Origin of the sequence: Erwinia sp. SLM-02, assembly GCF_037450285.1 — a bacterium.
Classification (GTDB): Bacteria; Pseudomonadota; Gammaproteobacteria; order Enterobacterales; family Enterobacteriaceae; genus Erwinia.
Genome location: NZ_JAQISN010000002.1, coordinates 748,469 through 806,139 on the forward strand (window position 1 = coordinate 748,469; position 57,671 = coordinate 806,139).

General features: G+C 57.7%; 48 protein-coding genes and 1 riboswitch (2 of these 49 running past the window's edge). Of the genes, 11 read left to right on the forward strand and 37 right to left on the reverse strand.

Annotation, left to right across the window (positions count from 1 at the left end; genetic code table 11):
• The 5 genes from PGH32_RS16590 to PGH32_RS16610 all read right to left on the reverse strand — a co-directional run.
• Nucleotides 1–468, reverse strand: the 5' portion of a protein-coding gene (locus PGH32_RS16590) for an SDR family oxidoreductase (protein WP_314417294.1). The gene continues 309 nt to the left of window position 1, outside the view; 468 of the gene's 777 nt are visible here — the first part of the coding sequence; it begins with the start codon at nt 466–468; its stop codon lies off the left edge, out of view.
• A gap of 768 nt (nt 469–1,236) precedes the next feature.
• Entirely contained in the window at nt 1,237–1,446 is a 210-nt protein-coding gene (locus PGH32_RS16595; protein WP_314417291.1) for a CsbD family protein, read from the reverse strand.
• A 245-nt stretch (nt 1,447–1,691) separates the two neighbouring features.
• On the reverse strand, nt 1,692–3,020 hold the full coding sequence (gene dinF / locus PGH32_RS16600) for an MATE family efflux transporter DinF (protein WP_314417289.1): 1,329 nt from the start codon (nt 3,018–3,020) through the stop codon (nt 1,692–1,694).
• Nucleotides 3,021–3,101: 81 nt separating this feature from the next.
• Complete coding sequence (gene lexA / locus PGH32_RS16605; protein WP_264545175.1) at nt 3,102–3,710, reverse strand: transcriptional repressor LexA; 609 nt, start codon at nt 3,708–3,710, stop codon at nt 3,102–3,104.
• Between the two features lie 107 nt (nt 3,711–3,817).
• A complete protein-coding gene (locus PGH32_RS16610) occupies nt 3,818–4,186 on the reverse strand; it encodes a diacylglycerol kinase (protein ID WP_314417285.1) in 369 nt (122 codons plus the stop codon).
• Nucleotides 4,187–4,314: 128 nt separating this feature from the next.
• On the opposite strand from PGH32_RS16610, the gene plsB reads away from it, so the two are divergent.
• On the forward strand, nt 4,315–6,738 hold the full coding sequence (gene plsB / locus PGH32_RS16615) for a glycerol-3-phosphate 1-O-acyltransferase PlsB (RefSeq protein WP_337894644.1): 2,424 nt from the start codon (nt 4,315–4,317) through the stop codon (nt 6,736–6,738).
• Nucleotides 6,739–6,881: 143 nt separating this feature from the next.
• On the opposite strand, the gene ubiA is transcribed toward plsB, so the two are convergent.
• From ubiA to malK, 5 genes are all read right to left on the reverse strand, one after another.
• Entirely contained in the window at nt 6,882–7,730 is an 849-nt protein-coding gene (gene ubiA / locus PGH32_RS16620; RefSeq protein WP_443112795.1) for a 4-hydroxybenzoate octaprenyltransferase, read from the reverse strand.
• A gap of 19 nt (nt 7,731–7,749) precedes the next feature.
• Nucleotides 7,750–8,277, reverse strand: coding sequence for a chorismate lyase (gene ubiC, locus PGH32_RS16625; RefSeq protein ID WP_337894604.1), 528 nt, complete (start codon nt 8,275–8,277; stop codon nt 7,750–7,752).
• Between the two features lie 167 nt (nt 8,278–8,444).
• Complete coding sequence (gene malM / locus PGH32_RS16630; RefSeq protein ID WP_314417276.1) at nt 8,445–9,368, reverse strand: maltose operon protein MalM; 924 nt, start codon at nt 9,366–9,368, stop codon at nt 8,445–8,447.
• Between the two features lie 101 nt (nt 9,369–9,469).
• Nucleotides 9,470–10,753 carry a maltoporin gene (locus PGH32_RS16635; protein ID WP_123332022.1) on the reverse strand — a complete coding sequence of 428 codons (1,284 nt, stop codon included), beginning with the start codon at nt 10,751–10,753 and terminating at the stop codon, nt 9,470–9,472.
• 16 nt (nt 10,754–10,769) lie between these two features.
• Nucleotides 10,770–11,900: a maltose/maltodextrin ABC transporter ATP-binding protein MalK gene (gene malK, locus PGH32_RS16640; RefSeq protein WP_205065665.1), complete on the reverse strand. Its 1,131-nt coding sequence runs from the start codon at nt 11,898–11,900 to the stop codon at nt 10,770–10,772.
• 331 nt (nt 11,901–12,231) lie between these two features.
• On the opposite strand from malK, the gene malE reads away from it, so the two are divergent.
• From malE to malG, 3 genes are read left to right on the forward strand one after another with little or no spacing between them, the layout of a single operon-like run.
• Nucleotides 12,232–13,428 (forward strand): maltose/maltodextrin ABC transporter substrate-binding protein MalE, encoded by a 1,197-nt coding sequence (gene malE / locus PGH32_RS16645; RefSeq protein WP_337894605.1) that lies wholly within the window; start codon nt 12,232–12,234, stop codon nt 13,426–13,428.
• Between the two features lie 55 nt (nt 13,429–13,483).
• Nucleotides 13,484–15,016, forward strand: a complete 1,533-nt coding sequence (gene malF / locus PGH32_RS16650) for a maltose ABC transporter permease MalF (protein ID WP_337894606.1) — start codon at nt 13,484–13,486, stop codon at nt 15,014–15,016.
• Nucleotides 15,017–15,023: 7 nt separating this feature from the next.
• A complete protein-coding gene (gene malG / locus PGH32_RS16655) occupies nt 15,024–15,914 on the forward strand; it encodes a maltose ABC transporter permease MalG (protein WP_314417264.1) in 891 nt (296 codons plus the stop codon).
• A gap of 78 nt (nt 15,915–15,992) precedes the next feature.
• Here the strand turns inward: malG and psiE are convergent, their stop codons facing one another.
• From psiE to pgi, 6 genes are all read right to left on the reverse strand, one after another.
• On the reverse strand, nt 15,993–16,409 hold the full coding sequence (gene psiE, locus PGH32_RS16660) for a phosphate-starvation-inducible protein PsiE (RefSeq protein ID WP_123332032.1): 417 nt from the start codon (nt 16,407–16,409) through the stop codon (nt 15,993–15,995).
• Between the two features lie 153 nt (nt 16,410–16,562).
• Nucleotides 16,563–18,656 (reverse strand): YjbH domain-containing protein, encoded by a 2,094-nt coding sequence (locus PGH32_RS16665; protein ID WP_337894607.1) that lies wholly within the window; start codon nt 18,654–18,656, stop codon nt 16,563–16,565.
• A complete protein-coding gene (locus PGH32_RS16670) occupies nt 18,656–19,411 on the reverse strand; it encodes a capsule biosynthesis GfcC D2 domain-containing protein (RefSeq protein ID WP_337894608.1) in 756 nt (251 codons plus the stop codon). The genes PGH32_RS16665 and PGH32_RS16670 overlap by 1 nt, the downstream gene beginning before the upstream one ends.
• Complete coding sequence (locus tag PGH32_RS16675; RefSeq protein ID WP_337894609.1) at nt 19,408–20,055, reverse strand: YjbF family lipoprotein; 648 nt, start codon at nt 20,053–20,055, stop codon at nt 19,408–19,410. Before PGH32_RS16675 ends, PGH32_RS16670 begins: the two co-directional genes overlap by 4 nt.
• A 75-nt stretch (nt 20,056–20,130) precedes the next feature.
• On the reverse strand, nt 20,131–20,400 hold the full coding sequence (yjbE, locus tag PGH32_RS16680; RefSeq protein ID WP_314417256.1) for an exopolysaccharide production protein YjbE: 270 nt from the start codon (nt 20,398–20,400) through the stop codon (nt 20,131–20,133).
• Between the two features lie 552 nt (nt 20,401–20,952).
• Nucleotides 20,953–22,596: a glucose-6-phosphate isomerase gene (gene pgi / locus PGH32_RS16685; RefSeq protein WP_314417252.1), complete on the reverse strand. Its 1,644-nt coding sequence runs from the start codon at nt 22,594–22,596 to the stop codon at nt 20,953–20,955.
• Between the two features lie 390 nt (nt 22,597–22,986).
• Nucleotides 22,987–23,179, forward strand: a riboswitch (Lysine riboswitch).
• A gap of 93 nt (nt 23,180–23,272) precedes the next feature.
• Here pgi and lysC point away from each other — a divergent pair.
• Nucleotides 23,273–24,625 (forward strand): lysine-sensitive aspartokinase 3, encoded by a 1,353-nt coding sequence (lysC, locus tag PGH32_RS16690; protein ID WP_314417250.1) that lies wholly within the window; start codon nt 23,273–23,275, stop codon nt 24,623–24,625.
• Nucleotides 24,626–24,862: 237 nt separating this feature from the next.
• Nucleotides 24,863–25,786: a ketopantoate/pantoate/pantothenate transporter PanS gene (gene panS, locus PGH32_RS16695; protein WP_314417248.1), complete on the forward strand. Its 924-nt coding sequence runs from the start codon at nt 24,863–24,865 to the stop codon at nt 25,784–25,786.
• Nucleotides 25,787–25,854: 68 nt separating this feature from the next.
• On the opposite strand, the gene PGH32_RS16700 is transcribed toward panS, so the two are convergent.
• From PGH32_RS16700 to glpE, 3 genes are all read right to left on the reverse strand, one after another.
• A complete protein-coding gene (locus tag PGH32_RS16700; RefSeq protein WP_314417245.1) occupies nt 25,855–26,613 on the reverse strand; it encodes a DeoR/GlpR family transcriptional regulator in 759 nt (252 codons plus the stop codon).
• Between the two features lie 14 nt (nt 26,614–26,627).
• A complete protein-coding gene (gene glpG / locus PGH32_RS16705) occupies nt 26,628–27,458 on the reverse strand; it encodes a rhomboid family intramembrane serine protease GlpG (protein ID WP_314417242.1) in 831 nt (276 codons plus the stop codon).
• A gap of 98 nt (nt 27,459–27,556) precedes the next feature.
• Nucleotides 27,557–27,886, reverse strand: a complete 330-nt coding sequence (gene glpE / locus PGH32_RS16710; RefSeq protein ID WP_314417240.1) for a thiosulfate sulfurtransferase GlpE — start codon at nt 27,884–27,886, stop codon at nt 27,557–27,559.
• A 229-nt stretch (nt 27,887–28,115) separates the two neighbouring features.
• On the opposite strand from glpE, the gene glpD reads away from it, so the two are divergent.
• Nucleotides 28,116–29,621 (forward strand): glycerol-3-phosphate dehydrogenase, encoded by a 1,506-nt coding sequence (gene glpD / locus PGH32_RS16715; RefSeq protein WP_337894611.1) that lies wholly within the window; start codon nt 28,116–28,118, stop codon nt 29,619–29,621.
• Between the two features lie 59 nt (nt 29,622–29,680).
• Here glpD and glgP read toward each other — a convergent pair whose 3' ends face one another.
• The 10 genes from glgP to PGH32_RS16765 all read right to left on the reverse strand — a co-directional run bounded on the left by glgP (nt 29,681) and on the right by PGH32_RS16765 (nt 44,922).
• Nucleotides 29,681–32,128, reverse strand: coding sequence for a glycogen phosphorylase (gene glgP, locus PGH32_RS16720; protein ID WP_337894612.1), 2,448 nt, complete (start codon nt 32,126–32,128; stop codon nt 29,681–29,683).
• A 20-nt stretch (nt 32,129–32,148) separates the two neighbouring features.
• Complete coding sequence (gene glgA / locus PGH32_RS16725; RefSeq protein WP_314417232.1) at nt 32,149–33,582, reverse strand: glycogen synthase GlgA; 1,434 nt, start codon at nt 33,580–33,582, stop codon at nt 32,149–32,151.
• Nucleotides 33,583–33,639: 57 nt separating this feature from the next.
• Entirely contained in the window at nt 33,640–34,929 is a 1,290-nt protein-coding gene (glgC, locus tag PGH32_RS16730) for a glucose-1-phosphate adenylyltransferase (protein ID WP_314417229.1), read from the reverse strand.
• A 3-nt stretch (nt 34,930–34,932) separates the two neighbouring features.
• Complete coding sequence (glgX, locus tag PGH32_RS16735; protein WP_337894613.1) at nt 34,933–36,918, reverse strand: glycogen debranching protein GlgX; 1,986 nt, start codon at nt 36,916–36,918, stop codon at nt 34,933–34,935.
• Nucleotides 36,919–36,922: 4 nt separating this feature from the next.
• The gene (gene glgB, locus PGH32_RS16740) at nt 36,923–39,106 is read right to left on the reverse strand and encodes a 1,4-alpha-glucan branching enzyme (RefSeq protein ID WP_337894614.1); all 2,184 of its coding nucleotides are present in this window, start codon (nt 39,104–39,106) and stop codon (nt 36,923–36,925) included.
• A 465-nt stretch (nt 39,107–39,571) separates the two neighbouring features.
• On the reverse strand, nt 39,572–40,681 hold the full coding sequence (gene asd, locus PGH32_RS16745) for an aspartate-semialdehyde dehydrogenase (RefSeq protein ID WP_314417220.1): 1,110 nt from the start codon (nt 40,679–40,681) through the stop codon (nt 39,572–39,574).
• Between the two features lie 353 nt (nt 40,682–41,034).
• Nucleotides 41,035–42,375: a gluconate transporter gene (gene gntU, locus PGH32_RS16750; RefSeq protein WP_337894615.1), complete on the reverse strand. Its 1,341-nt coding sequence runs from the start codon at nt 42,373–42,375 to the stop codon at nt 41,035–41,037.
• Nucleotides 42,376–42,385: 10 nt separating this feature from the next.
• Nucleotides 42,386–42,925, reverse strand: a complete 540-nt coding sequence (gntK, locus tag PGH32_RS16755) for a gluconokinase (RefSeq protein ID WP_314417218.1) — start codon at nt 42,923–42,925, stop codon at nt 42,386–42,388.
• A gap of 192 nt (nt 42,926–43,117) precedes the next feature.
• Entirely contained in the window at nt 43,118–44,113 is a 996-nt protein-coding gene (gntR, locus tag PGH32_RS16760) for a gluconate operon transcriptional repressor GntR (protein WP_337894616.1), read from the reverse strand.
• Nucleotides 44,114–44,226: 113 nt separating this feature from the next.
• Nucleotides 44,227–44,922, reverse strand: coding sequence for a pirin family protein (locus PGH32_RS16765; RefSeq protein ID WP_314417215.1), 696 nt, complete (start codon nt 44,920–44,922; stop codon nt 44,227–44,229).
• A 521-nt stretch (nt 44,923–45,443) separates the two neighbouring features.
• On the opposite strand from PGH32_RS16765, the gene PGH32_RS16770 reads away from it, so the two are divergent.
• Nucleotides 45,444–45,938, forward strand: coding sequence for a GNAT family N-acetyltransferase (locus tag PGH32_RS16770; RefSeq protein WP_337894617.1), 495 nt, complete (start codon nt 45,444–45,446; stop codon nt 45,936–45,938).
• Nucleotides 45,939–45,954: 16 nt separating this feature from the next.
• Here the strand turns inward: PGH32_RS16770 and PGH32_RS16775 are convergent, their stop codons facing one another.
• Nucleotides 45,955–46,962, reverse strand: a complete 1,008-nt coding sequence (locus tag PGH32_RS16775) for a LacI family DNA-binding transcriptional regulator (protein ID WP_337894618.1) — start codon at nt 46,960–46,962, stop codon at nt 45,955–45,957.
• A 119-nt stretch (nt 46,963–47,081) separates the two neighbouring features.
• Between PGH32_RS16775 and PGH32_RS16780 the strand changes: the two genes are divergently transcribed.
• Complete coding sequence (locus PGH32_RS16780; RefSeq protein ID WP_314427767.1) at nt 47,082–47,912, forward strand: SDR family oxidoreductase; 831 nt, start codon at nt 47,082–47,084, stop codon at nt 47,910–47,912.
• A 9-nt stretch (nt 47,913–47,921) separates the two neighbouring features.
• Nucleotides 47,922–49,064, forward strand: coding sequence for a phytanoyl-CoA dioxygenase family protein (locus PGH32_RS16785; protein WP_337894619.1), 1,143 nt, complete (start codon nt 47,922–47,924; stop codon nt 49,062–49,064).
• Between the two features lie 188 nt (nt 49,065–49,252).
• Here PGH32_RS16785 and PGH32_RS16790 read toward each other — a convergent pair whose 3' ends face one another.
• The 6 genes from PGH32_RS16790 to PGH32_RS16815 all read right to left on the reverse strand — a co-directional run bounded on the left by PGH32_RS16790 (nt 49,253) and on the right by PGH32_RS16815 (nt 55,518).
• Nucleotides 49,253–50,878, reverse strand: coding sequence for a Na/Pi cotransporter family protein (locus PGH32_RS16790; RefSeq protein ID WP_337894620.1), 1,626 nt, complete (start codon nt 50,876–50,878; stop codon nt 49,253–49,255).
• 117 nt (nt 50,879–50,995) lie between these two features.
• Nucleotides 50,996–51,988, reverse strand: coding sequence for an ABC transporter ATP-binding protein (locus PGH32_RS16795; protein ID WP_314427756.1), 993 nt, complete (start codon nt 51,986–51,988; stop codon nt 50,996–50,998).
• 2 nt (nt 51,989–51,990) lie between these two features.
• Nucleotides 51,991–52,776 carry an ABC transporter permease gene (locus PGH32_RS16800; RefSeq protein ID WP_314427753.1) on the reverse strand — a complete coding sequence of 262 codons (786 nt, stop codon included), beginning with the start codon at nt 52,774–52,776 and terminating at the stop codon, nt 51,991–51,993.
• A gap of 13 nt (nt 52,777–52,789) precedes the next feature.
• Entirely contained in the window at nt 52,790–53,632 is an 843-nt protein-coding gene (locus PGH32_RS16805; RefSeq protein ID WP_337894621.1) for an ABC transporter permease, read from the reverse strand.
• Entirely contained in the window at nt 53,629–54,444 is an 816-nt protein-coding gene (locus PGH32_RS16810) for an alkaline phosphatase family protein (RefSeq protein ID WP_314427748.1), read from the reverse strand. The genes PGH32_RS16805 and PGH32_RS16810 overlap by 4 nt, the downstream gene beginning before the upstream one ends.
• Nucleotides 54,445–54,453: 9 nt before the next feature.
• Nucleotides 54,454–55,518, reverse strand: a complete 1,065-nt coding sequence (locus PGH32_RS16815) for an ABC transporter substrate-binding protein (protein ID WP_337894622.1) — start codon at nt 55,516–55,518, stop codon at nt 54,454–54,456.
• 208 nt (nt 55,519–55,726) lie between these two features.
• Between PGH32_RS16815 and PGH32_RS16820 the strand changes: the two genes are divergently transcribed.
• Nucleotides 55,727–56,431, forward strand: coding sequence for a UTRA domain-containing protein (locus tag PGH32_RS16820; protein ID WP_337894623.1), 705 nt, complete (start codon nt 55,727–55,729; stop codon nt 56,429–56,431).
• Here the strand turns inward: PGH32_RS16820 and metH are convergent.
• Nucleotides 56,428–57,671: the 3' portion of a methionine synthase gene (gene metH, locus PGH32_RS16825; protein ID WP_337894624.1), read on the reverse strand. It continues 2,440 nt past the right edge of the window; 1,244 of the gene's 3,684 nt are visible here — the last part of the coding sequence; its start codon lies off the right edge, out of view; its stop codon occupies nt 56,428–56,430. The genes PGH32_RS16820 and metH overlap by 4 nt on opposite strands.

Genomic DNA, 57,671 nt, shown 5'->3' on the forward strand with positions numbered 1-57,671 from the left:
TTCGGCAATAGATTCTAATGCATGTTTAGATGCGGTGTAAGCACCCGTAAAGTTAGTTGATAAAAAACCGGCTACAGATGAGACGAAAACAATCCTGCCGCTTTTTCTTTCGGTGAACTTCCTCAGGAAAGCTTTAGTGAATGACAGTGTTCCAAATACGTTAATATCAAATTGCTTTCTGAATACAGAATCAGGCATATCAACGATGGAACCCCCTTCACCGATTCCCGCATTGTTTACTAAAATATCGATATCGAGTTTAGATGCGTAGTTCACATCGATAGGGTCGGTTATATCTACTTTAATAACATTGATTGATACATTATGCTTCGCGGCTTCTTCCCGGAGTGGGTATAACTGGCTTGGCAATTCAACTGCTGCATAGACATTATGCCCTCTTTTCGCCAACTCGATAGAATAGAACTTTCCAAAACCTGTTCCAGCTCCGGTGATCAATATATTTTTCATAATTATTCTCTATTAACATTTAAATATGCATGAAATATTTCAGGGGATATATTTACAGCAAAACCACTGCGATATTCACGATCATATTTTTCCTGGATAAATTAATCTTCACACGATTTTATTTTTCAATAGTTCATACTGCGGGGTGTTGCCCCTGGTTTATATAAAAGTTCAGCGGAATATTTATCCGGAATGAGTAGTAACATCCACTGAATTCTTTAACCAGCGATTATATTTCCGGCACTATCAGAAATACAACCTCCATAGTAATCACAAACCATCAGATATTTTTATCCAAAAGAGCTAAACTTACGGCACTCAACTTAAAACGGACATTAACACACCGAAAAATAACATTTATTATAAACTTTCCAAAAATGAGCTTATAAAAGTTATATTTTAATGTGATTAATATAAAAATAATTAAATATTCACTTCCAGAATAGTGATGTCCCGCATGTGTAGAAAAAACAGGTGGCATCGATGATTATCTCAAGTTCTATCAGGTTGGGGGGCATATCTGACAAGGGTGTGGGATTAATTGGAGGAAGGTCAATAACGGAAGATAAGGAGGCGGTCAACGATGATGCAGAGATTAGCGAAGCTTTGATAACGGTCTGCGATAAAGAGATGACGTGGACTCTGTCCACTGCGTCGCGGTCTGACAATGATTTCGGCTGGGGAGGTATCCGGGTTATTCGCAGCGATTTATTGGGGCGGCACGCTCCGTGTGCCTCAGGGTAGGAGCTTCATCCTGAAAAGACGTGCTTACCAGCGATGGTTGTTGCGGCTTTCCCAGTCGCTCAGTTCCTTCTCGGCCTGATCTTTCTGGTAGCCATAACGTTCCTGAATCTTACCGACCAGCTGGTCGCGTTTACCCTCGACCACCGTCAAATCATCATCGGTGAGCTTGCCCCACTGCTCTTTGACTTTCCCTTTGAACTGCTTCCAGTTGCCGCTGACTTCGTCGTTATTCATAACAGACTCCTTCTGGCTGAGATTAATGGTCTGGAATATTTCTATTCGTCACTCCGCTCAATAACCAGATAATTATCTGACTAAATGCTGAACTTACAGATAATTGTAGTGCAAATTTGGCAACGTGCCGCGAATGGAGCAATCTGCGGGCTGTCAGGGTCGAAGATTTACCGCCGAATACAGAAAAAAGCCTGCCCGTTCAGCAGGCTGACGATGACGACGGAATACGTAAGCAAATATGTCCATCAGCGTGATGAGTCAAACCAGGTGCCGTTACGCCAGTGCCGCTGCCAGATAAACCACAGGCTGATACCGCGCAGCAGCAGGAATACCGTTACCGCCAGCCACAGCCCGTGATTGCCCAGCAGCGGGACGGTAAACAGCGTCAGCCCAAACCCCGCCGCGGCAACCACCATACTGTTGCGCATTTCGCTGGCGCGGGTGGCCCCGATAAACATGCCGTCCAGCAGATAGCAGCCTACGCCGGCCAGCGGCATCAGCACCTGCCACCCTAAATAGCGATCGGCCAGCTCCTGTAGCGGTTCAAGTGAGGTAAGCAGCGCCACGATATGCTCCCCGCCCAGGGCATAAATCAGCGAAAACGCCAGTGCCACAACCCCGGACTGACGGCAGGCAGCGTGCCAGACGCTGAGCAGCTGCTGGCTGTTTCCGGCACCGTAGGCTTCTCCTGAGCAAGCCTCGACCGCATAGGCGAAACCGTCCAGCGCATAGGCGGTGAAGGTCAGAAACATCAGCAGCACCGCATTGACGGCAACAATATCGCTGCCCAGCCGCGCGCCGAAAATCGTCAGTGAGGCAAAGCACACCTGCAGCAGCAGCGAACGCAGCATAATGTCGCGGTTCAACCGCAGCAGGCGTGCCAGATTGCCGCGCCAGGCGTTGAGCAGCAGGCGCAGCGACAGGCCGCGCATCACCATCACCCGCCAGACCAGCAGCAGACCTACCAGCAGACTGACGTATTCCGCAATAGCCGTCGCCGCCGCCGCGCCCTGCACGCCCCACTTCAGGCCGATAACAAACCACAGATCCAGCAGGATATTCACCAGATTGCCCACCACCAGCAGGATCACCGGCGCACGGGCATACTGCACGCCCAGCAGCCAGCCGAGCAGAACCAGGTTTGCCAGCGTGGCGGGCGCACTGAGCCAGCGGATCTGCATAAATAAATCGGCCTGATGCAGCACGTCCTCGCTGCCGCCGGTCAATCCCAACGCCAGATGGGTCAGCGGCGCTTTCAGCACAATAAACGTGATGCCGGCCAGCAGTGCCAGCAGCAGCGGCTGCATTAGCGCCCGCGCCAGAGCGAGCTTGTCGTTTGCGCCAAACGCCTGTGCGGTCAGCCCGGTGGTGCTCATGCGTAAGAACAGCAGCAGCATAAACAGGAAGCTGGTGATAGTCGTACCAATCGCCACGCCGCCGAGGTAGGTCGGGCTATCAAGATGGCCAATAACGGCAGTATCAACCAGCCCGAGCAGCGGCACGGTAATATTGGAGAGGATCATCGGCAGCGCCAGCCGCCAGAGATTTTTATCGGCAGCCGTCAGCAGTCGCATCGTGTTTCAACCGGAAGCAGGGAGTGATTAGAGATCGCAAAAACGCGCCGCAGAGGGCGACGCGTCATATTCGGTGGGGGATTACAGCCAGTTGCCGTTGCGGATAACACCGACGGCCAGGCCTTCAATGGTCAGCGTCTGCTGACGCAGATCGACAACAATCGGCTGAAACTCACTGTTTTCCGGCAGCAGATGAACGATGTTCCCCTGCTTCTTCAGGCGCTTAACGGTCACTTCGTCATCAATACGCGCTACGACCACCTGGCCGTTACGCACGTCTTCCGTTTTGTGAACCGCCAGCAGATCGCCGTCCATAATGCCGATATCCTTCATCGACATGCCGCTGACGCGCAGCAGGAAATCGGCGTTGGGCTTGAACAGTTCCGGGTCAACCGAGTAGTGCCCTTCGATATGCTGTTCGGCCAGCAGGGGTTCGCCAGCGGCAACGCGGCCAATCAGCGGCAGGCCGTCGGCCTCTTCCATCATCAGGCGAATACCGCGAGATGCGCCGGAAACGATCTCGATCACGCCCTTCCTGGCCAGCGCCTTCAGGTGTTCTTCAGCAGCATTTGGGGAACGGAAGCCGAGCTGCGAGGCGATTTCTGCCCGCGTCGGCGGCATACCGGTCTGGTTAATGTGGTCGCGAATCAGGTCGTAAACCTGCTGCTGCCGTGCCGTTAGTGCTTTCATCCCGCCCCCTGGTTGTTTATACAGTCGACTGTGAGTATATACAGGTATTTGCGTGTTGAAAACCCAAAGCTGGCTAAAAAACAGCAGTTTGTTGAATTTTGGAAAACCTATCGCAAATGTGAAATCAGCAGCATTACCCACACGAAAATTGCCAATAAGATACTGAGCAAGACGGCAGCAGAGCCCATGTCTTTGGCCCGACCGGCCAGCGGATGAATCTCCGTGCCGATACGGTCAACGACGGCCTCAATGGCGCTGTTGAGGATTTCGACGATAATCACCATCACCACCGAGCCGATCAGCAGCACGCGGGTAACGGCGTCGACGTCCAGCCAGCAGGCAATAAGAATGGCGATAATAGCGGCGACCGCTTCCTGGCGAAATGCCGCTTCATGTTGCCAGGCAGCACGTATACCTTTCCAGGAATAGCCTGCTGCTTTTACAATTCGAGTCAGTCCGGTGGCGTTATTTGCCATGTTCAGGGAACCCTTTGGAAAGTTAAACGTCAATGAGAGGGTGTAGCACATTTTGCAACACCACAGATTCTGTTAGCGCTTTCTGGTATGCTTGCGGCGCTTTGCTAACAAGAGGCTTCATGTTGTCTATGTCAGGTTGGCGTAATTTATATTATAAACTGTTGAATCTGCCAGTGAAATTCCTGGTAAAAAGTAAGGCAATCCCGGCTGAACCGGTTGCCGAACTCGGGCTTGATACCTCACGCCCTATTATGTATGTGCTGCCTTATGATTCAAAGGCCGATCTCCTTGCTCTGCGCGAACAGTGCCGCAAACAGGATCTCCCCGATCCCCTGCACCCACTGGAGATCGACGGCACCGTGCTGCCCCGTTATGTGTTTATCCATGACGGCCCGCGCGTATTCCCCTATTTCGTCCCGAATGTTGAGTCGGTCAAGCTGTTCCATGACTATCTGGATCTGCACCGTAACCATCCCGATCTGGACGTGCAGATGGTGCCGGTCTCGGTGATGTTTGGCCGTGCCCCGGGGCGCGAAGTGCAGGGCGTTGAGCAGCCGCATCTGCGCGTGCTGAACGGCATCCAGAAGTTCTTCGCGGTGATCTGGCTGGGCCGCGACAGCTTTGTGCGCTTCTCGCCTATCGTTTCTCTGCGCCGCATGGCAACCGAACACGGTACCGATAAAACCATCGCCCAGAAGCTGGCGCGCGTGGCGCGTATGCACTTCGCCCGCCAGCGTCTGGCCGCCGTCGGCCCGCGCCTGCCGGTGCGTCAGGATCTGTTCAATAAGCTCCTGCAGTCCAAAGCCATCGCCAAAGCGGTGGAAGATGAAGCGCGCAGCAAGAAAATCTCCCATGAGAAGGCCCAGCAGAATGCCGTTGAGCTGATGGAAGAGATTGCGGCTAACTTCTCTTACGAGGCTATTCGCCTGACCGATCGCGTGATGGGCTGGACCTGGAGCAAGCTGTATCAGGGCCTGAACGTCAGCGGCGGCGAACGCGTGCGCCAGCTGGCGCAGGACGGGCACGAGATTGTCTATGTTCCCTGCCACCGCAGCCATATGGACTATCTGCTGCTCTCCTACGTGCTTTATCACCAGGGGCTGGTACCGCCGCATATTGCCGCCGGGATCAACCTGAACTTCTGGCCTGCCGGCCCGATCTTCCGCCGTCTGGGTGCCTTCTTTATTCGCCGTACCTTTAAGGGCAACAAGCTCTACTCCACGGTGTTCCGCGAATACCTGGGCGAGCTGTTTACCCGCGGCTATTCGGTTGAATACTTCGTGGAAGGGGGCCGTTCGCGCACCGGACGCCTGCTCGATCCGAAAACCGGCACGCTGTCGATGACCATTCAGGCCATGCTGCGCGGCGGCAACCGTCCAATCACGCTGGTGCCTATCTACATCGGCTACGAGCACGTGATGGAAGTGGCCACCTATGCGAAAGAGCTGCGTGGTGCGACCAAAGAGAAAGAAGGCTTTATGTCGATGGTTCGCGGCCTGCGCAAGCTGCGCAACCTCGGCCAGGGCTATGTTAACTTTGGCGAGCCTCTGCCGCTGGTCGCCTATCTGAATCAGCGCGTGCCGGAATGGCGTGATTCTATCGACCCGATCGAGGCCCAGCGCCCGGCGTGGCTGACCCCGGCGGTGAACGATATCGCCCAGAAGGTCATGGTGCGTATCAACAATGCCGGTGCCGCGAACGCCATCAACCTGTGCGTCACGGCGCTGCTGGCATCGCGCCAGCGTTCGATGACCCGCGAACAGCTGACCGAACAGCTGGACTGTTATATGCAGCTGCTGCGCAACGTGCCCTACTCCAGCGACTCTACGGTGCCGGACGTCAGCGCTGAAGCCCTGCTGGAACATGCACTGAGCATGAACAAGTTCGAGCTGGAACAGGACAGCATCGGTGAGATCGTCATTCTGCCGCGCGAGCAGGCGGTACTGATGACTTATTACCGCAACAACATTCACCACATGCTGGTGATGCCGTCGCTTATCGCCGCCATCCTGATGCAGCATCGTGAAGTGAGCCGCGAGGAGCTGCTGCGCCAGGTCAGCGTGGTTTATCCAATGCTGAAAAGCGAGCTGTTCCTGCGCTGGGAAACCAGCGAGCTGCCTGCGGTGCTGGATGCACTGGTGGCGGAAATGGCACGTCAGGGGCTGCTGCTGGCCGAAGAGAACAGCCTGCGCCTGACGCCGGGCCGCTTCCGCACGCTGCAGCTGCTGGCCGCTGGCGTGCGTGAAACCCTGCAACGCTATGCCATTACTTTCTCTATTCTCAGCGCTAACCCGGCGATTAACCGCGGTACGCTGGAGAAGGAGAGCCGGACCATGGCTCAGCGCCTGTCGGTGCTGCACGGCATCAATGCCCCTGAGTTCTTTGATAAAGCGGTGTTCACCTCGCTGGTGCTGACGCTGCGCGACGAAGGCTACATCAGTGATTCCGGCGATGCGCAGGTTGAGCAGACCCAGAAGGTTTATCAGCTGCTGGCTGAGCTGGTGACGCAGGATGTTCGCATGACGATTGAGAGTGCCGTCGCACACGATTGAACAAGCCGGTAGGTTTGAGCATAAAAAAAGGGGCAGACCACAAGGTCGCCCCTTTTTTATTATGTGAAAACGTCTTCTGCCGTGCGATCGGCTGCTTTGCTGCTGGCCTGCACCCGCCCCATAGCCACGCAGAATAACTGCTGTTACCAGATGCTCAGCGCAATCCCGACAAACAGCACCAGCCCAACATAGTTGTTGTTCAGAAACGCCTGGAAGCACTTATCGCGCTGACGATCGGCAATCAGCTTCTGCTGGTGAATAAACAGCACTGCGGCCAGTAAAAGCCCCCAGTAGAAAATACCGCCTAAACCACTCAGCCAGCCGGTCAGCGCCAGCAGGACCAGCGTCGCCAGCTGCAGCAGCCCGATAATCAGCTTATCCTGGCGACCAAACAGAATCGCCGTCGACTTCACGCCGATCTTCAGGTCATCGTCGCGGTCAACCATCGCATACTGTGTGTCGTACGCCACCGTCCAGCAGATATTGGCCAGGAACAGCAGCCAGCAGGTTAACGGCAGGGTTTCGTTTACCGCCGCCCAGCCCATCGGAATAGCCCAGCCGAACGCCGCGCCCAGCACCACCTGCGGCAGGTGGGTGTAGCGCTTCATAAACGGATACATCCACGCCAGCAGCAGCCCGCCCAGCGACAGCCAGATAGTCATGCTGTTCATGGTCAGCACCAGCAGGAAGGAAACCAACACCAGGCCGATAAACAGGACTTTGGCTTCATTGCTGGTGACGGCACCGCTCGGCAGCGGGCGTCCTCGTGTGCGTTTTACATGGCCGTCAATTTTGCGGTCGGCAAAATCATTGACCACGCAGCCTGCCGCACGCATGAAAATCACGCCGAGTACGAAAACTATCAGCACGTTAAGCGGCGGCACTTTCATCCCCGCCAGCCACAGCGCCCACAGGGTCGGCCACAGCAGCAGCAGCGTGCCAATCGGTTTATCAACCCGCATCAGGCGGATATAGGCAGAAAGCTTACTCATTTGCAGACTGGTCTCCACGCTACTGATTCTCCTCAGCGTTCGGATGGGCATACAGGGGAGATGCCGGTAAAAACAGTTCCGTCAGCAGCAGCGGTTTATCCGACAGGCGCAGGCGCGAGCGCCGCGCCCACAGATTTCCGCTGCGGCCAACGTCAATAAAATCGCGGGTTAACGTCGAGCTGGCAAACAGATAGCGCCCGAGGGGCACGGTGCCCAGCTGCTGCAGCTTCTGCTCCGGGCCGATCAGGGTGGATTCCGGCACCAGCGTGCGTGCCACCAGCCAGGGGATACCGTCGCCACAGAGTTCGATTTCCCGCAGCCAGAAACGGGGGTCAGCGGGCAGCAGTTCAGCATCGCTTCCGGCCTCGTGGGCCGCAATAAACCCTTCGCGCAGCAGGTTGACGGTCACCTGCTGACAGTGGCGTTCAAAACGCCGGGTCATCGAGTCTTCTTCCATCAGCCAGTCGAGCAGGGAAGCGGTTAACAGGGGCGATGATTCGGGTAGCCAGTCGATAGCGCGCAACAGCGGCAGCGCGTTCTCAGCCATAGCACTTCTCCGCAAAAAATTCAGAAGCAGAGTGTAACGCAGACACCGGAGCCAAACCTATCAAAGCGGGGCAATTACGCAGAAATTTATGGGTAGCACGGCAGGAAGGAAAAAAGGTGCGCCGCACGGCGCACCAGTCATGGAGCCAGCCCAGCAATATGGGGATGTTATCCCTTGCCTTTCACACTGCTGATAAAGGTTTGCCGCGCCGATGTGGAGCCCAGACGCTCGGCTTCATTCATCAGTCGCAGCGCTTTGTCGATATCACCCGCCTTCGCCGCCTGGCGGATGCCCTGGTTGAAGTACGTTTCGGTGTCGCTCAGCATCGGCTCCGCTTTCGCTGCAGGAGCCGCTGGCGCTGGCGCAGCGGCGACCGCTGCCGGTGCGGCCGTACTGCCGACGACCACCGGCTGCGGCTGCGGCTGGTTAAACACCTGGCCGATCATCACGTTGCCGCTGCCCTGCTCCGCTTTCACCTTCAGCGTAATCTGGCCGTCGCTCACATGGGTGGCAACCGGATCGGGGATGGACGGCACGGCATTACCCACGCCTTCAGCGTAGGCCTTCGCCGGGTTTTTCAGCTGGGTGGTGGTGGTCAGATCCTGGCGGGTGGTGTACACCAGCAGGTAAATCTGTTTTTGCCCCAGCGCCGGGGTCAGCTTGAGCGTTCCTTCCAGCCGATCCTGCGAGACAACGCCGGGTTTCTGATACGGGAAATAGCTGCCGGGATAGAAGGCAGCCGGGCGCATTTGTTCGTCCAGTACCAGGACGTTTGGCACATAGACGCGGCGATCTTTCACCACGCTGGTCAGCGATATTTCCAGCGAGCCGCGATCGGCAGGCAGTGTCACGGCCGCAACCGGGCCGGTAATTTCCCCCTGATTCAGGCTCTGTGAGGAAGCGTTCAGTGCAATGTCGTTACTGGCCGGTGGTGTGATCGGCAGCCAGGAGAGGCGCTGCAGTGCGGAGGCCGGAATGGCCGGGGCCACCGCCACGTTCTGTGGCGAAGTAAAGGTTGCCGCCGTAGCGGGCAGGATCGATGCGGAAGCCAGTCCCGCGAGCAGGCAGAGTGACAGCAGATTTTTTTTCATTTTATGTTCCTTAAACGGGCCACCCCGATCCCGCCAGGCAATGCAGTTTCGGGGCTAAAAAGATACGGGCGGACCTGAGCTGGCCCGCCCGCGACTGGCTGTTACCACCAGGCTTCCATCTGTACGCCGAAGCTGACCTCATCGTCGTTACCGCGGCTGAAGGTTTTGGCGCTGGTATCGCTGTAGGCGGTGCCGGAGGTGTAACCGGTGTCGTCAGAGGTGGCGTAGCCCCACTTCTCATCCCACTTGGCGTAGGTGGCAAACACGCGGATCGCCGGGCGCGACCAGATGCTGTCACCGGCCTGCCACTGCTGGGCCAGGGTCACTTTATACTGGCTGTTGCGCTCGCCGGTTTCCTGCGACTTCACGTTGTCGTAGCCCACTTCCAGCAGGGTGCTCATGATCGGCGTCCATTTGTACATCGGGCGCACGCCGGCGGTGTACCAGGTGGTGCCGTTTTTATTGTCGCGATCCAGGTCCTGGAACATGGCGACGTACATCAGGCCCCACTTGTCGTTAAAGTCCAGCGCACCGTGGTCGATCACGCGAAGCATGTGACCGTTGTTATCGATGCTCGAACCTTCTGAGCGGCCGTTACGCTGGGAGGTCAGCGCATCGGTGGCGTACTGCACGACAAACTTGTTGTAGCCGTTGTAGATGGTCTGGGTATGTTCACCCGTCACCATCCAGCCATCTTTGGTGGCGCCGTCCGCCAGAGAATAGCCGTCCTGCACGTTAGCGCGGCCGTAATCAACGCCCAGCTCCAGCACACCGCCCGGGTTCACGTTCAGCTCGGCCACGCGCACGTCGAAGGTGTCGTTTACGGTCGGAACCTGTTTCTGCTGGTTATCGATAAAGCCGTAGGAGCCGCCCGCTTCACCGTTGCGGGTCACCGCCATGGACAGTTTACCCGCGCCCAGATCGATGTTTTCCACACCTGCACCCGGACCGGAGATGTCCCAGTAGTAGAAGTCGATCATATGAACATCGTGACGCTGGTAGAAGCGCTTACCGGCCCACAGGGTTGAACCTGGCAGCCAGTCGATCAGGTTTTTACCCTGAATGTTCACCTCACGAAAGCCCGGGTCGACGCTTTCGAAATCTGAACGCTGAGAAACGGCATACGCCAGGTTAGTATCGAAGTAGAAGCTCTTGTCGCCTTCTTTCCACAGTTCCTGACCCAGTTTCAGTTCCGCATAGGTTTCACATTCGTTACCCAGACGGTATTTACTGTTGGCACCGGTCGCCTGAAAACACTGCTGCTCGCCGCCGCTACCGGTCCAGCCGATACCCGAACGCGCATAGCCTTTAAAATCGACCGCTGCCGCCTGGCCGGAGATGGCCATCGCAATGGCCACTGCCAGAGGATATTTCAGCTTAATCATTATTGTGCTCCTGTTATCACTGCTTTAGCTGGAGTGCTTCTACACCCGGTTCCTGATGCAGCCGACGGCAGGCGCTTCCATCCTCACGGAACAGATGGCAGCGCTGCGGCGGCAGGCCGATGGCGTAATGGGCACCTTCTTCTACCAGCACCACGTCATTCTGGCGGTAAACCAGGTTTTGACGCAGGGCGGGGATTTGGATATGAATCTGGGTTTCGTGACCGAGCTGTTCGACAACCTGCACCACGCCGGAGAGACTGACGTCAGCGACATCGCTGGGCAGCAGATGTTCGGGACGAATGCCGAGCGACATATTGCTGCCGGGCTGGACGTCTGCGCTGTCTACCGGCAGCCAGATCTGCTGGCGATTCGGCAGCTCAACCTGGACCTGGTCGATCGCGGTGGCGGTGACTTTGACCGGCAGGAAATTCATCTTTGGCGAGCCGATAAAACCGGCAACAAAGCGGTTGGCAGGATAGTGATACAGCTCCAGCGGTTTACCGACCTGGGCAATGCGTCCCCCTTCCAGCACCACGATTTTGTCGGCCAGGGTCATCGCCTCGACCTGATCGTGGGTGACGTAAATCATCGTGCGCTGAAGGCGCTTGTGCAGGCGGGAGATCTCGATGCGCATCTGCACACGCAGTGCGGCGTCAAGGTTGGACAGCGGTTCATCGAGTAAAAATACCTGTGGCTCCGCCACCAGCGTACGGCCTATTGCCACGCGCTGGCGCTGGCCGCCGGAGAGCGCTTTAGGCTGCCGGTCCAGCAAGTGGGCCAGCTGCAGCACCTCGGCCACTTTATTCACCCGCTGCTGGATTTCGGCTTTCGCCACCCCGGCCAGCTTGAGGCCAAAGGACATATTTTCCGCGACGGTAAGGTGGGGATAGAGGGCGTAGGACTGGAACACCATGCCGACACCGCGACCGGCAGGAGGAACGTCATTCATCCGGCGATCGCCAATCAGCAGTTCGCCCGACGTGATCTCTTCCAGCCCGGCAATCATGCGCAGCAGCGTTGACTTGCCACAGCCTGACGGCCCCACGAACACCACGAACTCCCCTTCGGCAATCGTCAGGTCAATCGCATCTGATACCACCACGTCACCCCATGCTTTGGTGACATTATTCAGCACCACGCTGGCCATCCGCTTCTCCCGTCCACTGACTGTTGATGGCCGGAGTGTGCGGCAGCGCGGGGAAAGGTAACTCCTCCACCGCTGGATTTTTTATGGGGGAGGAGAAAGGAGGATGAGAAAAACGCACCCGCCATCAGCCATCGGCTCGGCAGGTGAATTTCGTGACGGCGCTGGCAAAAATAACGGGTGTTTTTTGTGGTCGGGAACGCAGAAATGGATTTTTTGTTAATCCGGTCACAGAAAGTGATTGGGGGGAGTAGAGCCGGGGATGACGCAGTTCTCCTTGCTTAACAGCAGACTGCAGGCACATCCCGACTTCATACCCTTAGAGGAACGAATAATGGCGAAGTTCAGATTAGCGAGTAAAACACTGTTGCTGTATACCCTTTCCAGCCTGTTGCTCCCTGCGCTGGCGCAGGCAAAGATTGAAGAAGGCAAGCTGGTTATCTGGATCAACGGCGACAAGGGCTATAACGGCCTGGCGGAAGTCGGTAAAAAGTTTGAGCAGGATACCGGCATCAAAGTGTCGGTAGAGCATCCGGATAAACTGGAAGAGAAGTACCCGCAGGTCGCCGCAACCGGTGACGGCCCGGATATTATTTTCTGGGCGCACGATCGCTTCGGCGGCTATGCCCAGTCCGGCCTGCTGGCCGAAGTGTCCCCGGATAAAGCCTTCCAGGACAAGCTCTATCCCTTCACCTGGGACGCGGTGCGCTACAACGGCAAGCTGATCGGCTATCCGATCGCCGCCGAAGCGCTGTCGCTGATTTATAACAAAGACCTGCTGCCCGAGCCGCCAAAAACCTGGGAAGAGATCCCGGCGCTGGATAAAAAGCTGAAGGCCAAAGGCAAAAGCGCCATCATGTTTAACCTTCAGGAACCCTACTTCACCTGGCCGCTCACCGCCGCCAACGGCGGCTATGCCTTTAAAAAACTCGCCGACGGCAGCTATGACCTGAAGGATGTTGGCGTGGCCAATAAAGGTTCGCAGGAAGGATTACAGTTCCTCGTCGATCTGATTAAGAACAAGCATCTGAATGCCGATACCGACTTTGCCATTGCCGAAGCGGCCTTTAACAAGGGCGAAACCGCAATGACCATCAACGGCCCGTGGGCGTGGGGCAATATCGAGAGTGCGAAGATTAACTACGGCGTGACCCTGCTGCCAACCTTCAAAGGCCAGCCGTCGAAACCGTTCGTGGGCGTGCTGAGCGCGGGCATTAATGCCGCCAGCCCGAATAAGGAGCTGGCGAAAGAGTTCCTGGAAAACTACCTGCTGACCGATGACGGCCTGGCGAAGGTCAATGCCGATAAGCCGCTGGGTGCGGTGGCGCTGAAGTCGATGCAGGAGAAGCTGGCGAAGGATCCGAAGATTGCCGCCACCATGGAGAACTCGCAGAAGGGTGAAGTGATGCCAAACGTGCCGCAGATGAGCGCCTTCTGGTATGCGGAACGCACCGCGGTGCTGAACGCGATCAACGGCCGCCAGACGGTCGATGCCGCGCTGAAAGACGCCCAGGCACGTATCACTAAATAATCCCCGTTGTCTGCCAGGCGGGCGGAAACGCCCGTCGCTGCTGTAAGGAATTTCTATGGCGAACGTTGCCGGTAAGCATGGCCTGAAGTGGCTGATCGTTACCCTGTTTGCGCTGTTTACCGGCTACCTCGTGGTGCTGATGTATGCGCAGGGTGAAGTGTTGTTCGCCGCGCTGACGCTGATTGTACTCAGCGTTGGGCTGGTGATTTTTGCTCAGCGTCGGGCCAGCGCCTGGCGTTATGTGTACCCGGGACTGGCGGGCATGGCGCTGTTTGTCCTCTTCCCGCTGGCGGCGACCATCGCCATTTCTTTTACCAATTACAGCAGTACCAACCAGCTGACCTTTGAACGGGCGCAGACGGTGCTGCTGGACCGCCAGTATCAGGCTGGAGAGCGCTATAACTTCAATCTGTGGCCGCAGGGCAGTCAGTGGGTCCTGCAGCTGACCGCCGACGGCAAGCCCGGCTATCTCTCCGAGCCGTTCAGCTTCGACGATAAAACGCCACAGACCCTGACGCTGAAAGAGAGCGCGGAAACCCCGCAGGGCGAGCGCGCGATGCTGCGCGTGGTGACCCAAAACCGTCAGGCGCTGGGGCTGATTACCGCCACCCTGCCCGACGGCAGCAGCGTGCGGATGAGCTCGCTGCGCCAGTTCTCCGGGACGCAGCCGCTGTATAAGCTGGCGGCGGACGGCAGCCTGGCCAATCAGCAAACCGGCACGGTTTACTGGCCGAACGATGAGATTGGTTTCTATCAGGCGAAGGATGCCAGCCAGCAGTGGAGCGGCGATCGGCTCAGCCCCGGCTATACGGTGAGCATCGGCTGGAAAAACTTCCTGCGGGTGATGACCGACGACGGTATTCAGAAACCCTTTATCGGCATCTTTATCTGGACGGTGGTGTTCGCGCTGCTGACGGTGATCCTGACCACGGCGGTGGGGATGGTGCTGGCCTGTCTGATGCAGTGGGAGGCGTTGAAAGGGCGTGCGGTTTACCGTCTGCTGCTGATCCTGCCTTACGCGGTGCCGGCCTTTATCTCTATCCTGATTTTCAAGGGGCTGTTTAACCAGAGCTTCGGCGAAATCAACATCATGCTTAACGCCCTGTTTGGCCTGAAGCCCGCCTGGTTCAGCGACCCGACGCTGGCACGCAGCATGCTGGTGGTGGTCAATACCTGGCTCGGCTATCCCTACATGATGATTTTGTGCATGGGGCTGCTGAAGGCGATACCGGACGATCTGTATGAGGCCTCGGCGCTGGACGGTGCCACCACGGTACAGAATTTCTTCCGCATCACGCTGCCGCTGCTGCTGAAGCCGCTGGCACCGCTGATGATCGCCAGCTTCGCCTTTAACTTTAATAACTTCGTCCTGATCCAGCTGCTGACCAACGGTGGACCCGATCGCCTTGGCACCACCACGCCGGCGGGCTATACCGACCTGCTGGTCAGCTATACCTGGCGCATCGCCTTTGAGGGCGGCGGCGGGCAGGACTTCGGCCTGGCGGCGGCCATTGCCACGCTGATATTCCTTTTGGTAGGCGGCCTGGCGGTGCTGAACCTGAAAGCCACCCGCATCAAAGTCGACTGAGGTAAACATGGCTATCGTACAACCGAAATCGCAGAAACTGCGCCTGCTGTTCAGCCATCTGCTGCTGCTGAGCTTTGTGGCCGTCATTATGTATCCGCTGCTGATGGTGCTGGCCATCTCGCTGCGCCCGGGCAACTACGCCATCGGCTCGCTGCTGCCGGAGCATATTTCCTGGGACCACTGGAAGCTGGCGCTGGGTATCCCGGTGGTGCATGAAAACGGCAGCGTAACCCCGCCGCCGTTTCCGGTGCTGCTGTGGCTGTGGAACTCGATCAAGGTGGCGGCCATCAGCGCGGTCGGCATCGTCGCCCTCTCCACCACCTGCGCCTATGCCTTTGCCCGCATGCGCTTTCGCGGCAAGTCCAGCCTGCTGAAGGGGATGCTGATTTTCCAGATGTTCCCGGCGGTGCTGTCGCTGGTGGCGCTCTATGCGCTGTTCGACAGGCTGGGACAGTATCTGCCGTTTATCGGGCTGAATACCCACGCGGGTCTGATCTTCGCCTACCTCGGTGGGATTGCGCTGCACGTGTGGACGATTAAGGGTTATTTCGAAACGATTGACGGCTCGCTGGAAGAGGCTGCCGCGCTGGACGGCGCCACGCCGTGGCAGGCGTTCCGTTTGATCCTGCTGCCGCTGTCGGTGCCGATTCTGGCGGTGGTGTTTATTCTGTCGTTTATTGCGGCCGTTACCGAAGTACCGGTGGCGTCGCTGCTGCTGCGCGACGTGAACAGCTACACGCTGGCGGTGGGAATGCAGCAGTATCTCAATCCGCAGAACTATTTATGGGGTGATTTTGCCGCGGCCGCCGTGCTGTCGGCGCTGCCGATTACCCTGGTGTTTATTATCGCTCAACGCTGGCTGGTTAACGGCTTAACCGCCGGGGGCGTGAAGGGCTAGTCCGATTTATTTGCCACTGCTGCTGTTCTTGCTTCGTTACATCCTGTGTTTCAGGCGGCCCAATGGCCGCCTGTTTTTTTATTCGCGCTTCAGGCGATTGCTGTTCGCCAGCCACAGCGTGACCACCAGGATTAGAATAGCCAGGCAGTAGGCCAGGGTATCAAACGGGTTTTTATGGTCAACGATGATCAGACGGATAATCGCGGTGATGCCGATATAGACAAAGTAGCGCAGCGGGAAGTGGTAGCCCGACTGGAAATACTTGACGATCAGCGCGATAAACTCGAAATAAAGAAAATAGATGACGATGCCTTCAATCAGCAGATACGAAGACGTCTGTTCCCCGGTGTTCAGCAGTACGTTCGCCAGATGAATCGTCTCCTTGCCGAGGAAGATAACGAGGATAACGGCCAGCGCAATCAGGCCGGCGTTCAGCACCATCTGCAGGGCAAAGGCCAGACGGGTGGCCGGAGTATTACGGACGGGGGGAGTCATGTTCACACCTCTGAATAGTTGTTATCTGTCGGGCTGCCCGACGTTTTAACAATATGCTTTAGTGTGACGCAGATCACAAGATGGGGGATTCTGGATTTAGCCCTGAAAAAGAAAAAGGGCCGCTAAGCGGCCCTTTTTCTATCGCGTGTGCATTTAGTGGAAATTGCGATCGCGGTCGGTGGTCATATCATACAGCTCGTACTTACGTCCCAGCTGCTGACCGCCGTCACGCGTCAACGGTGTCCAGTTGATGTTCGCGCGGCTGCGGGTTGGACGGATGCTGAACAGATCCATCGGCACCGAGACATAGAAGCCCTTGGTGAAGTCACCTTCGCCGTAGTCTTCTGAGGAGACGTTCGTTTTCGTTGCATAAACGCCCGCTCTGATACCGCTGTCGAACTGCTTGGAAACATCCAGCGTTACGCCTTTATCCTCGGCGAGGTACTGGCCGACGCTGGCCTTCACCAGCACCTGATCCATAAACGTTGGCTGCCAGTAGACGGTGAGGTTGCCGACTTTCGCATGATAGTCGGTGAACTTCATCATGTTGTCCCAGTCACGCTGTTTAACGTAGTTGGCGTCCAGCCCCACTGCCCAGCTGGAATCCAGCGGACGATACAGCAGCTCACCGCCGGCACCGCCGTACATGGTTTCCAGATAACCACCGTACACCTGGCCGTAGAAATCACCGCCCAGGTAGTGCATGTAGTTAGCCTGCAGGTTGTTGACGTAAACGTCGTTTTCAACGTACTGACGAATCTGGGTACGCACGCGAGGCAGAGGTGAATTTCCACCAGACCGCGTGTAATTGAATCTGTCGTAGTTATTCGCCACGTTAAAGAACAGGCTACCGTCGAGCAACAGGTGATCCGTCAGCCACAGATTAGCACCGGCAGAAACCCCGATCTGGTACATATAGAAGCTTTCCGGGCCACCGAACGACTGGTTAAGCACCGGCGACAGGCTGTAGTCGAAACGACGGCCGTCGATAAAGTAGCCCTGCTCGGTACGTTCCGGCGTAACCGGATTGATCCGCTGCTGCTGCAGCGTCTCTTCACGCCCCAGCGGGTAGCCTTCCAGCTGGCGCTGCAGGCTGGCCACGTCGGTTTTGGTGGTCACCTGCGGCATATGATGACGCTGTTGAGTCAGCTCAATCGTTTTCACCCCTGACGGCAGATGGTTGGCCAGAATCACGTTGGCGCGCTCGATGGCTTCCTGGTTCTCACGGTATTTGGTCTGCTCGCCGCTGGCGTACAGGGTGTCCCCTTTCAGCTGAATATGCGGCGCTTCAAAGCCGGCATTGTATTTCAGGTCGGTCAGCTGGCTGGCGGTTACCGTGGAGTCCAGGAAGCGGCCCTGCGGCTGCGGCTCATAGGCCGGTTTCGGCGTATCGAGGTGCGGCTGGGTCAGCTCGTTAAAGTTGGTACGCAGGGTAAAGCCGGCCATAAAGGTATTGCCGCGCTCGTAGCTGACGTTGACGTCCGCCCAGTCGGTAATTCGGTAGATGGCGCCGACGTTAACCTTACTTTTCTGATCCAGCTTGCCGGCAAAGTCGCCCTGGTAGTCGTTACCTTCATACTCCATTTTCAGGCGCAGCGGCTGCCACGGGGTCTGGTACTCAATCCCGCCGAAGACCGCCATCGGGCCCTTAAAGGAATCGCCCAGGCTTAACGAGCCCGCCGTACGGTTACCTTCAGAGCGGTAACAGTACTTGTCGCTGGCTGTACAGAACGGATTGGTGACGTTGCCGCTGTTGCCGAGGTAGCCCCAGCCGACGCCGAGGGTGAAGTCAAACGGCCCCCAGGCCTTGGTGCCGACCACGTATTCGCTGTCGAACAGCCCGGTACCGCCGATATCGCGTTTACCCACCGAGACTTCCGGCAGCCAGAAGCCCTCTTCCCACAGGCGTAGCTTCAGATCGAAGGCTTTATCTTTATAGGTTTGGCTGCCGCTGAAGTCTTCAACCGAACTGTATTTACGGGTACGCACGTCGGTATAGCGGATAGCCGCTTCCAGCCACGGGAACAGCTGCAGCGAGGTGGAGTAAAAGCGGTACTGGTCGTTATAGCGGTAGTTCAGGCTGAACTCGCCCTCTTTGGCCATACGCGCCGTCGGCACCTGCAGCAGGCCAATACCGCCAAAATCGGACTGTGAGGGTCCAATCGGCTCGGGATAGGAAGCCGCCTGAACCTGGCAGGCACAGGCCACGGAAAATGAAAGCAGGCTGAGAAGATAACGTTTTTTCATCAGTCAGGGATCCGGTGCGTCAAAACAGAAACGATCTGCTGGTTAAGGTCGGCAAGGTCGCTCGGCAGCGCCCAGGATGAGAAGCCAATAAAGAGCGTGCTGCCCGCCTCCAGCTCGACGTGGCGGCGGTTCCAGTAGGCCACCGGAACCTCGGTCACCTCGCCCGCAGGGGAGATCACCAGTGCCACATTGCGCTCTGCGCCGCTCTGATGCGCGCGTGACTCGAGGTAATCCGCCACCGGGCGTCCGGCAACCCACGGCGTGGTGCCTGCGCCATCAACGGCGCCGGCCAGTCTGACCGAGGTCGGTTTAGCCACGGTATAGACGCTGTATTCCCCTGCCAGGCGGCGATTTCCCTGCGGTCGGGTGCGCACCCAGTCAGGATCAAGGTTGACCATCTGGCGACCGGTGACCTTCAGCGAAGCAATCTGCTGGCGAACATTTTCAACGACTGCCGCTTCGGCGAGATCGTTATCGCTGCGCAGGTTATCGCGCCACACCTGTAGACGGGCGACCACGTCCTGCTGCTGGCGAATCGCCACCGCCGTGGCCAGTTTTTCACCGATCACCGTACCGGGCCACCAGGTTTTTCCCTGCAGCGCCGGGCTGGATACCAGCTGGGCCAGATTTTCTGCATGGCTGACGACGGCAGTCTGCGACTGCCCCGGATAAAATACCGTAACCTGGCTATCCGCCAGTGCCTGCAGCGACAGCGATGCCACTATCCCTGCGAGAAGAGTTGTGATTTTTTTCATGATTTCGCAGGCTTCAGAATAGTGGTTGCCACAGGGAAGTAGTCCGCTCCCAACATTTGTACGGCCTGACGCACCTGTCCGCTGGAGGTATCAACCCAGAAGGTATTACGCCAGGTTTTACCACTCTCCTTCAGCTCCACCTCTTCCTGCCAGACGCGGCAGGCAACCTGCCGGCCGCCCAGCTGCAGCACGGCATCTTCCTGACGGGTGAAGTGAGAAACCGCAGTCCCGGTGCGCAGCTGGCCTTTTTCCGTCCAGCTCAGCACGCGTGTCCAGCTCGACCCGTCCGTCAGACGCAGCGCATCGCGCAGCGGATCCTGTTGCAGATTGGTCACCTCATTGAGGTTATCCGCCAGGCCGAGGGTTTTCACCAGACGACCGGATTGCGTCACTACCGTTGCGCGATCCTGGGTGATCCATTTCTGCTGACCATCCTCGTTAAAGCCCATCACCACGAAGATCTGCTGACCGCCGTCAAGGCGCAGATACATGCTGGCGTAGGGAATGTTGGCGATCTGTTGGTTGGTTAACTCAATGTCGTCCTGGCCAAGAACGGCCAGCTTAACGGTTTCACTCAAGCCCTTTTGGGTTTGTGTACAGGCCTGAAGTAACAGGCAAAGCAGCAGCAATGGTAGGTTTCGCACCAGTGGGATCCCTGAGCTAAAGAATGCAATCTGAAAATAACCACACTTTCGTGTGGTTATGTTTAATGTTGGTACTTAGCGGGTGGTGCTGGTGGTCGTGGTGGTCGTGGTTCCGGTGTTGGAACCATCGCCGCCGCCTGACGTAGCCAGCGCAACACCTGCAAACGCCGCAACCGCACCGATACCGATGGCAGTTGACGCGCCCGCAGACAGTGCTGCTGCTTCAGTACCCGCGGCAGTGCCGTCAGTAGAAGCAGAAGAGCCAGCAACATCGCCAGGTGCGGCGAAAGCAGCTGAGCTTGCTAAGTACAGTATGGCTGCAGTAGCACATAAGACTTTTTTCATTACACTTTCCCTTCACAGTATGAATGGACACCAGGGCCTGGATGGTTCCTGGCATCTTCATTATGGGGAAATAACTCCCAGAAATCAGCGCCCCTTCCAGGTATTGAAAAAATAGTTTTTTACACTTTTATTTTTAATAAAAAGAAATTTTAATTTTAGTAAAGCGCAGAAAAGAAAAGCTTACAGAACATAATACTGATTTGCCTTAAACAGCAGCATTATGCCGTTAAAACAAGCGCATCCTCCAATATCGTATTTTCAATTGCGGAAAAGAGAAACAAAAATGTTTTAAATCATGGCGTTATTGGGATTATTTTCTTATGTAATTCAGCGAAGTATTGCATTTTTACTCCTGTTTTTTAGGATTAATCTCACCTGGGAAGGATGAACTTTCGCTGATTTCAGGAAAAACCTCAGGGTACCGGAGCGTAAATGGGCTGGCCAGAGGGGGAAATTCGGTGATAACGGCAGCCGCCTGATGGAAAAAGCGTACCGATCGCAGGCAATAAAAAACCCCCGAACGGTCGGGGGTTTGGCTCTACTGGCGAGAAATTAACGCCAGGATTTATAACGGTTAATCAGGCCGTTGGTTGAGCTGTCGTGGCTGTTAACGTCTTTCGCATCTTCCAGCTCTGGCAGAATGCGGTTAGCCAGCTGTTTACCCAGTTCAACACCCCACTGATCGAAGCTGAAGATGTTCAGGATAGCGCCCTGAGTGAAGATTTTATGCTCGTACAGCGCAATCAGCGCACCCAGGCTGTACGGGGTGATTTCGCGCAGCAGGATGGAGTTGGTTGGGCGGTTACCTTCAAACACCTTGAACGGAACCACGTGCTCAACGTCGCTGGCGGCTTTACCGGCATCGGTAAACTCTTTTTCCACCACGTCGCGTGACTTGCCAAACGCCAGCGCTTCGGTCTGGGCGAAGAAGTTAGACAGCAGTTTGCTGTGATGATCGCCCAGTTTGTTATGCGAGATTGCCGGAGCGATAAAGTCGCACGGAACAATCTTGGTGCCCTGGTGAATCAGCTGGTAGAAGGCATGCTGGCCGTTAGTACCCGGCTCGCCCCAGATAATCGGCCCGGTCTGGTAGGATACCGGCTTGCCGCTGCGGTCAACGTACTTACCGTTGGACTCCATGTTGCCCTGCTGGAAGTAAGCCGCGAAGCGGTGCATGTACTGGTCATAAGGCAAAATGGCTTCGGTTTCAGCACCGAAGAAGTTGTTGTACCAGATACCGATCAGCGCCAGCAGCACCGGCAGATTTTTCTCCACCGGCGTATCGGCGAAGTGGCGGTCCATGGCGTGCGCACCGCTCAGCATCTTCTCAAAGTTATCGAAGCCAATGGACAGTACAATTGACAGGCCAATCGCCGACCACAGTGAATAGCGGCCGCCAACCCAGTCCCAGAACTCAAACATGTTGTCGGTATCAATACCGAACTCAGCTACCGCTTTGCCGTTGGTCGACAGGGCCGCAAAGTGTTTTGCCACGTCGCCCTGCTCACCCGAGGTCAGGAACCAGTCACGCGCGCTGTGGGCGTTGGTCATGGTTTCCTGTGTCGTGAAGGTTTTAGACGCCACGAGGAACAGGGTGGTTTCCGGGCTGAGGCCCTTCAGCGTTTCGGCGATATGCGTGCCGTCAACGTTGGAGACGAAGTGCATTTTCAGATGATTTTTATACGGGCGCAGCGCTTCGGTCGCCATAAACGGCCCCAGATCTGAACCGCCGATACCAATATTCACCACGTCGGTGATCGCTTTGCCGGTAAAGCCTTTCCACTCACCGCCGATAATGCGCTCGGAGAAGCTTTTCATCTTCGCCAGCACCGCATTCACTTCCGGCATCACATCCTTACCGTCCACGACGATAGGGGTGTTGCTGCGGTTACGCAGCGCAACGTGCAGCACGGCGCGATCTTCAGTGCGGTTGATTTTCTCACCGGAGAACATCGATTTAATCGCATCCTGCAGCTCGGTCTCTTTGGCCAGCGCCTGCAGCTTGCTGAGCGTTTCAGCCGTAATACGGTTTTTGGAGAAGTCGACCAGCATCTGGTCATCAAAGGTCGCGGAGAAAGCGGCAAACCGGTTGTTATCCCTGGCGAAAAGGTCAGCAATCTGAACGTCTTTCATTTGTTCAAAATGCTGCTGCAGTGCCTGCCAGGCAGCGGTTTGTGTCGGATTAATATTTTTCATAGCAACACACTCTTTTTATTTAAGAATCGTAAATCAGACCGGACAGCATCGTACCTGTTTGCGGGGATCGTCTCCCCTTTTCCTGTAACAGGTTGCGGCTATCAACAGCTAAGAGGCTGCCGTGTGTCCGGGCGGTATTTCGCATTCTGTTGGTGAGGATGATTCACACTAAGCATTTCAGTATGACGATGAAAGAAAAAAATTTACAGTCCGTACCGTGCTTATCCACCCGACTGAGGTCAACCACCGGTGCTTTTTTCGTCGTGGATGATTAGTAAGAGTGATACGACCGGGCTAATAAGGAAAATGAATAATCATCAGCCTCCCGGCGTTGACACCGGCGTCATAACCCGATATTTCTACACGCCTAAACTGACGCGTGCATGCGCGTAAGCCAGAAGAGGCGCGTCGCCCAGGCAGTGTGTTTGAGGATCCGTATCCATTGATAACATATCAGGGGGAGCGACGCCGAGGTACTAACCACACGGAGTGGGGCGTATCGACTGCAGGGGCTGAATCCTCTGAGTTGTCACCTGAAACGTTCGCAGTCGAACGTGCAGCAAGGTGGAGCGCTTCTGGGTGACTCGTAGTTGTCCCTTTTCTACGTCTGACCCATTTCTGCTCTTTCCTTGTGCCAAGGCTGAAAGATAAAACCTGACACGAGGTAGTCATAGTCATGTCCCAGAATTTAATCGTGGCGAAATTTGGTGGCACCAGCGTTGCCGACTTTGCCGCTATGAACCGCAGCGCCGATGTGGTGTTATCCAATCCTGACGTTCGTCTGGTGGTCCTTTCCGCCTCTGCGGGCGTAACCAATCTGCTCGTTTCCCTGGCTGAAGGCCAGCCGCTGGAGCAGCGCGCCGCGGTGCTGGACGATATTCGTCGTATTCAGTACGCCATTCTTGATGAACTCAAGCAGAGCCAGGTGATCCGTGAAGAGATCGACCGCATGCTGGACAATATTGCCACGCTGGCCGAAGGGGCCGCGCTGGCGACCTCTGCCGCCCTGACCGACGAACTGGTCAGCCACGGCGAGCTGATGTCTACCCTGCTGTTCGTGGAAATTCTGCGTGAGCGCGACGTTACCGCCGAGTGGTTTGACGTGCGTAAAGTGATGCGCACCACCGACCGCTTTGGCCGCGCCGAGCCGGAAGTGGCCACGCTGGCCGAACTGGCTGCCGCGCAGCTTAAACCGCGTATTGCCGAAGCGCTGATCGTCACCCAGGGCTTTATCGGCAGCGAAGAAAAGGGCCGTACCACCACGCTGGGCCGCGGCGGCAGTGATTATACCGCCGCGCTGCTGGGCGAAGCGCTGCATGCCGGCCGTGTGGATATCTGGACCGACGTTCCAGGCATCTACACCACCGACCCGCGCGTGGTACCTGCCGCGAAGCGCATTGATGTAATTACCTTCGAAGAAGCCTCAGAAATGGCCACCTTCGGCGCGAAAATTCTGCATCCGGCCACGCTGCTGCCTGCGGTGCGTAGCGACATTCCGGTGTTTGTCGGTTCCAGCAAGGATCCGTCTGCGGGCGGCACCATGGTGAGCAACAAAACCCAGAATCCCCCGCTGTTCCGCGCGCTGGCGCTGCGCCGTAAGCAGACTCTGCTGACGCTGACCAGCCTTAACATGCTGCACGCCCGCGGCTTCCTCGCCGAAGTCTTCAACATCCTGGCGCGTCACAATATCTCCGTTGATCTGATCACCACCTCCGAAGTGAGCGTGGCGCTGACGCTGGATACCACCGGTTCCACCTCAACCGGCGACAGCCTGCTGACCCAGGCGCTGCTGACCGAGCTTTCCTCGCTGTGCCGCGTGGAAGTGGAAGAGAATCTGGCGCTGGTCGCCATTATCGGTAACGAGCTTTCCAAAGCCTGCGGCGTCGGTAAAGACGTCTTCAGCGTGCTGGAGCCGTTCAGCCTGCGCCTGATCTGCTACGGGGCCAGCAGCTACAACCTGTGCTTCCTGGTGCCGGGCCAGGATGCTGAACAGGTGGTGCAGGCGCTGCACCGCAACCTGTTCGAGTAACCTCTCATCGGGCCAGTGACCGCTGGCCCGACACCCCTTTTTTTTGATGCTATGATGCGGCGGGCCGTCTTTTCCTCGTTCCGGTGAGTACGGCTGTGCTATGGCAATTTTTCAGATAAATAACACAACATTAAACGCCCACCTATCCTCTCGGTGACGGCCGGCGGAACATCGCTGCCGGTTTACGAATCAGCTTATGCCGCAGGGGATATCAAGGGATTAAAAGGATGCTTTTCTATGCTTGCTACCGTTACCCGACTGTTCCCCCTCTGGGCAGTCCTGCTCTCCGTCGCCGCCTATTACACGCCGACCACCTTTACCGGCATCGGGCCTTACGTCACTTATCTGCTGATGCTGATTATGTTCGGCATGGGCGTGACGCTAAACATTGATGATTTCAAGCGCGTGCTGACCCGCCCGGCCCCGGTCATCGCCGGCACCTTCCTGCACTATCTGGTCATGCCGCTGGCGGCATGGGCGCTGGCAAAACTGTTCAATATGCCGCCTGACCTTTCAGCCGGGATGATCCTGGTGGGCAGCGTGGCGAGCGGCACGGCGTCAAACGTCATGATCTATCTGGCGAAGGGCGACGTTGCGCTGTCGGTGACTATTTCTTCCGTCTCCGCGCTGGTTGGCGTCTTCGCCACCCCGCTGCTGACCAAGTTCTACGTGGATACGCATATTCAGGTAGACGTGGTGGGTATGCTGCTGAGCATCGTGAAAATCGTGGTGGTGCCGATTGGCCTGGGTCTGATTATCCATCACACCCTGAACGGCGTGGTGAAGCGCGTTGAGCCGTATCTACCGGCGTTTTCGATGGTGTGTATTCTGCTGATTATCAGCGCGGTGGTGGCGGGCAGCCAGAGCTTCATCGGCTCGGTCGGTCTGGTGGTGATTATCGCGGTGATCCTGCATAACGCCATTGGCCTGCTGGGCGGCTACTGGGGCGGCAAGCTGTTTGGCTTTGATGAGTCCACCTGCCGCACGCTGGCGCTGGAAGTGGGGATGCAGAACTCCGGTCTGGCGGCAACGCTGGGCAAGCTGTACTTCTCCCCGCTGGCGGCACTGCCGGGCGCACTGTTCTCGGTCTGGCACAACCTGTCCGGTTCGCTGCTGGCCGGCTACTGGTCAGGTAAAACGATTAAAGACAAGAAGAAGTAACGCCCTTCAGAACGGGCCACTCTCCGGGTGAGAGTGGCCTGCTTCCGCATCATCCCTTCGCTGCCCGGTCAGCACAGCTCCAGATGGACCTCATGCTGCTCAATGGTTTTCATAATTTCCGGCGGCGGTGCTTCATCGGTAAACAGATAATCAATCAGATTCATACTGCCCAGATTCACCATCGCGTTACGGCCGAATTTGGAGTGATCCGCCACCAGCATCACGCAGCGTGAATTCTCAATAATCGCCCGCTTGGTGCGAACTTCGTGATAGTCAAAGTCCAGCAGTGAACCGTCCAGATCGATACCGCTAATGCCCAGAATGCCGTAATCGAGGCGGAACTGAGAAATATAGTCCAGCGTCGCCTCTCCCATAATCCCGCCGTCGCGGGTGCGCACTTCGCCCCCGGCGAGGATCAGGCGGAAATCGGGCTTGGCCATCAGCAAGACCGCCACGTTCAGGTTGTTGGTGACGATGCGCAGATTGTTGTGGTTCATCAGCGCGTGGGCTACCGCTTCGGGCGTGGTACCGATATCGATAAACAGCGACGCGCCGTCGGGGATCTGGCTGGCAACCCGCTGGGCGATACGCGCTTTCTCCGCAGACCACATCATCTTGCGGTCCTGCCAGGCGGTATTTTCCGAACTGGACGGCAGCGCGGCACCGCCGTGATGGCGATGAATTTTATTCTGCTCGGCCAGATCGTTTAAATCACGGCGAATGGTTTGTGGACTGACGGCAAAATGCTCCACCAGCTCTTCGGTACTGACATAACCCTGGCGACGTACCAGATCGATAATCGCGTCATGACGCTGTGTCTGCTTCAAAAGAGTTCCCCCTGTTATCGTTTTTTCTGGCGGGTATCGACAAATGCCATAGCCAGTCCCACCAGCAGCCCGGCGACGTGGCTCGGCAGACCGGTATTGGCTCCAAATACGCCGGTGGCTTCCAGTATCACCCACACGACAAATAGCCCCATCAGACCGCCGCCGATATTCAGCGGGCTGCGCTCGTCACGAAGCGAATGCAGCCAGGCATAGGCGATCAGCGCATGGTCAACGCCCGACAGCCCGCCAAACCAGAAGCCGTTAAAGCGGGACTGGGCAAAACCGCACAGCAGCGCTGAAATCAGCGCGATGGTAAACAGCTTGCCGCTGCCGAGCTGTTTTTCGATGCGGCCCCCGACGTAAAACCACCACAGCAGGTTAATCAGCAGCGCCAGCAGTGAGAAGTTCATCAGCACGTGGCTGAACCAGCGCCACACCTGGAAATGCTGCATGCTGTCTTTTGGCCAGCCGAGCCAGGCGATTGCCTGCGCATAGCCGCCCATCGCAATCAGCAGATAAACCAGCACCGACAAGATGCTGACGATAATCGTGACCGGCCCGGCCATCTCTTTCATTCTCACCATCAGCGGTGGTCCGGGAGGGCTGACATACTTAATGCCGCTGTCGGTGTTTTCGGTTTTCCAGCTGGCCGCCTGGTAACGGGGGTGATCCGGCTCGCGAATAAACTGGTTGAGTTCGTTTTCGACCACGCTTAACTGAGATTCATCATCCAGCCACAGCGTATAGCCGCCTTCCTGTTCAATACGCAGCGTAATGCCGCGCGTTGCCATGTAGTCAACAAACGCCTGCGCCAGGCGCAGATGGGTAAATTGGGTGATGCGCATAATAGAAGGCAGATTCCCTGTGGATTAAAACGAGAGCGGCAGTATACCCCGTCACACCCGGGCGTGCAGGATTGGGGGACGATAGCGCCGCAGGTCGGTTAGCGAACGCCAGATTCTGTCTGCTGCGGAAACGCGGCGTGCCACGCATCAAAGCCACCGTCGATGCTGTAAGCCTCAGCAAATCCCTGATTCAGCAGATACTGGGCCGCGCCCTTGCTGCTGTTGCCGTGATAGCACATCACCAGCACCGAACCGCTCAGATCGGCGGCGGCCATCAGGGCGGGCAGCGAGTCGTTGGTCAGGTGGAAAGCACCGGTCGCATGCGCCGCGGAGAAGCTTTGCGGATCGCGGATATCAACCAGCAGGGTTTTGCCGTCGGCCAGTTTCTGCCGGGCTTCCTGGACGTTGATACACTCAAATTGTTCCATGGTGGGGTCTCGTTAAAATTCGTCAGATAATCCCTATTGTAGCCTGAAGCGGGTAGGCGATAACCAGACATATCCTGAGTAATTTGCGTAATTGTTAAAGCAATTATGTTACCTGCATCACGCATAAATGTTTTTATCTGGTTAACGCTGGCGTCAATGTTGGTTTGCGATTAATATAATGCTCGAAAACGAACATTATTGAACGATTCCGAACATCGGAGGAGATGACGTGGAAATCAAAGACCTGATCGTAATCGGCGGCGGCATTAACGGCGCGGGTATTGCAGCCGATGCAGCCGGACGCGGATTGTCGGTGCTGATGCTGGAGGCTCAAGACCTCGCCTGCGCTACCTCTTCCGCCAGTTCTAAATTAATCCACGGTGGCCTGCGCTATCTGGAACACTATGAATTCCGCCTGGTCAGCGAGGCGCTGGCCGAGCGTGAAGTGCTGCTCAAAATGGCTCCGCATATTGCCTTTCCGATGCGTTTCCGCCTGCCGCACCGCCCGCATCTGCGCCCGGCCTGGATGATCCGTGTTGGTCTGTTTATGTACGATCACCTCGGAAAGCGTACCAGCCTGCCGGGAAGTAAAGGTTTGCGTTTTGGCGCAGAATCGGTGCTTAAACCTGAAATCGTGCGCGGTTTCGAATATTCCGACTGCTGGGTGGACGATGCGCGCCTGGTGGTGCTCAACGCCCAGGAGATTGAAAAGCGCGGCGGTGAAGTGCGTACCCGCACCCGCGTGACCAAAGCCTGGCGTGAAAACGGCCTGTGGACCGTGGAAGCCGAAGATATCGACAGCGGTAAAGTTTATACCTGGCAGGCAAAAGGCCTGGTTAACGCCGCCGGCCCGTGGGTGAAACAGCTGTTTGATGACGGACTCAAGCTGAAGTCCCCTTACGGCATCCGCCTGATTAAAGGCAGCCATATCGTGGTGCCACGCGTCCATACCCAGAAACAGGCCTACATTCTGCAGAACGAAGACCATCGTATTGTGTTTGTGATCCCGTGGATGGATGAGTTCTCGATCATCGGCACCACCGACGTCGAATATAAAGGCGATCCGAAGGACGTTAAAATTGACGATAACGAGATCGATTACCTGCTGAAGGTTTACAACGGCCACTTTAAGAAAACGCTGGCGAAGGACGATATCGTCTGGACCTATTCCGGCGTGCGTCCGCTGTGCGATGACGAGTCCGACTCTCCGCAGGCGATTACCCGCGACTATACGCTGGACGTGCACGACGAGCAGGGCCAGGCGCCGCTGCTGTCGGTATTCGGCGGCAAACTGACCACCTACCGCAAGCTGGCCGAGCATGCGATGGAGAAGCTCAGCAAATATTATCCGGGCATCGGTGCCGCATGGACCAAAACCTGCGTACTGCCGGGCGGAGATTTTGCCGGAAGCCGTGAAGACTACGCGGCCAGCCTGCGTCGCCGCTATCCGTTTATCACCGAAGAGATGGCCCGTCACTATGCCCGCACCTACGGCAGCAACAGCGAGCTGTTCCTGAAAGAGGCGAAAAGCCTGGACGACCTGGGCGAGCTGTTTGGCCACCATTTCTACGAGGCGGAGCTGCGTTATCTGGTGCAGAAAGAGTGGGCACGCACCAAAGAAGATGCTATCTGGCGCCGGACTAAAGAGGGTATGTGGCTGAACGAGCAGCAGCAGGCGCGCGTTAGCGAATGGCTGGAACAGCACGCGAAACCGGTACTGTCGCTGGCCTCCTGATCGCTACAAACAAAAGGGCGATCGCCAGACAGCGGTCGCCCTTTTCTTTCACTCACGGCCTACAGACGGATGGGCTGGATCCCCCAGATTTCGTCCGCATACTCCTGAATGGTGCGATCCGAAGAGAAGTATCCCATGCCGGCGATATTTATCAGCGTCCGTCGCGTCCACTCGTCCTTATTGCGATAAAGTTTATCCACCTTATCCTGGGTATCGACATAGCTGCGGTAATCCGCCAGCAGCTGATAGTGATCGCCGAGGTTAACCAGTGAATCAAAAATATTACGGTAGCGATTTGGCTCCTGCGGGCTGAACGTTCCGGTGGCGATCTGCGTCAGCACCTGATGCAGCTCCGCGTCCTGCTCATAGTATTTGTGCGGGCTGTAGCCATTGTTACGCAGCGCCTCGACCTGCGGCGTGGTGTTGCCGAAGATAAAGATATTCTCTTCCCCCACGTGCTCCTGCATCTCGACGTTAGCGCCGTCCAGCGTGCCGATGGTCAGCGCGCCGTTCAGGGCAAACTTCATATTACTGGTGCCGGAGGCTTCCGTGCCGGCCAGCGAGATCTGCTCGGAGAGATCGGCCGCCGGAATGATGATCTGCGCCAGGCTGACGCCGTAGTTAGGAATAAACACCACCTTCAGCCGGTTCTTCACCTGCGGGTCGCTGTTAATCACCGTTGCCACATCGTTAATCAGATGAATGATGTGCTTGGCCATGTAGTAAGCGGAGGCGGCTTTACCGGCGAAGATGCAGACGCGCGGCACCCACTCGGCATCCGGGTCCGCTTTGATGCGGTTGTAGCGGGTGATCACGTGCAGGACATTCAACAGCTGCCGCTTGTATTCGTGTATGCGCTTGATCTGCACGTCGAACATGGCGTGAGGATCCACCACGATATCCAGCTTCTGGGCGATAAATACCGCCAGCCGTTTTTTATTCGCCAGTTTGGCATCGCGAATTTTGCTAATGAAATTTGGATAATCAATATGCTGCTTCAGCTCTTCAAGCTGGCTGAGCTCGGTGCGCCAGGTGCGGCCAATCGCCTCATCCAGCACGCCGGACAAGGACGGGTTAGCCAGCGCCAGCCAGCGGCGCGGCGTCACGCCATTGGTTTTATTACAGAAGCGCCCCGGGAAGAGTTTAGCGAAATCAGCAAACAGCGACTGCACCATCAGGTTAGAGTGCAGCTCTGAGACACCGTTAACCTTGTGGCTCACCACCACCGCCAGCCAGGCCATACGCACTTTGCGGCCGTTATTTTCATCGATAATAGAAATACGCGACAGCAGCTCCCAGTCCTCCGGGTACTGATCCTGAATGGTTTTCAGGAAGTAGTCGTTAATCTCAAAGATAATCTGCAGGTGGCGCGGCAGGATCTTGCCAATCATATCCACCGGCCACGTTTCCAGCGCTTCCTGCATCAGCGTGTGGTTGGTGTAGGAAAACACCTGGCAGGCCACGCCGAACGCGTCATCCCAGCTGAATTTGCTCTCATCAATCAGCACGCGCATCAGCTCGGGGATGGCCAGCACCGGATGGGTATCATTCAGGTGGATGGCAATTTTATCCGCCAGATTGTCAAAGGTCTGATGCATTGCCCAATGGCGATGAAGGATATCCTGCACCGTGGACGACACCAGGAAGTACTCCTGACGCAGACGCAGCTCCCGGCCCGAATACGTAGAATCATCGGGGTACAGCACGCGGGACACGTTTTCCGAATGGTTTTTATCTTCCACCGCCGCGAAGTAATCACCCTGATTAAACTTGCCGAGGTTGATTTCGTTACTGGCCTGCGCGCCCCACAGCCGCAGGGTGTTGGTGGCATCGGTATCAAACCCGGGAATGATCTGATCGTAGGCCATCGCCAGCACTTCTTCCGTTTCTACCCAGCGCGAACGGCTGCCTTCCTGCTGAATACGGCCGCCGAAGCGCACCTTATAGCGGGTGTTGAAACGCTGAAACTCCCAGGGGTTGCCGTATTCCAGCCAGTAGTCCGGGGATTCCGCCTGCTGGCCGTCGACGATATTCTGCTTAAACATACCGTAGTCGTAGCGGATGCCGTAGCCGCGGCCAGGCAGTCCCAGCGTGGCGAGAGAATCCAGGAAGCAGGCCGCCAGGCGCCCCAGACCCCCGTTCCCCAGGCCCGGGTCGTTCTCTTCTTCGATCAGCTCTTCCAGGTCGAAGCCCATCTCTTCCAGCGCCGTCTTCGCGTCTTCGTAAATCCCCATGGCCAGCAGCGCATTGGACAGGGTACGACCAACCAGAAACTCCATCGACAGGTAGTAAACCTGCCGGACATCCTGCGACAGCTGGGCACGATTTGAACGCAGCCATCGCTCGACCATTCGGTCGCGTACCGCCAGTAATGTCGCGTTAAGCCACTCGTGTTTATTCGCAATCGACGGATCTTTACCAATGGTAAACATCAGCTTATAGGCAATTGAGTGCTTAAGTGCATCCACGCTGAGCGTCGGTGAGGCATAGGAGAAAGGTGCGTTCATATCAGTTTCCCTTCGTCAGGTTACAACAAACGTTGATAGAGATCGCGGTAGGCCACAGCAGCCACCTGCCAGCTAAAATCCATCCCCATAGCCTGGCGCTGAACATAGCGCCAGAGCGAAGGACGGGACCAGAGGACGAAAGCACGTCGGATAGCGCGCAGCAGTGACCACGCGTTGCTATCTTCAAACACAAAACCGCTGGCGATCCCGTCTGCAAGGTTCTCCAGCGAACAATCATTGACCGTATCGGCCAGGCCACCGGTGCGCCGCACCAGCGGCAGGGTGCCGTATTTCAAGCCATAGAGCTGAGTCAGGCCGCAGGGCTCAAAGCGGCTGGGCACCAGAATCACATCCGCACCGCCCATAATGCGGTGGGAGAACGCTTCGTGATAGCCGATCTGTACGCCCACCTGGCCCGGATATTCGGCAGCGGCGGCCAGGAATCCCTGCTGCAGGACCGCATCTCCGGCCCCCAGCAGCACCAGCTGACCGCCCTGCTCCAGCAGGCCCGGCAGTGCTTCCAGCACCAGATCCAGCCCTTTCTGTTTCGTCAGGCGACTGACGACGGCGAAGATCGGTGCCTTCTCGTCAATTTTCAGCCCCATGGCGATTTGCAGCTGCCGTTTATTCTCAACCTTGGTGTCCAGAACATCGCGGTTGTAGCGCGCTGTCAGCAGCGGATCGTGCTGTGGATCCCAGATAGCCGGATCCACCCCGTTCAGAATGCCGCTCAGCCGCCCTTCCAGCTGGCGCTGTTTCAGCAGGTCTTCCATGCCGTATCCGAACTCCGGCTGGGTGATTTCCTGGGCATACGTTGGGCTGACCGCCGTGATGTGGTCGGCGTAAAACAGCCCGGCTTTGAGATAGGAGATCTGGCCAAAAAACTCCAGGCCGTACATATTGAAGAACGAACGCGGTAGCTGGATCTGCTCCAGATGGTGCGCGTTAAACAGCCCCTGATACGCCAGGTTGTGCACGGTAAACACCGACTTCGCCGGGCGGCCACGGGCGGCCAGATAGGCACAGGTCAGACCGGCATGCCAGTCGTGCGCATGAACCACATCGGGACGCCAGAAGGTATCCAGACCACAGGCCATTTCACAGCCCATCCAGCCCAGCAGCGCAAAGCGCAGATAGTTGTCGGTATAGGCAAACTGTGACTCGTCGTGATACGGACTGCCCGGTCTGTCATAAAGCCCCGGCGCATCGATCAGGTAGATCCCGACCCCGTCATAGTGGCCGAACAGCAGTTCGACATAGCCGGCAAAGGTTTGCAGTTTTGCCACCACGACCGCATCGACAACCCCTTTTTTCAGATCGGGGAATGCCGGAAGTAACACACGCGTATCTATTCCTGCTGCAATCTGCGCCGCCGGTAATGCCCCAACAACATCAGCAAGCCCGCCGGTTTTCAGCAGCGGGAAAATCTCTGAACAGACATGTAACACCTGCATTATCGGCTCCTTAACAGTGCCAGAACGTGATGCTGTCAGGGCATCACGTTTTTCCGCCTAGCTGATCCAGCCGAGCTTCGCCAGCATGGTCCTTGTGACCAGAACAATCCCCTCTTCCGATCGGTGGAAACGCCGCGCATCATCATCCGGATTTTCACCAATCACCGTTCCTTCTGGCAGCACGCAGGCGCGGTCGATCACGCAGCGACGCAGGCGGCAGGAGCGTCCTACCTCCACGTCCGGCAGTAACACCGACGACTCAATATTGCAGAAGGAGTTAATTCGAACCCGGGAGAACAGCACCGAGTTCACTACCACCGAGCCGGAAATGATACAGCCTCCCGACACCAGGGAATTCATTGTCATACCGTGGCTGCCCGACCGATCCTGGACGAATTTCGCCGGCGGCAGCGGTTCCATATGGGTGCGAATAGGCCAGGTACTGTCGTACATGTCCAGCTCCGGGGTAACCGAAGCCAGATCGAGATTCGCCTTCCAGTAGGCTTCCAGCGTACCGACGTCGCGCCAGTAGGGCTCGCTTGGCTCCCCGCTCTGTACGCAGGACAAACTGAAGGAGTGCGCCAGTGCTTCACCGCTGGCGACGATCTTCGGCAGCAGATCTTTGCCGAAGTCGTGGTCGGATTCCGGCAGATCCTGATCCGCTTCCAGCAGCCCGTAAAGATAGTCGGCGTCAAATACGTAGATCCCCATGCTGGCCAGCGCCTTGCTGTCATCACCGGGCATCGACGGTGGATCGGCGGGTTTCTCCAGAAATTCCACCACGCGGTTGTTTTCATCCACCTTCATCACACCAAACGAGCTTGCCTCCTCCAGCGGGACCGGCAGACAGGCGATGGTGCAGCGCGCGTCGTTTTCAACGTGGTCGATCAGCATGCGCGAGTAATCCATCTTGTAGATATGGTCGCCTGCCAGAATCACGATGTACTTGGCGCGATAGCGTCGGATGATGTCGAGGTTCTGGGTGACCGCATCGGCGGTACCGCGATACCAGTGTTCCGTCGACAGCCGCTGCTGCGCAGGCAGAAGATCGACGAATTCGTTCATCTCTTCATTCAAAAACGACCAGCCGCGCTGAATGTGCTGCACCAGCGTATGCGACTGATACTGGGTGATCACTGCGATCCGGCGGATCCCCGAATTGAGACAGTTGGAGAGTGCGAAGTCGATGATGCGGAACTTGCCGCCGAAGTGCACCGCCGGTTTCGCGCGCTTGGCGGTCAGATCGCGCAGGCGCGTCCCCCGGCCGCCGGCGAGGATCAGGGAAACGGTTTGCGTTGGCAGTTGTCTTGCCAGCATCAGAGGATCGTGCTTATTAGATTTAGCCATGCCTTACTCCTGGTATGATTTTTCCTGGAACACACACACACCGTGCGCTGCGCCATGCCAGACAGTTAACAGGATCGGGTTATCTTCCCCGGCAAAGGGCGGAATGGCGTGCCAATTCCCCTGAGGTAATACCAGATCGCACACTTCTTCGGTGGCGTTGAGCACGATAAGCCAGTGCTGTGAAAGCCGGATTTGCAAACGATGTGCTCCCTGCTGCCACTCACTGGTACTCAGCGGCTGACCCTGGTGATTCAGCCACTCGACGTTTCCATCGCCTTCCTGCCACCAGCAATCGCTCTGCAGCGCCGGAATACGACGGCGCAAATGGATTAACGCGGCGGTGAAGGAAAACAGCCCGCTGTCGTGATGCTGCCAGTCAAGCCAGGTCAGCGGGTTATCCTGGCAATAGGCATTATTATTTCCGTGCTGGCTGTGGCCGTGTTCATCCCCCGCCAGCAGCATCGGCGTTCCCTGCGCCAGCAGCAGCGTGGCCAGCAGGCCATGCACGCTGCGGCGGCGATGCTCCGTAATAAGCAGCGGCGCACGCAGCCCTTCAACGCCGTGGTTGTGACTGAAGTTATTATTACTGCCATCGCGGTTGTCTTCGCCGTTAGCTTCGTTGTGCTTATGATTAAAGCTGACGACGTCGCGCAGGGTAAAACCGTCATGCGCGGTGATCAGATTAATGCTGCTGGAAGGTCGCCGGCCGTCGCGCTGAAAGACGTCGCTCGACGCCGCAAAGCGTCGGGCAAACTCGCCGTTGGAGAGATCGCCGTACAGCCAGTAGCGGCGGGCAGCATCGCGGAAGTGGTCATTCCATTCGGCAAACGGCACCGGGAAATTGCCCACCTGATAGCCGCCTGGCCCGATATCCCACGGCTCGGCGATCGTTTTGCACCGTGACAGTAGCGGATCGGCGGCTATCGCCTGAAACAGCGGCGCATCGCGCCGGTAGTCAGGCGTGCGGCCCAGGACCGTGGCAAGATCGAAGCGGAAGCCGTCAACGTGGCACACCTCCACCCAGTAACGCAGGCAGTCAAGCGCCCACGCCATCACCTGCGGATGGCTGAGATTTTGCGTATTGCCGCAGCCGGTCCAGTTCTGGTATTCGCCCTGCTCCGTCAGCCAGTAGTAGCTCTGGTTATCAATGCCGCGCATCGACAGCATCGGGCCGGTTTCTTCCAGCTCCGCCGTGTGGTTAAACACCACGTCCAGAATTACCTCGATCCCTGCCTGATGCAGCGCTTTCACCGCCCGCTGGAACTCTTCGCGCGCGTTCTGCCCGGCAGCATAGCGGGTATCCAGCGCGTAGCAGGCCAGCGGGTTGTAGCCCCAGTAGTTGGTCAGCCCCATGCGCTGCAGCCGCGGCTCGCTGGCGAAGCAGGCCACCGGCAGCAGCTCGAGGCTGGTGATCCCCAGCCGCTGAAAATAGGCAATCATCACCGGATGCCCCAGCGCGGCGTAGGTGCCGCGGATCTCCGGCGGAAGATCGGGATGCTGGCAGGTCAGGCCGCGCACATGCGCTTCGTAAATCACCGTGCTGCCCCAGGGAACCCGCGGCGCGGCGTCATCTTCCCAGTCGAAGTCATCGGCCAGCACCACGCATTTCGGCGCGATGCTGCCGTTATCCACAGCGTCCGGTTCCCGGTCGCCGCACTGAAAACGCGGATCGTCGGTCACCTCACCCTGTACCTCATGCGCGCAGGGATCCACCAGCAGCTTCGCCGGATTAAACCGTTTACCCTGTTCCGGTGCCCACGGACCGTGTACCCGATAGCCGTAGCGCTGGCCCGGATGGATGGCTGGCAGGTAACCGTGCCAGATATCGCCGCTGCGCGCGGGCAGATCGATACGTTTCTCGCGGCCTTTTTCATCAAACAGGCACAGCTCCACGCGCTCCGCATGCTGAGAGAACAGCGTAAAATTCACGCCTTTCCCGTCATAGCTGGCCCCGAGAGGCTGCGGTTTACCTGAACGTATCGGTGCCATGAGATTACGCCTCCCGAACCAGCCACAGGGTGGAGAGCGGCGGCAGCGTCAGGCTCAGCGAGTGGCTGCGATTATGGCTGCCCCAGTCGTCGGTATCGATCGTGCCGCAGTTGCCGAGATTGCCGCCGTGATAGTGGCCGGAATCGGTGTTCAGCACTTCACGCCAGCGCCCGCCCTGCGAGACGCCAAAGCGGTAATTTTCACGCGGTACGGGGGTGAAATTACTGGCGACGATCAGCTCATTACCCTCTCTGTCGCGGCGAACAAACACAAAGACCGAGTTTTCAAAATCATCCACGACCAGCCACTCAAATCCGGCCGGTTCAAAGTCGAGCTGATGCAGTGCCGGGAAGGCGCGGTAGGTGTGGTTGAGATCGCGCACCAGCCGCTGCACGCCGTTATGCCAGCTATCGCCGCCCTCCAGCAGGTGCCAGTCCAGGCTGCTGTCGTGATCCCACTCGCGCCCCTGGGCAAATTCGTTACCCATAAACAGCAGTTTTTTGCCGGGGAAGCCGAACATCCAGCCGTAATAGGCGCGAAGGTTAGCGAATTTCTGCCAGGCATCGCCCGGCATACGGTCAAGAATCGATCGTTTGCCGTGCACCACTTCATCGTGTGACAGCGGCAGCACAAAGTTTTCGGTGTAGTTGTAGAGCATACCGAAGGTCAATAAATCGTGATGATAGCGGCGGTGAACCGGATCCAGCTTCATGTAGTCGAGGGTGTCGTGCATCCAGCCGAGGTTCCATTTGAACCAGAATCCCAGCCCGCCCATTTCCGGCGGGCGCGAGACGCCGTTAAAGTCCGTCGACTCTTCGGCCACGGTGATGGAGCCCGGCGCGGCGTGGCCCAGCGTGCGGTTGGTGTAGCGCAGGAAGGAGATAGCCTCCAGATTTTCCCGCCCGCCGTAGTAGTTCGGCACCCATTCGCCTTCGGCACGGCTGTAGTCGCGATATATCATCGAGGCCACAGCATCCACCCGCAGCCCATCAATGCCAAACCGTTCTATCCAGTACAGCGCATTGCCCGCCAGGTAATTGCTCACCTCCCGGCGGCCAAAGTTGTAGATCAGGGTATTCCAATCCTGATGGAAGCCCTCGCGCGGATCGCTGTGTTCATACAGATTCGTGCCGTCAAAGTTGGACAGGCCAAATTCGTCAGAGGGGAAATGCCCCGGAACCCAGTCGAGCAGCACGTTAAGCCCGGCGTTGTGCGCCGCGGCGATAAACGAGCGGAATTCGTCGCGGGTACCAAAACGTCGGGTGGGCGCGTAAAGGCCCAGCGGCTGATAGCCCCAACTGCCGTCGAAGGGATGCTCGTTTATCGGCATCAGTTCCAGGTGGGTGAATCCCATCTCCACGGCATAAGGCACCAGCTGTTCCTCCAGCTCTTTGTAGCTCAGCCAGAAGTTGTTATCGGTATGCCGACGCCAGGATCCCAGATGCACCTCGTAAATTGAGATCGGGGCATCAAAGCCGTTGGCACGCTGGCGCTCGGGGGAAATTTCGGTCTTTTCCGGCAGGCCGCAGATCATAGAGGCGGTCTGAGGACGCATCTGGGCTTCAAAAGCGTACGGATCGGCCTTCATCCGCAGCTGGCCGTGGGCATCAACGATTTCGAATTTGTACAGCTGCCCGGGCCGGGCGGCCGGAATAAACAGCTCCCAAACACCCAGCTCGCGACGGAAGCGCATTGGATGGCGGCGACCGTCCCAGTAGTTAAACTCGCCCACTACCGAAACGCGCTGGGCGTTGGGTGCCCAGACGGCAAAGCGCGTGCCGATCACGCCATCAATCACATCGGCGTGCGCGCCCATTTTTTCATAGGGCCGCAGGTGAGTGCCTTCCGCCAGCAGCCAGCTGTCCATTTCGGGCAGCAGCGAGCCAAACCGGTAGGCATCATCAATCAGGTTTTGCTGGCCGTGCCACGTCACCGCCAGCTGATAGCGAAACATATTCTTGCGGCGGGGGATCACCGCCTGGAAAAAACCGCGCCCGTCCAGGCACTCCAGCTGCGCGCATTTACGGCCGGTACTGGTTTCAATGACCCAGACTTCGCTGGCGTCCGGCAACAGTGCGCGAACCACCAACCCTTTAGCAGTTTGATGCATACCCAACAGAGAAAAAGGGTCAGCGAGGTGACCAGAAAGTAAAGCGTTAATCACACGGCGATCGGCAAGCTCTGACATGACTTTCTTCCCATGATAGATGGCAGGCGATATCTGGGCGTTTTCCGCCCACGACATACTCTGCTCTTCATTGAGCCTAATCGCATGCTGCTGGAGAGGTGACCATCCACTGGAAAAACCACCGCGGCACGCGAGAATAAACCCTTAAGCGAAACTTTTTTTAACTGATGGAACAACGACTGATTTAAGCATAGCCAGGTGACAACAATAGCCGCGTACGAAAGCGTAAATATATTTCTTTCACATCAAACTGAACTGCTGTTAAGGCATAAGGCAGGAACGTCAGAAGCTTCTTAGACGCCAGATGGGCTGAGCCCCGAATCAGGCGGAAAAACTCAGAACGGTGGATCGGGTATTCGGAAAAACGGGTAATAGCGGGTGGTGCCGTTAGTGATAATGACTGAATCAGAAAATAACAAACAGACACTTTCCCCTGCCGCAGGCGACAGGGGAAAGCGCGGCCGATTAGCCTACCAGCAGGCGCAGCATACGGCGCAGCGGTTCAGCCGCGCCCCACAGCAGCTGGTCGCCAACGGTGAAGGCAGAAAGGTATTCCGGCCCCATATTCAGCTTACGCAAACGGCCTACCGGCGTGTTCAGCGTGCCGGTGACCGCTGCAGGCGTCAGTTCACGCATCGTCAACTCACGGTCATTCGGCACCACTTTCACCCACTCGTTGTGGGAGGCCAGCAGCTGGGTTATCTCATCCAGCGGCACGTCTTTTTTCAGTTTCAGCGTAAAGGCCTGGCTGTGGCAGCGCAGCGCACCGACGCGAACGCACAGACCGTCAACGGGAATGACGCTGTCAGTGCGCAGGATTTTGTTGGTTTCCGCCTGGCCTTTCCACTCTTCGCGGCTCTGGCCGTTATCCAGCTGTTTGTCGATCCATGGGATCAGGCTGCCGGCCAGCGGTACGCCGAAGTTATCGGTAGGCAGGGTGCCGCTGCGGGTCAGCTCGGTCACCCGGCGCTCGATGTCGAGGATCGCCGATGCCGGATTTTGCAGCTCTTTCGCCACGTGGTCATGCAGCATGCCCATCTGAGCCAGCAGTTCGCGCATGTGGCGCGCGCCGCCGCCGGATGCCGCCTGATAGGTGGCAACGGATGCCCACTCCACCAGATCGTTGGCAAACAGACCGCCCAGCGACATCAGCATCAGGCTGACCGTGCAGTTACCGCCCACGAAGGTTTTAATGCCGTTGTTCAGGCCGTCGTGGATAACCTGGTGGTTCACCGGGTCGAGGATAATAATCGCATCGTCCTTCATGCGCAGCGTGGAAGCAGCGTCAATCCAGTAACCCTGCCAGCCAGCGGCACGCAGTTTTGGATAGACTTCACTGGTGTAATCGCCACCCTGGCAGGTGATGATGATATCCAGCGCGCTCAGCGCATCAATATCAAACGCATCCTGCAGCGTACCGGCAGAGCGGCCGCCAAACTCCGGCGCGGCCTGGCCGTGCTGGGAAGTGGAGAAAAACACCGGTCGAACAACGTCAAAGTCACGTTCTTCGATCATACGCTGCATCAGCACGGAACCAACCATGCCACGCCAACCGACAAGTCCTACAGTTTTCATATCTACCTTTACCTCGGGCCCGCACTGATAACGCCCGTAATTCAGTTAAAATCACCGGAATGTACTCTGTCCAAATCTACAAGGTGCAGCAAAAGTGGCAAGTGAATTAAATCGATTGAGGGAATTTTTTTAGCAGAGGGGCTAATAATCCACGGCAGACGGCGTGAGACAGAAGTATTAACCGGAGTCGCGGATGAGGTCAGCAACCCTATTATTGTTGTTAAACTGGATTTTAAGGTGGGTTTTACCGAGGATTATAGGGATTTTTGCTTATCAGAAGCCGAAACATCGTCATAGAGCGGTAATATACAGAATTGAGGAGGGGCGGCTCATATTGCCGCCCCTCTCACCTATTACGACAGCAGCTCGAAAGCGATCATGCCGATAATCGCGCCCACCGTCCCGAGGATGGTTTCCATCATCGTCCAGGTCTTCAGGGTTTGCCCTTCCGTTGCGCCGGTAAAACGGCCAAACAGCCAGAAGCCGGCGTCGTTGACGTGGCTGAAGATAATTGAGCCTCCGGCAATACAGATCGACAGCGCGGCAAGCTGCGCACCGGAATAATGCAGCGGCTCAATCACCGGCATAATCAGCCCGACGGCGGTCAGGCAGGCTACGGTCGCCGAGCCCTGAATAATACGTACCGCGCCGGACAGCACGAAGCAGGCCAGCGCAACCGGCAGGCCCGCGCCGGTCAGCGCATTGCCCAGTGCCGGGCCCACGCCGGAATCCACCAGCACCTGCTTAAATACGCCGCCGGCACCGATCACCAGCAGGATTATTCCCGCCGGCTGCAGCGCCGCGCCGCAGATCTGCATCACGCGCTCTTTGTCCATGCCCTGGCGCCAGGCCAGGCCGTAAATGGCCACCAGACAGGCCAGCAGGATCGCGGTAAACGGGTGGCCGATAAACTCCAGCCACTCATACAGGCGGGAACCGGGTTCGGTAAAGCGCGCGCCGATGGTTTTCAGCCCCACCAGCACCAGCGGGAACAGGATCAGCGACAGGCTGAAGCCAAACGACGGCAGCTTGCTCTCATCAAATTCGGGATGTTCGCTTTCCGCCGGAGGCGTGAACTGCACGTGCTGGCTGATAAAGCGGCCAAACAGCGGACCGGCAATCAGCATGCCCGGGATCGCCGCGCACAGCCCCAGCAGGATCATCCAGCCGAAATCTGCATGCATCTGCGAGGCCAGCAGCATCGGTGCAGGCCCTGGCAGCAGGAACGCCGCCGCTGCGGCAACCCCGGCAAACAGCGGGATAACCAGCTTCACCAGGTTATCCCCGGTGCGGCGCGCCACGGCGAAGGCGATACTGATGAGCAGCACCACCGCCACTTCGAAGAACAGCGGCAGCGCGCAGATCAGTCCGGCAATGCCCATCGCATAGTGCGCGCGGCTTTCGCCGAAGGCCTTCAGCATGCGGATGGCTATCTGGTCAACCGCGCCGGTTTCATGCAGGATTTTGCCAAACATGGCCCCCAGCGCCACGACAATCGCGAGGAAGCCGAGCGTGCCGCCCATGCCCTTTTCCATCGTCTGGGCGATTTTATCCAGCGGCATGCCGGAAAACAGACCGGCACCAATCGACACTAACATCAGCGCCACAAAAGCGTGCATGCGCGCCTTCATCACTAAAAACAGCAGCAGTAATACCGAACCCGCTGCGGTCAAAACCAGTGTTGCAGTACTCATTACACCCTACTTACTTAGTCTTGTTGATGGCACCGTCAATGGTTTTCAGCGTTGAGGCAACAACGTCATCAAGGGACTGATTAATATCCACAACCAGCACATCTTTCTCTTCACTGCCCGGTTCTTCCAGCGTGGCGAACTGGGTGACCAGCATCTGCGGCTTGAAGAAATGACCTTTGCGCGCGCGCAGGCGGGATTCAATGGTGTCGAAATCGCCCTTCAGGTAGACGAAAGAAAGGTTCTGATTCCCTTCGCGCAGGATGTCACGGTAGTGTTTTTTCAGCGCCGAGCAGACGATCAGCGACACGTCATTGGTGCGCTGCATGGCGAACGCGGCGTCGTTAATCGCCTTCAGCCACGGTTTACGGTCGGCGTCGTCCAGCGGGTGACCACCGGCCATTTTTTCAATGTTCGCCCGCGGATGCAGGAAATCGCCGTCAAGAAACGCGGCTTTCAGTTCGTGTGCCACAGCATTTGCAACGGCAGATTTGCCGCTGCCGGATACGCCCATCAGTACAAATACGTGATTGGACGGGGTAGATGAGGTCATTTTTTTTGCTCCGTCAGAGTCATAAGCAGGTGTGAACGGCAATTTGTTATCGGTAACATTGTCTGGTGCTGTACAAATTATGGCAACAGCTGCGGCGGGAAAAGCTGGTAAATGTGAGGAGCTTCAAAAAAACGGTAAATTCAGAGGGAAAGGGGCACAAACAGATAACGGACGCGAATGCGCCCGTTGGGGTTAAATGCTTTCGCCGACAGACAGCGTAAAGCCGATATCCAGCGGCCCGGCATCGACCTCTTCCCCGCGAATACGCGCCAGCAGCATCGTGGCGGCTTCGTGGCCCATCTGCTCGCGCGGGGTCTGCACGGTAGCCAGCCGCGGCGTGGTGGCTTTAGAAATATCGTGGCCGTGAAAACCGGCGATCGCCATCTGTTCCGGCACCCGCAGCCCCTGCCGCTGGCACTCAAACATCGCGCCTACCGCCAGGTCGTCGTTGGTACAAAACAGGCTGTCGGTCTGCGGGTAGCGCTTCTGCGCCTCGCGCAGCAGCATCGCACCGGCGGTAAACGACGAGGCCGCTTCCATCATCACGGTTTTTGGCTCCAGCCCCGCTTCACGCATCGCCTGGGCATAGCCGCGCTCTTTTTGCAGCGTTCGTTCATCCAGCCGCGCGCCGAGGTAAACCGTATGACGGTGGCCGCGCTGCAAAATGGCCTGGGTCATCTGCCGCGCCGCCTCAACGTTATCGAACCCTACCGCCATATCCAGGCAGGGAGAGACGCTGTCCATCATCTCAATCACCGGAATGCCGGCGGTCTCAATCATCCGCAGGCTGGCGGCGGTGTGGGTGCGTTCGGTGAGGATCAGGCCGTCGATATTCCAGCCCAGCAGGGAGCGCAGCTGCAGCTCCTCTTTCTCGGGGCTGTAGCCGAAGTGGCCGACCAGCGTCTGATAGCCCGCCGCATCGGTCACGGTTTCGATGCCGCGCAGCACGTCGGCAAACACCTGGTTGGTCAGCGACGGCAGCAGCACGCCAATCGCCCGGCTGGTGGCGTTTGACAGCATATCCGGCGCACGGTTAGGAATGTAGCCCAGCTCATCCAGCGCGGCGGCAATCTTGCCCTGCAGCGCGGCGGAAACCTGCTCGGGGTTACGCAGATAGCGGCTGACGGTCATTTTAGTGATGCCGATACGATCGGCAACATCCTGAAGTACCGGTCTTTTTTTCTTCATTAGGCTTCAGCTGGTTGGTCGGTATCCGGCTGAGTGTAACAAAAATGCGCGGGAAAAAGAGGAAGGGCGCGGTTTCCCGCGCCCAAAGTGTGATGCAGTTATCTTCGCGCGGCTTAAACCGGCGGCAGATCGAACAGCAGGATTTCAGCATCGCTGCCGGCGGTAATCGCCAGAGAGGACTCATCCCAGATAGCAAACGCATCGCTGGTGGTGGCCGCTTCGCCATTCACGGTAACATCGCCTTTCACCACCTGGATCCAGATCTTGCGGCCTTCGGCCACTTCTGCGGTCCCCTGCTCGCCCGCTTTAAACGCCCAGCGGGACAGCGTCATATCCTGATAAACCTTCAGTGAACCGTCGCGCGCATCCGGTGACAGCACCAGCTGGCGGCCCTGAACATCATCAAAGCGTCGCTGTGCGTAGCGTGGCTCAATGCCGTTTTTTTCCGGGATAATCCAGATCTGATACAGGTGCAGCGGCACCTCTTTGCTGCCGTTGTACTCGGAGTGACGCACGCCGGTGCCCGCGCTCATAATCTGGAACTCACCCGCCGGGATCTGCTCTTTATTGCCCATGCTGTCCTGATGCTCCACGGTGCCGGACAGCACGTAGGTCAGGATTTCCATATCTTTATGAGGATGAGTACCAAAACCCTGGCCGCCATCGATCACGTCTTCGTTAATCACCCGCAGCGCGGAGAAGCCCATAAAGTTGGCGTCGTAATAGTTAGCGAAAGAAAAAGTGTGATAGCTGTCCAGCCAGCCGTGGTTCGCGTGGCCACGATCTTGTGCTTTGCGTAAGTAGATCATATTCAATTCTCCTCAATGTTTTAACGTAGTCTGCGCCCGAACAGCCTGCGTTGATAGCGGAGAAAATTGTCTCCTCTGTTCAAATTATTCGATGAAATAGTGGCGATAGCATCAGTCAGGTTGGAATAGCGGCAACAAAGCGACAGCGCTATTCACGACGACAGTAGAAATGGCTTCAGCAGGGAAATCTGCACCGAACCGGGAATGAGTAACTGGGTAACTGGGTAACTGGGTAACTGGGTAACTGGGTAACTGGGTAACTGGGTAACTAGGTAAGATTGGATGGTAAAGGCAAAACGCAGGCAAAAAAAAAGCCAGCACCCGAGCTGGCTAAGAAACACTGGAAGCAATGTGAGCAATGTCGTGCCTTCTCAGCCAGTAGCAGAGCTCTGCTGAAAACGCATAGCAATAATAATCATTATCATTCGCACTTGTAAAGCTCTTTCCTGATTATTTTTTACTTGATCTGATGATAAAAAACCCTGATTTTAAAGAGGATTTCTAAACTAAGGAGAGTAAAGGTGAGTGAGATTATCGTTCGACACGCCGAGCCTGATGACGCTGCGGCGCTGCATCAGATGTACAGCCAGCCGGAAACCTACAGCGATACGCTTCAGCTCCCTTACCCTTCACTACAGCGCTGGCAGGAGAAGCTAAAGAACACGCCGGAAGGCCAGCATATGCTGGTGGCCTGTATTGACGGCCAGATTGTCGGCCAGTGCTTTGTTGCGCTGAATGCCCCGGCGCGCCGCCGTCATACGGCGACGTTTGGCCTTGGCGTGGACGTCCGCCACCGCGGTAAAGGCGTGGCGAAGGCGATGATGACGGCGATAGTCGACCTCTGCGATAACTGGCTGCAGGTGGATCGCATTGAGCTCACCGTGTATGCCGACAACCAGGCGGCCATTGCACTGTATGAGAAATTTGGCTTCGTGACCGAAGGCCGTGGCGTTCGCTTCGGCGTGCGTAACGGCGTGCAGGTCGATGCGCTGTTTATGGCGCGTCTGAAAGACTGAATCCAGCGGGTGACGCCTACAGATTAAAGGGCGTCACCACGCTCACCCGCGAAAACACCCCCACTTCCTCTTCCGGCGGCAAAAAGCCGTGAAAGCGCAGGATCGCCTGCATGGCGCTGCGGGCATCGGCGCGCAGATCGTGATCGATCACCGCATCCAGCTGCCGCGCGGCCAGCATTTCACGATTTTCCTCATCCAGATCGTGGGCAATAAAGGCTCGCAGGGGGCGCTGCTGGCTGGCAAAGGCGCGAAAGATAGCGCGATTGCCGCCGCCAACGCCGTATACCGCGCTGATGGCCGGATCGCTGACCAGCGCGTCGCTCACCCGCTCAAACGTCAGGCTGTCCACGCCGTAGCCTTCGCTGATGCGTACCACCTTATGCTGTGGCGCAAGCTGGCGCAGCCCGTCGCTAAAGCCTGCCACCCGCTCCTCTTCGCCGCGGAATCCGGCGCTGCTCAGCACCACCGCCACCGAATGAGGCTGCGGTCCCAGCCAGCGCGACAGCAGCCAGGCCGCCGTGCGCCCTGCGCTACCGTTATCCATGCCCACATAGCGAATACGCGCGCTGTCGGGCAGGTCGGTGACCAGCGTCACCACCGGCACCCGCTGATGCAGCAGTTCTTCCACGCTGGCGTTCAGCGGCGCTTCATCACTGACCTTGAGAATGACGCCGTAGCTGTCGCTGCCGCAGCGCAAAAGCAACTGCTGGAGTGCCTTCGCATCGATCTGTTCAAAGACGTGAAAACGCAGCATCAGGCGGAACGGCGCCAGGCTGCCGAGCTGGCTGAGCAGAGCGGCGCTGACCAGCGAGCTGAAGCGCTCGGGCGTATGCAGCACCACGTCAATATTCAGCGTTCTGCCGCTGGCCAGATTCACCCGCTGCTGTAGCTCAAGATCGCGGATGGCGGCGGCAATGCGCCGATCGGTCTGCGGATGCACGCTGCCGCGCTTGTGCAGCGCGCGGTCTACCGTCGCCTTGCTGACCCCCGACTGTGCGGCGATCTGTTTGATGGAGAACTTCATAATTTGAGGTCTTTTTGAGGTTATCGGTGCGTGTTGTTAAAAAAATGTAAGTGATAAGGTGGCTCAGAGCAATTGTTCCTCACCCTGTATCCGATAAAAAACAAGAAAGGCGCTTAATCATGAGTTCAGACTTCAACAATCAGTTTCAGAACAAAGTGTATGTGGTGACCGGCGGTACCCAGGGCCTGGGTGCGGCAGTGGCCGAGCTGCTGGCCGAGCGCGGCGCGCGCGGCCTGATTATCTGCGGTCGTAACGCCCGAGCCGGCGAAGAACAGGTGGCGAAGCTGCGTGCGCTGGGCTGCGATGCCGGATTCGTGGCCGCCGATCTTACCGATCCACATTCCTGTGAGCAGGTGATCGCCGCAGCGGAAAGCCGCTTCGGCGTGCTGCACGGCCTGGTCAACTGCGCGGGGATGTCCGATCGCGGCACCATCCTCAACACCACCCCCGAGCTGTTTGACGCAATCTTCGCCGTCAACGTTCGCGCACCCTTCTTTCTGATGCAGGCGGCAATCAAACTGATGGTGGCGAACGGCACGGAAGGCAGCATCGTCAATATCATCACCATGACCTCCCACGGCGGTCAGAGCTTCCTCACCACCTACGCCGCTTCAAAAGGCGCGCTGGTCACGCTGACGAAAAACGTAGCGTTCAGCGCCATGCGCAACCGCATCCGGGTCAACGGACTGAATATCGGCTGGATGGACACGCCGCACGAGGATGATATTCAGAAGCAGTATCACCAGGCCTCCGATGACTGGCTGGAGAAAGCCGAGCGCGAGCAGCCGTTTGGCCGCCTGCTGAAGCCGCGGGAAGTGGCGCGCGGCGTGGCGTTTCTACTCTCTGAAGAGTCCGGGATGATGACCGGCGCGGTGATCGATTTCGACCAGAACGTGGTGGGCTGCGGCGACGACGGCGCGCCAAAACCACAGCAGCCGTTGAGCCTGTAAGGAGTGGCTATGAATGATATCTATCTGCAGGAAAAGCAGCTGAAGATTGATGAGTTTGCGGCGGTGTGTCGCCAGACGCTGCGCCAGGAGGAGTATCCGCTGGCGCAGAGCAGCGAGCTGAACGTGCTGATTTACCGCGCCGATTCGCTGTTAAGCGCCGCGCGTGACGACCGTAAAGCGGTGCTGAGCGAGCTGCACCGCGCGCTCTCTTCCGGCCCCGGCGTGTTTGTGGTGAAAGGGCTGTATGACAACCTGGCGGCGGTAGACCGCAGCAGCCAGCTGTTTGAAGCGATTCTGAAAGACGAAGCCGCAGCGGGCGGCGGCGGCGATCACTTTGCCAAAGCGGGCAGCAACGGCCGCATCTGGAATGCGCTGCAAAAAGTCGCGGAGCGCGATGCCGACGCCTTTATTGATTACTACGACAATCCGCTGCTGGCAACGATCTGTGAAAGCTGGCTGGGGCCGGGCTACGAGATGACCGCCCAGGTGAACCAGGTTCGCCCCGGCGGCAAGGCCCAGCAGCCGCATCGCGATTATCACCTCGGTTTCCAGAGCAATGAAGTCGTTGAGCAGTTCCCGCTGCCGCTGCAGATCCTGTCGCAGTACCTGACGTTACAGGGTGCGGTGGCGCACAGCGATATGCCGATCGAGTCCGGTCCGACCCAGTTGCTGCCGTGGTCGCAGCAGTATCAGGCGGGCTATCTGGCCTGGCGGGATCCGCAGTTTATTGCCTTTTTCCAGCAGCATGCCATCCAGCTTCCGCTGCACAAAGGCGACGGCCTGTTCTTCAACCCGGCGCTGTTCCACGCGGCGGGCAACAATGTGACGCAGGACCGCGTGCGCACCGCCAACCTGCTGCAGGTGTCGTCAAGCTTTGGCAAAACCATGGAGAAGGTCAACCATATCAAGGTGCTGCAAAGTATCTATCCGGCCCTGCTTCAGCGCGACCTGCCGGAAGATAAGCTCAGTGCCGTTATTTCATCCGCCGCGGAGGGCTACTCATTTCCAACCAATCTGGATACCGATCCGCCGCTGGGCGGGCTGGTGCCTCAGACCCAGCAGGCGCTGCTGTTGCAGGCACTGCAGGAGAAGTGGACGCCGGTGCATTTCAACCAGCAGCTGGCGGAGCATACGCAGAAGCGCCAGGCCTGATACCGGGCCAAATGCCCGCCTTCATGCCTGGTGCCGCATCCAGCGGGGAAGCTAACGATTTTGACCTTATGGAACTGTATGCCGTGCTGATTTAGCGGGTGAATCACCCCGGCGCACCGCCCCCTGCGGGCCGGTGCGCCGATTGTTAACCGCGTTCCCCACGCGGCTCCGGCAAAAAGATGCCGGAATTACTCATCATCTTTATCATCATCCGCCTGTTCCAGTACGCTGTAGGCCACCGCGCAGAACAGCGAGTTCAGGCGCTTCATATCGCCCAGCAGCCCCAGGTGCAGCGAACTGGTTTCGATACTCTGCACGTTATGCTGATGCAGCCGATCGACGTGAGCATGGGAATAGCGGCGGTTGGTGATGCGGAAGCGATGCTTCGAACGGCGCAGACGCTTGGCGCTGGTCAGATCGCGGGAGAGGAACACCGACAGGCTGAGGCGCAGATTGCTGGTTAACAGCTCAAGCTGCGCATCCAGCTCCTGCATCCCTTCAACGGAGAACGCCCGCCGCGCGGCCAGCGATTTATCCGCCACGTCGCCGCTCATGCGCTCAAGAATATCCCCGGACTGCTCCAGGTTCAGCGCCATCTCAATGATTTCGGCCCAGCGGCGCGAATCCTCTTCCGGCAGGTCTTCCTTCGGCATCTGCGCCAGATAGAGTTTTATCGCCGTGTACAGCACGTCGACATCATCATCGAGTTTGCGGATCTCCCGATCCTCACGCAGTTCACCGTGAATGACCTTGCTGAACGTCGCCAGCATCTGCTCCAGCACGTCACCCATTCGCAGCGTTTCACGGGCCGCATTGGCCAGCGCCAGCGCCGGGGTATCCAGCGAGCTGGTATCAAGGTGTTTCGGCTTCAGCCGCAGGTCGTTTTCCGGCTCCTCACGGATAAGGCGCTTACACAGCCCGGCCATCGGCTCGGCAAACGGCACCATAATCACACAGCGGATCAGGTTGTAGAAAACGTGGAAGAAAATGACCAGTTCTTCATCGCTGACCGGCAGCTTCGCCAGCCAGTCCGCCAGCAGATCGATAAAAGGCAGCACCAGCAGCGAACCGATAAATTTAAACAGCAGGCTGCCGAGCGCAACGCGTTTTCCGGCCGCGTTCGACGTGCTGTTGTTGAGCATCGCCAGCAGCCCGCTGCCGAGGTTGGCCCCGATCACCAGGCACAGCGCCACCTTAAACGAAATCACGCCGGTGGCGGTCAGCGTGGCGGTGATCAGCACCGCCGCCAGGCTGGAGTAGCTGATAATGGCAAACACCGCGCCGATCAGCGCATCCAGCATCACATCGCCGGTCAGCGAGGAGAACAGCACTTTCACCCCGGACGCCTGGGTGATCGGCGCGGCGGCGGCAACAATCAGCTGCAGCGCCAGCAGGATCAGCCCAAGGCCGATGCTGGCCCGCCCCAGCTGCCCGGCACGGGTCTGCTTGCGGCCGAGGAAGAACACCACGCCGAAGAAGATAAACAGCGGCGAAAGCCACGACAGATCGAAGGTCAGGATACGGGCCATCAGCGCCGTACCGACATCCGCGCCGAGGATCACTACCAGTGCAGGCGTCAGCCCGACCAGCTCCTGAGCAACAAAAGAGGTGACCAGCAGCGTGGTGGCGTTGCTGCTTTGCACCAGCGCGGTCACACCGATCCCGGCGAGGAACGCCATCGGTTTTTTTTCCACGCTGCGGCTGAGTACCCGCCGCAGATCGGCGCCGTAAACGCGCATGATGCCGGTACGCACGATGTGGGTTCCCCACACCAGCAGCGCCACGGCAGAAAGAAGATTTAACAGGGTTAACACCGGATATCGACCTCACAACGTCTGTAACATTATCAAACGCAAAGCGGCACGCGCTTTGCGTCCTAACGCTGTAAGTTTAGCCGATATAGCGAAAAAATCTTTTTAATCAGCGTGATATCAGGCAACTTCCCGCATCGTTTGCTTATCAAGCACTAAGCCTACCGGATAGCCCGCCGGGTGCAGATCGTCCACCGAGCGGTTCAGCACATCCACCAGCAGCTCCATATCCTGCACGCCGACCCGATAACGAATCACGTTGCCCAGCAGGCTGTGGCTGATAATTGACGCCGGGATACCCTGGTCCGGCGGGCACAGCCGCATTGATTCCGGACGGACAGCAACCTGACCGCTGAACCGCTGGCCGGTCAGCTTCAGCGCCTGCTCGGCGCTCAGCAGATTGTAGTTGCCCATAAATCCGGCGGCGAACAGATCGGCAGGCTGGGTGTACAGCGCTTCGGCGTTGCCGCTCTGCACGATTTTGCCTTTGTTCATCAGCACAATCCGGTCGGACATCGTCAGCGCCTCTTCCTGATCGTGGGTGACGAACAGGGTGGTGAGATTCAGCTCCTGCTGAATGCGACGGATCTGATCGCGCAGATGGCGGCGAATACGCGCATCCAGCGCCGACAGCGGTTCGTCCAGCAGCAGCAGACGCGGGCGGGTCACCAGCGAGCGCGCCAGCGCCACGCGCTGACACTGGCCGCCGGAGAGCTGATGCGGATAGCGGCGGGCGAAATCCACCAGCTCAACCAGCTCCAGCGCTTCCGCCACCCGCTGCTGGATCTCGGCGGCGGGCAGCTTTTGCATCTTCAGACCGAAGGCCACGTTGCGCTCAACGGTCATATTGGGGAACAGCGCGTAGCTTTGGAACACCATGCCGATGGCCCGCTTCTGCGGCGTCACCGGCACAATATCCTCTCCCCGCAGCAGAATACGGCCGCTGTCGACGGTGGTCAGTCCGGCGATGCAGCGCAGCAGCGTGGATTTACCGCAGCCGCTTGGCCCCAGCAGCGTCACCAGTTCGCCTTCTTCCGCGCTGAATTCAATATCCTGAAAGATGCTGGTGGCGCCATAGCTCTTATTCAGTTGGGTCACATGTAAATACGACATCGTCAGCCTCGTTCACGGTTCAGGGTATTAGCCAGCCAGGTGACCAGCAGGACAACAACGAAATAGGAGATAACCAGCGCACTGCTGAAGTGCCCGCTGCTGTTGCGGACGTTGTAGAGGTAAACCTGCAGCGTTTCAAAACTGGTGCCGACCAGCAGGTTAGCGAAGACAAACTCACCGATCAGGAAGGAGAACGATAGCAGCACGGCAATCGTCGCCCCTTTACGCAGGTTAGGCAGCACCACCAGCAGCGCGGCCTGCCAGGTGCTCGCGCCCAGCAGGTGGGCGGCATCGATCAGCTCACGCAGGTTAATCGCCTGCATATTGTTGGCGATGGCACGATAGATAAACGGCAGCGCGATAGTGAAGTAGCAGCCAATCAGGATCCACGGCGTGCCGGTCAGCATCAGCGGCGGCGATGAGTACAGCTGCAGCAGTCCCACCGAGGACACCACCGGCGGAATGGCAAACGGCAGCAGGATCAGGATATTCATCACCGCGTCGAGTTTCGGGAAGTAGTAAGCGATCACAAACATGGTCGGCAGCACCAGCAGCAGCGAGAACAGCAGCGAACCGAGGCAAATCAGCAGCGAGTGCCAGAGGGCCACCAGAAAACGCGGATCGCTCCACAGCTGGACCAGCCACTTGAGGGTTAAGCCGTCGGGCAGAATCGTTGCGCCCCAGCGGGTAGCCAGCGCGTAGAACAGCGTGGCCACCAGCGGCAGCGCGAGGATAACAAACACCAGCCAGACGATTATCCGGTGATAAACGTATTCACTTTTCGACATTGTTCCTCCTGCCTCAGCGCGCGTACTGATAGCTGCGACGCACCAGCCACTGATGAACCACGGTGATGATCGACATCAGCACCACCAGCAGCATCGCCAGCGCGCTTCCCATGTTGGGATCGAGCGAAACGTCGCCGGAGACCAGCGCCGCAATACGAACCGGAATGACGTTATAGTTGCCGGTGGTCAGCGCATAAATCGTGGCGTAAGCGCCCAGGGCGTTCGCCAGCAGGATCACGAAGGTGCCCACCAGCGCCGGGGTCATTACCGGCAGACCGACGTGCCGCCAGTAGCGCCAGCGGCTGGCACCGAGCAGGGCGGCCGACTCCTGCCACTCCTTTTTCAGCCCGTCAAACGCCGGATAGAGCAGCAGGATGCCCAACGGGATCTGGAACCAGGTGTAAACCACAATCAGCCCGTCGGTGGAGTAGAGCTTAAAGCCCTGCATGATTTCGTATTTACGCATCAGCAGCGTCAGGCAGCCGTTCAGGCCGAGCAGGATGACGAAGGCAAACGCCAGCGGCACGCCGGCAAAGTTGCTGGTCATATTGGTAAACGACATCAGGAAGCGGTGCAGCCTGCCGCCGCCGAGCTGATGCAGCGAATAGCCGCCCAGCAGCGCGATGAGGAGGCCATACACGCTTGACCAGAATGAGATATCCAGCGAGAAGCGTATCGCCTGCTGGTAAAACGTGGAGGTGAGGATGTCGGTGTAGTTGGCCCATCCCCAGGCCTCGTTCATCTCGCTGTAGAAGCTGTTAATCGCAATCCAGACCAGCGGCGCTATCTGAAAAGCGATGTAAAACACCGCAAACGGCAGCAGGCAAAGCAGCGCAAGCCCCTTTCCTTTCGTCATGCCAGCTCCCCCGACCGCAGCAGCGGCGCACAGACCGGCTTATCGTGCGGTACGCCGAGGATCTGACACACCGTGCCGCACAGCTCGGTTTGCTTCGGTGCGGCGTCCTCGCGCAGGGAAAACGCGGAACCGAAGACGAAGAGCGGTACCTGTGTTTCTTCCGGCAGGGTGCCGCCGTGACTGCGGTCGTCGTTCATACCGTGGTCGGCGGTGACGATCACCTGGTAGCCCTGGCGCAGCCACTCCGGCATCCACTGCGACAGATAGCCATCGGCCATGCGCGCGCGGTTGCGGTACTGGGAGGAGGAAAACCCGTGCTTGTGTCCGGTATCGTCGATGTTCATCGGGTGGATCAGCAGAAAGTCGGGCTGGTGGTTCAGCCGCAGGCTTTCGGCATCTTCAAACAGGTGCGAATCGGGATAAACATCATCCGAGTAAAAGTGGCCATACTGAATCGGCAAATCGATAGCTGCCGTATGACGATCGCGGGCGGGGACAAACGGCGTGCGGTTGTACAGCTCGCTGACCCAGTGATAGGCGGCCGCCGCGGTGGTCAGGCCGCCCTCACGGGCATAGTGAAAAATGCTTTGCTGCGTGCTCAGTCGACTGACGCCGTTGTGAATAATGCCGCTTTTCACCGGCGTAATGCCGGTGAGGATGCATTCATACAGCGGGCGCGAGAGCGACGGCAGCTCGCAGGTGATCTGGTAGCGCTGCCCGTTACCCTGCGCACATTCCGCATGAAGATAGCCCATTGCATCGCGTGCAACCTGAAAATTAAGCCCGTCCAGCACTACCAGAATCGTTTTCATCGTGTGGCCTTATTGCTTCATGTTAATGATGACGTTTTCCTGCCACATGCGCGGCAGCGCTTTCGAGGCTTTATCCCAGGCGGCCTGGTCGGCAATCGGGTGAGCGTTTTTGTACTCGCTGGCCGGCAGCAGTTTGGCCTGCACATCTTCCGGCAGGGTCAGATGCTCGGCGCGGATTGGACGGGCGTAGCCGCGCGCCAGGTTGATCTGACCGGCGTCGGAGAAGATATATTCACGCGCCAGTTTGGCGGCGTTCGGGTGCTTAGCGAATTTATTGATGATGGTGGTGTAGCCCGAAGTGATGGAACCGTCGGAGGGGATCACCACTTCAAAGCGGCTGCGGTCAATCTGGTCACGGTAGTTCAGGCCGTTAAAGTCCCAGACCACGGCGACCTGGATTTCGCCTTTTTCAATGTTGGCAATCACCGGGTCGGTCACGCCCAGACGGCCTTCTTTCGCCAGATCGCTAAAGAAGTCCAGCGCCGGTTTCAGGTTCTTCTCGTTGCCGCCCAGCGCGTAGCTTGCCGCCAGCACGCCGTTTGCCGCCTGTGCAGCAATGCCGACATCGCCGATGGTGACGACGTATTTGCCTTTTTTCAGATCGGCCCAGCTGCGCGGAATATCCTTCACCTGGTCTTTATTGATGATGAAGGCGATGGTGCCGGTATAGGCCAGCGCCCAGTGGCCGTCTTTGTCCTTCGCCCAGTCAGGAATTTGGTCCCAGGTGCTCGGTTTGTAAGGCTGGGTGACGCCCTTCTGCACGGCTAACGGACCAAATGAAGCCCCCACGTCACCGATATCGGCGCTGGCATTGCTTTTCTCAGCGGCGAATTTGGCAATTTCCTGCGCGGAGGACATGTCGGTGTCGCTGTGCTTGATGCCGTACTTGCTGGTGATATCTTCCCAGGTGCCTTTCCAGTTAGCCCAGCTGTCTGGCATGCCGACGCTGTTGACCTGACCTTCCGCACGGGCGGATTTTTCAAGCGCCGCCAGATCGGCGTCGGCAGCCCAGCTGCTGGCCGAAAACGACACAACGATGGCACTGGCTAACACGGATGCGAACAAAGATTTCATACTAATGCTCCAGGTGATAGGGTTAATGGCCTTCTGGACTAGTCCAGCAAGAACCGAGCCAATCTAACCTGGCACAGTGAATGTTTTATGACAGCGCGCGCTGGCTGTGGACTAGACCAGCAACTCCTGCCAGGATCGTAAGCGGTACGGCAAGGCGGGTTACGCGCGATTTATGTGCAGACTCGCACTAATTTGAGGCTCTGATGTGATGAAACCATTAACTGTGGATGTCATTTGCCGGTCGCTGGCCGCCCGTATTCGCCAGGGCGACTTCGCCGACAGCGGCCGCCTGCCCGCCGAGCGCATCCTGAGCGAGCAGTTCTCCACCACCCGCATTACGCTGCGTGAGGCGCTGGGCCAGCTGGAAGCGGAAGGGATGATTTATCGCGAACTGCGCCGGGGCTGGTTTATCGCCCCGCCGAGGCTGGCCTACGATCCGCTGCTGCGCAGCCACTTTCACGCCATGGCCGAACGTCAGGGGCGCAGCGCACGCACCGAGGTGCTGGATGCGCAGACGGTGGCTGCAGAAGCCGGGCTGGCGGCACGGCTGGAGATGCAGGAGGGAGAGGAGGTTTATCGTATTCGCCGCCTGCGGCGGATTGACGAGCGCGCGGTGCTGTACGTGGAGCACTATCTGAATCCGCGCTATTTCCCGCAGCTGCTGGAGCACGACTTAACGCGCTCGCTGACCCAGCTTTATCAGGAAGAGTACGGCATTCGCTATGGGCGCGTGGGTTTCACCATGCTGCCCGCGCCGCTGCCGGACTTCGCGGCCCCGGCGCTGAAAGTGGCGGCGGGCAGCCCGGCGCTGTTTATCACCCGGCTGAACCGTGACCAGCACGACCGGGTGATAGACTGCGACTGCGAATACTGGCGCTATGATGCGCTGTATATCGCCGTCGAGGTTGATTAGTCCGCGTCATACCCCAGGTTTGGCGCCAGCCAGCGCTCCACGTCGCTGACCGACATGCTTTTACGCTTCGCGTAGTCTTCAATCTGGTCGCGCTGCAGCTGCGCCACGGCGAAGTACTTGCTGTCCGGGTGGCTGAAGTACCAGCCGGACACCGACGCCCCCGGCCACATAGCGAAGGATTCGGTGAGCTTCATCCCGGTGTGGGCTTCCACATCCAGCAGCTGCCAGATCGCTGCTTTTTCGGTGTGCTCCGGGCAGGCCGGGTAGCCGGGCGCCGGGCGGATGCCCTGGTAGTTCTCGCGGATCAGATCTTCGTTACTCAGGTTCTCGGTGGCGGCAAAGCCCCAGATCACCTTACGCACCCGCTCATGCAGATACTCGGCAAAGCCTTCCGCCAGGCGATCGGCCAGCGCTTTAATCATAATTTTGTTGTAGTCGTCGTGCTGCGCGTCGAAGGCTTCCGCCAGCGCATCCTCTTCCAGCCCGCCGGTGACGGCAAACGCACCGAGGTAGTCGGCTTTACCGCTGGACTTTGGCGCAACGTAATCGGCCAGGCAGTAGTTCGGGAAGTCCGTCTTCTCTGTCTGCTGGCGTAAGTGATGACTCACTTGCAAAACTTCGGTACGCGACTCATCGCGGTATATTTCAACGTCGTCCCCCACGCGGTTGGCCGGGAAAATCCCCACCACGCCGCGCGGATTGAGCGTACCGTCGGCGCTGAGCTGGTCCAGCATGGCGTTGGCATCGGCAAACAGGCGCTTTGCCTCTTCACCCACCACCTCATCCTCGAGAATGCGTGGATATTTCCCCGCCAGCGACCACGTCATAAAGAACGGCGTCCAGTCGATGTAGTTGCGCAGGGTTTCGATGTTAGCACTCACTTCGCTTACGCCCAGCCGGTGCGCTGGCGGTGGAGTGTAGTTTTCCCAGTCAAACGAGAATGCGTTATCGCGCGCGGCCTGCAGGCTGACCGGCGGCGTGCGCGGCTTTTTGCGCGCGTGCTGAATGCGCACGGTGTCGTACTCTTTCCGCGTGCGGGCGACAAAATCATCGTACTGCGTCGCCGACAGCAGAGAGGACACCACGCCAACGGTCCGTGAGGCGTTCTGTACGTACACCGTCGGTCCGCTGTAGTTCTGTTCGATCTTCACCGCCGTGTGCGCCTTCGAGGTGGTCGCTCCGCCGATCAGCAGCGGCAGGGTGAAGCCCTGGCGCTCCATCTCCTTCGCCACGTTGACCA

What these genes read in the sequence shown, in the direction of transcription:
- pgi (WP_314417252.1), bottom strand. Translation starts at nt 22,596, where the DNA reads ATGAAAAATATTAATCCGACACAAACCGCTGCCTGGCAGGCACTGCAG.
- ubiA (WP_443112795.1), bottom strand. Translation starts at nt 7,730, where the DNA reads ATGAGTAAGCTTTCTGCCTATATCCGCCTGATGCGGGTTGATAAACCG.
- glgB (WP_337894614.1), bottom strand. Translation starts at nt 39,106, where the DNA reads ATGTCAGAGCTTGCCGATCGCCGTGTGATTAACGCTTTACTTTCTGGT.
- PGH32_RS16595 (WP_314417291.1), bottom strand. Translation starts at nt 1,446, where the DNA reads ATGAATAACGACGAAGTCAGCGGCAACTGGAAGCAGTTCAAAGGGAAA.
- plsB (WP_337894644.1), top strand. Translation starts at nt 4,315, where the DNA reads ATGTCAGGTTGGCGTAATTTATATTATAAACTGTTGAATCTGCCAGTG.
- PGH32_RS16670 (WP_337894608.1), bottom strand. Translation starts at nt 19,411, where the DNA reads ATGAAAAAAATCACAACTCTTCTCGCAGGGATAGTGGCATCGCTGTCG.
- PGH32_RS16785 (WP_337894619.1), top strand. Translation starts at nt 47,922, where the DNA reads ATGAATGATATCTATCTGCAGGAAAAGCAGCTGAAGATTGATGAGTTT.
- lexA (WP_264545175.1), bottom strand. Translation starts at nt 3,710, where the DNA reads ATGAAAGCACTAACGGCACGGCAGCAGCAGGTTTACGACCTGATTCGC.
- lysC (WP_314417250.1), top strand. Translation starts at nt 23,273, where the DNA reads ATGTCCCAGAATTTAATCGTGGCGAAATTTGGTGGCACCAGCGTTGCC.
- malF (WP_337894606.1), top strand. Translation starts at nt 13,484, where the DNA reads ATGGCGAACGTTGCCGGTAAGCATGGCCTGAAGTGGCTGATCGTTACC.
- PGH32_RS16665 (WP_337894607.1), bottom strand. Translation starts at nt 18,656, where the DNA reads ATGAAAAAACGTTATCTTCTCAGCCTGCTTTCATTTTCCGTGGCCTGT.
- glpE (WP_314417240.1), bottom strand. Translation starts at nt 27,886, where the DNA reads ATGGAACAATTTGAGTGTATCAACGTCCAGGAAGCCCGGCAGAAACTG.
- dinF (WP_314417289.1), bottom strand. Translation starts at nt 3,020, where the DNA reads ATGCGACTGCTGACGGCTGCCGATAAAAATCTCTGGCGGCTGGCGCTG.
- malM (WP_314417276.1), bottom strand. Translation starts at nt 9,368, where the DNA reads ATGAAAAAAAATCTGCTGTCACTCTGCCTGCTCGCGGGACTGGCTTCC.
- PGH32_RS16775 (WP_337894618.1), bottom strand. Translation starts at nt 46,962, where the DNA reads ATGAAGTTCTCCATCAAACAGATCGCCGCACAGTCGGGGGTCAGCAAG.
- PGH32_RS16765 (WP_314417215.1), bottom strand. Translation starts at nt 44,922, where the DNA reads ATGATCTACTTACGCAAAGCACAAGATCGTGGCCACGCGAACCACGGC.
- yjbE (WP_314417256.1), bottom strand. Translation starts at nt 20,400, where the DNA reads ATGAAAAAAGTCTTATGTGCTACTGCAGCCATACTGTACTTAGCAAGC.
- panS (WP_314417248.1), top strand. Translation starts at nt 24,863, where the DNA reads ATGCTTGCTACCGTTACCCGACTGTTCCCCCTCTGGGCAGTCCTGCTC.
- PGH32_RS16635 (WP_123332022.1), bottom strand. Translation starts at nt 10,753, where the DNA reads ATGATTAAGCTGAAATATCCTCTGGCAGTGGCCATTGCGATGGCCATC.
- PGH32_RS16805 (WP_337894621.1), bottom strand. Translation starts at nt 53,632, where the DNA reads ATGACGAAAGGAAAGGGGCTTGCGCTGCTTTGCCTGCTGCCGTTTGCG.
- malE (WP_337894605.1), top strand. Translation starts at nt 12,232, where the DNA reads ATGGCGAAGTTCAGATTAGCGAGTAAAACACTGTTGCTGTATACCCTT.
- gntR (WP_337894616.1), bottom strand. Translation starts at nt 44,113, where the DNA reads ATGAAGAAAAAAAGACCGGTACTTCAGGATGTTGCCGATCGTATCGGC.
- PGH32_RS16815 (WP_337894622.1), bottom strand. Translation starts at nt 55,518, where the DNA reads ATGAAATCTTTGTTCGCATCCGTGTTAGCCAGTGCCATCGTTGTGTCG.
- ubiC (WP_337894604.1), bottom strand. Translation starts at nt 8,277, where the DNA reads ATGGCTGAGAACGCGCTGCCGCTGTTGCGCGCTATCGACTGGCTACCC.
- gntK (WP_314417218.1), bottom strand. Translation starts at nt 42,925, where the DNA reads ATGACCTCATCTACCCCGTCCAATCACGTATTTGTACTGATGGGCGTA.
- gntU (WP_337894615.1), bottom strand. Translation starts at nt 42,375, where the DNA reads ATGAGTACTGCAACACTGGTTTTGACCGCAGCGGGTTCGGTATTACTG.
- malK (WP_205065665.1), bottom strand. Translation starts at nt 11,900, where the DNA reads ATGGCCAGCGTGGTGCTGAATAATGTCACCAAAGCATGGGGTGACGTG.
- PGH32_RS16810 (WP_314427748.1), bottom strand. Translation starts at nt 54,444, where the DNA reads ATGAAAACGATTCTGGTAGTGCTGGACGGGCTTAATTTTCAGGTTGCA.
- PGH32_RS16780 (WP_314427767.1), top strand. Translation starts at nt 47,082, where the DNA reads ATGAGTTCAGACTTCAACAATCAGTTTCAGAACAAAGTGTATGTGGTG.
- PGH32_RS16610 (WP_314417285.1), bottom strand. Translation starts at nt 4,186, where the DNA reads ATGGCAAATAACGCCACCGGACTGACTCGAATTGTAAAAGCAGCAGGC.
- glgC (WP_314417229.1), bottom strand. Translation starts at nt 34,929, where the DNA reads ATGGCTAAATCTAATAAGCACGATCCTCTGATGCTGGCAAGACAACTG.
- glgA (WP_314417232.1), bottom strand. Translation starts at nt 33,582, where the DNA reads ATGCAGGTGTTACATGTCTGTTCAGAGATTTTCCCGCTGCTGAAAACC.
- glgX (WP_337894613.1), bottom strand. Translation starts at nt 36,918, where the DNA reads ATGGCACCGATACGTTCAGGTAAACCGCAGCCTCTCGGGGCCAGCTAT.
- psiE (WP_123332032.1), bottom strand. Translation starts at nt 16,409, where the DNA reads ATGACTCCCCCCGTCCGTAATACTCCGGCCACCCGTCTGGCCTTTGCC.
- glpG (WP_314417242.1), bottom strand. Translation starts at nt 27,458, where the DNA reads ATGCGCATCACCCAATTTACCCATCTGCGCCTGGCGCAGGCGTTTGTT.
- PGH32_RS16800 (WP_314427753.1), bottom strand. Translation starts at nt 52,776, where the DNA reads ATGTCGAAAAGTGAATACGTTTATCACCGGATAATCGTCTGGCTGGTG.
- glgP (WP_337894612.1), bottom strand. Translation starts at nt 32,128, where the DNA reads ATGAACGCACCTTTCTCCTATGCCTCACCGACGCTCAGCGTGGATGCA.
- asd (WP_314417220.1), bottom strand. Translation starts at nt 40,681, where the DNA reads ATGAAAACTGTAGGACTTGTCGGTTGGCGTGGCATGGTTGGTTCCGTG.
- malG (WP_314417264.1), top strand. Translation starts at nt 15,024, where the DNA reads ATGGCTATCGTACAACCGAAATCGCAGAAACTGCGCCTGCTGTTCAGC.
- PGH32_RS16795 (WP_314427756.1), bottom strand. Translation starts at nt 51,988, where the DNA reads ATGTCGTATTTACATGTGACCCAACTGAATAAGAGCTATGGCGCCACC.
- PGH32_RS16820 (WP_337894623.1), top strand. Translation starts at nt 55,727, where the DNA reads ATGAAACCATTAACTGTGGATGTCATTTGCCGGTCGCTGGCCGCCCGT.